Source organism: Chryseobacterium sp. 6424 (assembly GCF_003692615.1).
GTDB lineage: Bacteria > Bacteroidota > Bacteroidia > Flavobacteriales > Weeksellaceae > Kaistella.
Map to the genome: position 1 here is coordinate 2,479,870 of NZ_CP023540.1, position 57,671 is coordinate 2,537,540.

Annotated in this window: 52 protein-coding genes and 2 pseudogenes (2 of these 54 only partly in view); 22 read left to right on the plus strand and 32 right to left on the minus strand. The window is 43.0% G+C overall.

Translation table 11 applies throughout. The annotated features are described in order from the left end of the window. The 5 genes from uvrB to CO230_RS11650 form a co-directional block, all read left to right on the plus strand. Positions 1-1,688, plus strand: the 3' portion of a protein-coding gene (gene uvrB / locus CO230_RS11630) for an excinuclease ABC subunit UvrB (RefSeq protein WP_122028752.1). 301 nt of this gene lie to the left of the window's left edge; only the last 1,688 of its 1,989 coding nucleotides appear in the window; its start codon lies beyond the left edge, outside the window; it ends in the stop codon at positions 1,686-1,688. A gap of 195 nt (positions 1,689-1,883) precedes the next feature. After that, a complete protein-coding gene (locus CO230_RS11635; RefSeq protein ID WP_162990035.1) occupies positions 1,884-2,426 on the plus strand; it encodes a hypothetical protein in 543 nt (180 codons plus the stop codon). A 44-nt stretch (positions 2,427-2,470) separates the two neighbouring features. Then, positions 2,471-3,073: a hypothetical protein gene (locus tag CO230_RS11640; RefSeq protein ID WP_122028754.1), complete on the plus strand. Its 603-nt coding sequence runs from the start codon at positions 2,471-2,473 to the stop codon at positions 3,071-3,073. Between the two features lie 15 nt (positions 3,074-3,088). Then, entirely contained in the window at positions 3,089-5,317 is a 2,229-nt protein-coding gene (locus tag CO230_RS11645; protein WP_122028755.1) for a DUF11 domain-containing protein, read from the plus strand. Between the two features lie 26 nt (positions 5,318-5,343). Beyond that, positions 5,344-5,892 (plus strand): hypothetical protein, encoded by a 549-nt coding sequence (locus CO230_RS11650; RefSeq protein ID WP_122028756.1) that lies wholly within the window; start codon positions 5,344-5,346, stop codon positions 5,890-5,892. A gap of 56 nt (positions 5,893-5,948) precedes the next feature. Here the strand turns inward: CO230_RS11650 and CO230_RS11655 are convergent, their stop codons facing one another. The 4 genes from CO230_RS11655 to CO230_RS11670 form a co-directional block, all read right to left on the minus strand. Next, complete coding sequence (locus CO230_RS11655; RefSeq protein ID WP_122028974.1) at positions 5,949-6,170, minus strand: DUF3820 family protein; 222 nt, start codon at positions 6,168-6,170, stop codon at positions 5,949-5,951. An 11-nt stretch (positions 6,171-6,181) separates the two neighbouring features. After that, positions 6,182-7,264: an AI-2E family transporter gene (locus CO230_RS11660; protein ID WP_122028757.1), complete on the minus strand. Its 1,083-nt coding sequence runs from the start codon at positions 7,262-7,264 to the stop codon at positions 6,182-6,184. A 73-nt stretch (positions 7,265-7,337) separates the two neighbouring features. Further along, positions 7,338-8,063, minus strand: a complete 726-nt coding sequence (locus CO230_RS11665; RefSeq protein WP_122028758.1) for a beta-carotene 15,15'-monooxygenase — start codon at positions 8,061-8,063, stop codon at positions 7,338-7,340. Between the two features lie 63 nt (positions 8,064-8,126). After that, positions 8,127-8,894: a hypothetical protein gene (locus CO230_RS11670; RefSeq protein WP_122028759.1), complete on the minus strand. Its 768-nt coding sequence runs from the start codon at positions 8,892-8,894 to the stop codon at positions 8,127-8,129. A gap of 30 nt (positions 8,895-8,924) precedes the next feature. Here CO230_RS11670 and CO230_RS11675 point away from each other — a divergent pair, with 30 nt between their 5' ends. Further along, positions 8,925-9,902, plus strand: a complete 978-nt coding sequence (locus CO230_RS11675; protein ID WP_122028760.1) for an aminodeoxychorismate synthase component I — start codon at positions 8,925-8,927, stop codon at positions 9,900-9,902. Beyond that, positions 9,886-10,509, plus strand: coding sequence for an aminotransferase class IV (locus CO230_RS11680; RefSeq protein WP_122028761.1), 624 nt, complete (start codon positions 9,886-9,888; stop codon positions 10,507-10,509). The genes CO230_RS11675 and CO230_RS11680 overlap by 17 nt, the downstream gene beginning before the upstream one ends. Here the strand turns inward: CO230_RS11680 and CO230_RS11685 are convergent, their stop codons facing one another. From CO230_RS11685 to CO230_RS11705, 5 genes and pseudogenes are all read right to left on the minus strand, one after another. Further along, positions 10,510-10,848, minus strand: a complete 339-nt coding sequence (locus CO230_RS11685; RefSeq protein WP_122028762.1) for a hypothetical protein — start codon at positions 10,846-10,848, stop codon at positions 10,510-10,512. Then, complete coding sequence (locus CO230_RS11690) at positions 10,848-11,786, minus strand: endonuclease/exonuclease/phosphatase family protein (protein WP_228438148.1); 939 nt, start codon at positions 11,784-11,786, stop codon at positions 10,848-10,850. Before CO230_RS11690 ends, CO230_RS11685 begins: the two co-directional genes overlap by 1 nt. 51 nt (positions 11,787-11,837) lie before the next feature. Further along, on the minus strand, positions 11,838-12,593 hold the full coding sequence (locus CO230_RS11695; protein ID WP_122028764.1) for a rhomboid family intramembrane serine protease: 756 nt from the start codon (positions 12,591-12,593) through the stop codon (positions 11,838-11,840). A gap of 5 nt (positions 12,594-12,598) precedes the next feature. Continuing rightward, entirely contained in the window at positions 12,599-14,359 is a 1,761-nt protein-coding gene (mutL, locus tag CO230_RS11700; protein ID WP_122028765.1) for a DNA mismatch repair endonuclease MutL, read from the minus strand. Positions 14,360-14,538: 179 nt separating this feature from the next. Beyond that, positions 14,539-16,649, minus strand: a pseudogene (locus CO230_RS11705) (prolyl oligopeptidase family serine peptidase). Between the two features lie 136 nt (positions 16,650-16,785). Here CO230_RS11705 and CO230_RS11710 point away from each other — a divergent pair. The 7 genes from CO230_RS11710 to CO230_RS11740 all read left to right on the plus strand — a co-directional run bounded on the left by CO230_RS11710 (position 16,786) and on the right by CO230_RS11740 (position 23,106). Continuing rightward, the gene (locus tag CO230_RS11710; RefSeq protein WP_122028766.1) at positions 16,786-16,980 is read left to right on the plus strand and encodes a hypothetical protein; all 195 of its coding nucleotides are present in this window, start codon (positions 16,786-16,788) and stop codon (positions 16,978-16,980) included. A gap of 106 nt (positions 16,981-17,086) precedes the next feature. Continuing rightward, the gene (locus CO230_RS11715) at positions 17,087-18,130 is read left to right on the plus strand and encodes a PA0069 family radical SAM protein (protein WP_122028767.1); all 1,044 of its coding nucleotides are present in this window, start codon (positions 17,087-17,089) and stop codon (positions 18,128-18,130) included. A gap of 85 nt (positions 18,131-18,215) precedes the next feature. Then, entirely contained in the window at positions 18,216-19,619 is a 1,404-nt protein-coding gene (locus tag CO230_RS11720) for a nucleoside recognition domain-containing protein (protein ID WP_122028768.1), read from the plus strand. A gap of 15 nt (positions 19,620-19,634) precedes the next feature. Then, on the plus strand, positions 19,635-20,024 hold the full coding sequence (locus tag CO230_RS11725) for a hypothetical protein (protein ID WP_122028769.1): 390 nt from the start codon (positions 19,635-19,637) through the stop codon (positions 20,022-20,024). Positions 20,025-20,064: 40 nt separating this feature from the next. Next, the gene (locus tag CO230_RS11730; protein ID WP_122028770.1) at positions 20,065-21,414 is read left to right on the plus strand and encodes a TolC family protein; all 1,350 of its coding nucleotides are present in this window, start codon (positions 20,065-20,067) and stop codon (positions 21,412-21,414) included. 16 nt (positions 21,415-21,430) lie between these two features. Then, a complete protein-coding gene (locus tag CO230_RS11735; RefSeq protein WP_122028771.1) occupies positions 21,431-22,021 on the plus strand; it encodes a SprT-like domain-containing protein in 591 nt (196 codons plus the stop codon). Between the two features lie 32 nt (positions 22,022-22,053). After that, on the plus strand, positions 22,054-23,106 hold the full coding sequence (locus tag CO230_RS11740) for a mannose-1-phosphate guanylyltransferase (RefSeq protein WP_122028975.1): 1,053 nt from the start codon (positions 22,054-22,056) through the stop codon (positions 23,104-23,106). Positions 23,107-23,117: 11 nt separating this feature from the next. Here CO230_RS11740 and CO230_RS11745 read toward each other — a convergent pair whose 3' ends face one another. The 4 genes and pseudogenes from CO230_RS11745 to CO230_RS11760 form a co-directional block, all read right to left on the minus strand. Beyond that, positions 23,118-24,089, minus strand: a complete 972-nt coding sequence (locus tag CO230_RS11745) for a glycosyltransferase family 9 protein (protein ID WP_122028772.1) — start codon at positions 24,087-24,089, stop codon at positions 23,118-23,120. Further along, positions 24,090-24,508 (minus strand): annotated as a pseudogene (locus CO230_RS11750) (SufE family protein). A 39-nt stretch (positions 24,509-24,547) separates the two neighbouring features. After that, positions 24,548-25,645 (minus strand): glycosyltransferase, encoded by a 1,098-nt coding sequence (locus tag CO230_RS11755; RefSeq protein ID WP_122028773.1) that lies wholly within the window; start codon positions 25,643-25,645, stop codon positions 24,548-24,550. A gap of 4 nt (positions 25,646-25,649) precedes the next feature. Then, the gene (locus CO230_RS11760) at positions 25,650-25,868 is read right to left on the minus strand and encodes a uroporphyrinogen decarboxylase (protein WP_122028774.1); all 219 of its coding nucleotides are present in this window, start codon (positions 25,866-25,868) and stop codon (positions 25,650-25,652) included. Between the two features lie 157 nt (positions 25,869-26,025). On the opposite strand from CO230_RS11760, the gene CO230_RS11765 reads away from it, so the two are divergent. After that, a complete protein-coding gene (locus CO230_RS11765) occupies positions 26,026-28,545 on the plus strand; it encodes an ATP-dependent Clp protease ATP-binding subunit (RefSeq protein ID WP_122028775.1) in 2,520 nt (839 codons plus the stop codon). 103 nt (positions 28,546-28,648) lie between these two features. Here the strand turns inward: CO230_RS11765 and CO230_RS11770 are convergent, their stop codons facing one another. From CO230_RS11770 to CO230_RS11790, 5 genes are all read right to left on the minus strand, one after another. Beyond that, positions 28,649-30,019 (minus strand): tetratricopeptide repeat protein, encoded by a 1,371-nt coding sequence (locus CO230_RS11770; protein WP_122028976.1) that lies wholly within the window; start codon positions 30,017-30,019, stop codon positions 28,649-28,651. 80 nt (positions 30,020-30,099) lie between these two features. Beyond that, complete coding sequence (gene glmM / locus CO230_RS11775) at positions 30,100-31,482, minus strand: phosphoglucosamine mutase (RefSeq protein WP_122028776.1); 1,383 nt, start codon at positions 31,480-31,482, stop codon at positions 30,100-30,102. A gap of 234 nt (positions 31,483-31,716) precedes the next feature. Next, entirely contained in the window at positions 31,717-33,753 is a 2,037-nt protein-coding gene (gene feoB, locus CO230_RS11780) for a ferrous iron transport protein B (RefSeq protein WP_122028777.1), read from the minus strand. A 41-nt stretch (positions 33,754-33,794) separates the two neighbouring features. After that, positions 33,795-34,049, minus strand: a complete 255-nt coding sequence (locus tag CO230_RS11785; protein ID WP_122028778.1) for a ferrous iron transport protein A — start codon at positions 34,047-34,049, stop codon at positions 33,795-33,797. Between the two features lie 131 nt (positions 34,050-34,180). Continuing rightward, entirely contained in the window at positions 34,181-35,077 is an 897-nt protein-coding gene (locus tag CO230_RS11790) for a GLPGLI family protein (RefSeq protein ID WP_122028779.1), read from the minus strand. A 124-nt stretch (positions 35,078-35,201) separates the two neighbouring features. Between CO230_RS11790 and CO230_RS11795 the strand changes: the two genes are divergently transcribed. Beyond that, the gene (locus CO230_RS11795; RefSeq protein ID WP_122028780.1) at positions 35,202-35,699 is read left to right on the plus strand and encodes a DinB family protein; all 498 of its coding nucleotides are present in this window, start codon (positions 35,202-35,204) and stop codon (positions 35,697-35,699) included. A gap of 34 nt (positions 35,700-35,733) precedes the next feature. Here CO230_RS11795 and CO230_RS11800 read toward each other — a convergent pair whose 3' ends face one another. After that, positions 35,734-36,606 carry a GLPGLI family protein gene (locus tag CO230_RS11800; protein ID WP_185140492.1) on the minus strand — a complete coding sequence of 291 codons (873 nt, stop codon included), beginning with the start codon at positions 36,604-36,606 and terminating at the stop codon, positions 35,734-35,736. A 30-nt stretch (positions 36,607-36,636) separates the two neighbouring features. Further along, positions 36,637-39,360: a carboxypeptidase regulatory-like domain-containing protein gene (locus tag CO230_RS11805; RefSeq protein ID WP_410492852.1), complete on the minus strand. Its 2,724-nt coding sequence runs from the start codon at positions 39,358-39,360 to the stop codon at positions 36,637-36,639. 141 nt (positions 39,361-39,501) lie between these two features. Between CO230_RS11805 and CO230_RS11810 the strand changes: the two genes are divergently transcribed. Then, positions 39,502-40,383, plus strand: coding sequence for a cupin-like domain-containing protein (locus tag CO230_RS11810; RefSeq protein ID WP_122028783.1), 882 nt, complete (start codon positions 39,502-39,504; stop codon positions 40,381-40,383). A gap of 262 nt (positions 40,384-40,645) precedes the next feature. Here CO230_RS11810 and CO230_RS11815 read toward each other — a convergent pair whose 3' ends face one another. From CO230_RS11815 to CO230_RS11835, 5 genes are all read right to left on the minus strand, one after another. Next, on the minus strand, positions 40,646-42,343 hold the full coding sequence (locus CO230_RS11815) for a M14 family zinc carboxypeptidase (RefSeq protein ID WP_122028784.1): 1,698 nt from the start codon (positions 42,341-42,343) through the stop codon (positions 40,646-40,648). A 172-nt stretch (positions 42,344-42,515) separates the two neighbouring features. Then, the gene (gene lepA, locus CO230_RS11820) at positions 42,516-44,312 is read right to left on the minus strand and encodes a translation elongation factor 4 (protein WP_122028785.1); all 1,797 of its coding nucleotides are present in this window, start codon (positions 44,310-44,312) and stop codon (positions 42,516-42,518) included. 249 nt (positions 44,313-44,561) lie between these two features. Then, positions 44,562-45,071 carry a hypothetical protein gene (locus tag CO230_RS11825; protein WP_122028786.1) on the minus strand — a complete coding sequence of 170 codons (510 nt, stop codon included), beginning with the start codon at positions 45,069-45,071 and terminating at the stop codon, positions 44,562-44,564. A gap of 12 nt (positions 45,072-45,083) precedes the next feature. Next, positions 45,084-45,611: a hypothetical protein gene (locus tag CO230_RS11830; protein ID WP_122028787.1), complete on the minus strand. Its 528-nt coding sequence runs from the start codon at positions 45,609-45,611 to the stop codon at positions 45,084-45,086. 40 nt (positions 45,612-45,651) lie between these two features. Then, on the minus strand, positions 45,652-46,203 hold the full coding sequence (locus CO230_RS11835) for an RNA polymerase sigma factor (RefSeq protein WP_122028788.1): 552 nt from the start codon (positions 46,201-46,203) through the stop codon (positions 45,652-45,654). Between the two features lie 108 nt (positions 46,204-46,311). Here CO230_RS11835 and CO230_RS11840 point away from each other — a divergent pair, with 108 nt between their 5' ends. From CO230_RS11840 to CO230_RS11855, 4 genes are all read left to right on the plus strand, one after another. Beyond that, complete coding sequence (locus CO230_RS11840; protein ID WP_122028789.1) at positions 46,312-47,064, plus strand: Rossmann-like and DUF2520 domain-containing protein; 753 nt, start codon at positions 46,312-46,314, stop codon at positions 47,062-47,064. Continuing rightward, positions 47,054-47,572, plus strand: coding sequence for a KdsC family phosphatase (locus tag CO230_RS11845; RefSeq protein ID WP_122028790.1), 519 nt, complete (start codon positions 47,054-47,056; stop codon positions 47,570-47,572). Before CO230_RS11840 ends, CO230_RS11845 begins: the two co-directional genes overlap by 11 nt. A gap of 10 nt (positions 47,573-47,582) precedes the next feature. After that, a complete protein-coding gene (locus CO230_RS11850) occupies positions 47,583-48,149 on the plus strand; it encodes a Maf family nucleotide pyrophosphatase (protein ID WP_122028791.1) in 567 nt (188 codons plus the stop codon). A gap of 80 nt (positions 48,150-48,229) precedes the next feature. Continuing rightward, positions 48,230-50,692, plus strand: coding sequence for a tetratricopeptide repeat protein (locus tag CO230_RS11855; protein WP_122028792.1), 2,463 nt, complete (start codon positions 48,230-48,232; stop codon positions 50,690-50,692). Between the two features lie 40 nt (positions 50,693-50,732). Here CO230_RS11855 and tsaB read toward each other — a convergent pair whose 3' ends face one another. The 7 genes from tsaB to rpiB are packed head-to-tail and all read right to left on the minus strand — an operon-like array spanning position 50,733 to position 56,848. Next, entirely contained in the window at positions 50,733-51,413 is a 681-nt protein-coding gene (tsaB, locus tag CO230_RS11860) for a tRNA (adenosine(37)-N6)-threonylcarbamoyltransferase complex dimerization subunit type 1 TsaB (protein WP_122028793.1), read from the minus strand. 36 nt (positions 51,414-51,449) lie between these two features. Then, positions 51,450-52,199, minus strand: coding sequence for an SDR family NAD(P)-dependent oxidoreductase (locus CO230_RS11865; RefSeq protein WP_122028794.1), 750 nt, complete (start codon positions 52,197-52,199; stop codon positions 51,450-51,452). A gap of 15 nt (positions 52,200-52,214) precedes the next feature. Further along, a complete protein-coding gene (locus CO230_RS11870) occupies positions 52,215-52,586 on the minus strand; it encodes a YraN family protein (RefSeq protein WP_122028795.1) in 372 nt (123 codons plus the stop codon). Then, complete coding sequence (locus CO230_RS11875; RefSeq protein WP_122028796.1) at positions 52,573-53,523, minus strand: LD-carboxypeptidase; 951 nt, start codon at positions 53,521-53,523, stop codon at positions 52,573-52,575. The genes CO230_RS11870 and CO230_RS11875 overlap by 14 nt, the downstream gene beginning before the upstream one ends. Next, positions 53,520-54,203: a LysE family translocator gene (locus CO230_RS11880; RefSeq protein WP_122028797.1), complete on the minus strand. Its 684-nt coding sequence runs from the start codon at positions 54,201-54,203 to the stop codon at positions 53,520-53,522. The genes CO230_RS11875 and CO230_RS11880 overlap by 4 nt, the downstream gene beginning before the upstream one ends. 32 nt (positions 54,204-54,235) lie before the next feature. Next, positions 54,236-56,392, minus strand: coding sequence for a ribonuclease R (gene rnr, locus CO230_RS11885; protein WP_122028798.1), 2,157 nt, complete (start codon positions 56,390-56,392; stop codon positions 54,236-54,238). 27 nt (positions 56,393-56,419) lie between these two features. Next, positions 56,420-56,848, minus strand: a complete 429-nt coding sequence (rpiB, locus tag CO230_RS11890) for a ribose 5-phosphate isomerase B (protein WP_122028799.1) — start codon at positions 56,846-56,848, stop codon at positions 56,420-56,422. Between the two features lie 629 nt (positions 56,849-57,477). On the opposite strand from rpiB, the gene CO230_RS11895 reads away from it, so the two are divergent. Next, positions 57,478-57,671 carry the beginning of a phosphoglycerate kinase gene (locus tag CO230_RS11895; RefSeq protein WP_122028800.1) on the plus strand. The gene runs 997 nt beyond the window's last position, so the window shows 194 of its 1,191 coding nt (coding positions 1-194); the start codon lies at positions 57,478-57,480; its stop codon lies off the right edge, out of view.

Below are 57,671 nucleotides of genomic sequence, written 5' to 3' on the forward strand. Positions count from 1 at the left end.
CCTCAACCAATACCTATATCGAAAAGGACCTTTCAATTAACGAAGAAGTTGAAAAACTAAGGCTTTCCGCCACCGCAAGTCTGCTTTCCGGCCGCCGCGATGTGCTGATCGTAGCTTCCGTATCGTGCATTTACGGTATCGGTAACCCGACCGAATTTAATAAATCGCTGATTGAAGTTCGGAAGAACGCAAAACTTACCCGAACCAACTTTCTCCATAAACTGGTAAATGCACTCTATGCACGTACGCTGAATGAGTTTACGCGCGGCACCTTCCGCGTGAAGGGCGATGTCATTGATGTCTATCCTGCGTATGCTGATAACGGCATCCGGATCCAGTTCTTTGGTGATGAAATTGAGCGAATCCAGAGTTTCGATCCACAATCGGGCAGTGTCATAGCTGATTTTGAAGAGATCAATATCTACCCAGCCAATCTTTTCGTTACTTCTAAAGAAACACAACACAACGCCATCCGAGAAATACAGGATGATTTGGTGAAGCAGATAGATTTCTTTAACGAAATTGAAAAACCTTTCGAAGCCAAGCGTTTACAGGAACGTACAGAACTGGATCTTGAAATGATGAAAGAACTCGGTTACTGTAGCGGAATCGAGAATTATTCGCGCTATTTTGACCGAAGATTGCCCGGCACGCGACCTTTCTGTCTCTTAGATTATTTTCCGAAAGACTACCTGATGGTGATTGATGAAAGCCACGTCACCGTACCGCAAGTCCACGCCATGTACGGCGGCGACCGAAGTCGTAAGGAAGTTTTGGTGGAACATGGCTTCCGGCTGCCAGCCGCGATGGATAACCGCCCGCTGAAGTTTGAAGAATTCGAGGCGATGCAAAACCAGGTTATCTATGTATCGGCTACACCCGCGGATTATGAACTGGAAAAAACAGGGGGCGAATACATCGAACAGATTATACGGCCAACCGGCTTGTTAGATCCTGTGATTGACATCCGGCCGACTATGAACCAAATCGATGACCTCATCGAAGAAATTCAGAAACGAGCAGAACTGGACGAAAGGGTTTTGGTGACCACTTTAACCAAGAAAATGGCCGAGGAACTTACCAAATATTTTACACGATTCGGAATCCGGACGCGCTATATTCACTCAGATGTAGAGACTTTAGAACGAATCCAGATCATGCAGGATCTTCGCGTTGGACTTTTTGATGTTTTGGTGGGCGTGAATTTATTGCGGGAGGGTCTTGACTTACCCGAAGTTTCGTTGGTGGCCATCTTAGATGCAGATAAAGAGGGAATGTTACGGTCGCGCCGTTCGCTTGTACAGACAATAGGCCGGGCAGCGAGAAATGTAAACGGTAAAGCCATTTTGTACGCCGACAAAATCACGGGCTCGATGCAACGCGCGATTGACGAAACCAACTATCGCCGCCAAAAGCAAATGGAATATAATGAAGCCAACGGCTTGGTACCAACCTCCTTAAATAAAAAGATTTCGGAAGTATTGGTTGGCCGCAGCAAAGATTTCCCGGATCCGAAATATACGCAGAAAGAAATCCTTAAACAGGTAGCCGAAGATAAAAACAACTATGGTAAAGATTACACGCAGTTGATTGCTGAGAAACAAAAAGCCATGGAAGCCGCCGCTAAAAACCTAGATTTTATAAAAGCTGCCAAACTACGTGATGAAATCGCTGCGTTGAAAGGATGATAAATATCATGAAATACGCTAACTCTTTGATTTTTCAAATCTTATCTTGCTTAATCTATAAGCAATAACTACCTTTGCCGCTTATTTATTAGCCTGATTACCTGTTCGAAAAGGCATAACACCCGCATTTGCTTTGTAAGTGCTAAAGTAACTGTAGTATTATTTATGCTATGGTCTTTACAGATTTTTGCACAAATGCATATACAAGGTGATATTACTTTATCGGTCACCCGGGGCGCATATATTCATACAGACAGTTTGAAAATCTCCGGAAAGGCATCTACTCAAAAATTTGATATAGAAAAACACGGTAACGTATATGTTTTAAAACAAACAGACTCCTTAAAGTTCCACAACGCTGAAAAACCAGCACACAAAACTGATATACTCGCCGTTCATCAGCCAAAAGTTGAAAATAAATCAAAAGAAATAAAGAAAGTTACAGCCAGGAAGAAGGTAGCTCATACAAAAACATTTTCGCAGAAACTGCCCAAAATATATCATCACTCTTCTTCTACAACTTTAACTTTTATAGAGAAATCTAAAAACTTGGCTGTTACAGCAGGTGGATTTTTCAGTTTCAAATCAGTAGAAAAAACGTTTGTTCCTTATTTTTCTAACTATTTTTTGTTAAAAAGACACTTAAGTCAAAATATTTTCCATACAAATGATTTGTGTGTTAATATATGGAGTCTAAATGTTTTAAAAGTTCGGCCTCCGCCACAGCTTAAAGTTTAATTACCAAATAAAATTTTAAGCTAACAATATTTTAAATAAATTCAATGAATAATCTTTATAAAATACGAGCGTTTATCAACCTGCGAATACTAATAATCGGCAGTTTTTTACTTCTCAGCGGGCTGATGTACGCGGATGGATCCCGCGATTTGTATCCATCTACTGCTACTGGCTACCGTGCCTATTTGAGGTCCTATGTTGGAACAGGAACTGGGATTACGGAAAATTATCCATTCCCAACTCAAGGTACACATTATGTGTATGCTAACGTAGGTGAAAGGATTGCCATAGCATCAAGCTCAACAGGAGCAATCAGACTTTACGGGCCAAAGAATACCGAAATTAATATCGGTGGTGGCACTACCCGGACTGCGGGTATTATTGCAAACCGGACGCAGGAACTGGCTGGTCCTCAGTTGCCAGGACAAAATATCGCAAATCGTTATACAGCACTTTACTATACCGTACCTGAGAACGGCGCAGGTGTATATCGCGTTGAAATGGACGGTACTGGCGACGCGGCTATTGACACAACTATAAATGCTACAGCAGAATGGACTCAACCTACAAATTCTGCAGCTATCAGAGCATGGGACATTTCAGTTATAAATACCATGAACACAGATTTCATTAAAGGACGTGTTTAAGTAAATGTCTTCAACATGAGTACAGGTACTGGAACCCCACAATCAAATGGTTTTTACGGAATATTCTATGTCTTTACAAAGGATGGCTACAATTACCGTGTTAGCAATAATGGAAATAATGGGATGTATTTCACTTTCTTTGTTAATAATAACGGATTTTTGAATGCAACCACGAAACAGCCGATTTACAAAAGTTTAGATACATCAAGAAATATATCAAACCAAGTACAGGATCCCCGCGCTGTTGATACAGCAATCCAAACAACGCACAAAATTTTCTATACCTTACCAGCTACAGACTTGCCAACCGGTACTGTACCCGCAGCGGTATCGGGTGGATCAACTTGGCTGCGTACTCCTGTTACTGCACTCCCTTCCGTATCTAATATTACCTTGATAGGTGTTGAAGGGATTCCTGGGCAGGTAAGTAATAAAGGAGGTTATGTAAAGTTTAATGCAAGCCAGCAAGGCAGCTACAAGATTACCATTCAAAGTCCTGTGACGCCAGCTACTTTTACGACCAGAATATTAACGGGTGCAGCGACAGCAGGAGCCAATGAGGTCTTATGGGACGGAAGGGATGGGAATAATATTCCATTGCCCGCCGGGACCACCCCAGCTCAGGTAATAGTGCAATTGCAAGGAGCAGAAGTGCATTTTCCTTATATAGATATGGAATATAATAAGAACGGAATCTTTATTGAACTTCTGGATAATAACAACTTAAATAATGTTGTGTCTGATATTGTATATTGGGACGACAGTACAATAACAGGAAGTAACGCTGTAGATAGACCAAGTCCTATTGTAAACTCTCACCTCCCAAATGGAAACGGGTTAAGCAGCCGTTCGAATGGACATAAATATGGCTTTACTGGCGAATCATTTGGTAATAATAAATCTATTGACACCTGGGCTTTTGTAAAAGGTTTGGCTGTTACACAAAACTCACAGGTAGTAGTAAAAATCGCCGACCTCAAAGTAAGTCAACTTACAGTGAATCGTGGCAATGTACTGCCGGGCGAATCCTTCACTGCCACCGTAAAAGTAAAAAATGATGGTCCCGACGCTGTAACCGCGGCCCCATTTTCATTTTCGCTGCCGCCGGGATTTATAGCGGGCGCTGCTACTTTCAGTGGAAACGGTTGTGGCACACAGGCAACAGCAATCTCCTATGATGCTAATACACGGAAATATAATTCTGTTTTAGCGCTTCCGAATGGTTGTGAAGTAACATATACATTCACGATTACTGTAAATTCAGCCTCGTTGCCAACCCAAGGCTTCCAGAATTTCCAGGCAGGCATCCTGCGTCAAAACGATTTCACGGATCCGGATGCAACTAATCAGAACCCTACAGTGCTACCGACCGACCCCGTTTACGAATGTGCAAACAATGGCCTAGGCGGTACATGTAATAACCTTAAAAACGTGTCTGTGTACTATTCTTCTACTACACCCTGTACTGAAGAAAATTTTACCCAAGTATTCAGTGCGACAAACGGAAACAGTTCCACATTCACCATTCCTGCCGTAACCTACGGTGCACAGGTTGACATCTTCACGCTGGATAATTCTTTTGCCATTAGCGTTAACGGTGTAGACATCACTACGCAGGAACTTGAATTTCAATCAAGCGGCACTACAGGAATTAACGTACAGTTTGCTGACGGAACAAACTACGAAATTGGCACCCCACTCATCTACCAGATCGAAGGCAACGGTACATCACCTATGATTCGGGTTTCAATTAACCAAAATGGCGTAATCTCATTCTTTGGCAGTAAGGTATCAAACGGACCTTTGTTTCCGCTGGTTCTTACAAACGGAAACGCTGCGAACTTAATCAACTGGAATACTGGCGGCACCAATACGATTACAGTAAAACAATCTGTCAATGGTCCAACCCGTATCACAGGACGTGTTTCCGGTCACAACATAGGAAACTGTGTATGTTATAATCCGGCAAATACGTCTTCTGCAGGTCCGGAAACGAAAGTGGGCATCACCACCCTTCAAAGAGCTGGCTCCGCGAACGGAAACTGGCCAATGATTCGTCAGTCAGGTCATATTGCACTAGAATCTAATTCCAAAGGTTTCGTGCCGACTAGGGTAACAACAGCACAACTTGCTGGAATCATTGAACCACAGGAAGGTATGATGGTGTATGACACTACGGAGAAATGTCTGAAAATTTATGCTGACAAAGCATGGAGATGTTTCTCAACTCCTGCATGTCCTTAATTATTTAAATATTAAAATTTAAAAAAATGAGAAAGATAATATCACTAATTATAGTTGCGTGTTCCGTATCGGCATATTCGCAGGTAATCATTGGGAATGAAACTGGAACCGCAGCCACGAAAACGTCAGTATTACTCGAATTCGCGGCGGGACAGAACAAAGGACTGATCCTCCCATACGTTAGAACATTGCCTACAGGCAGTACTTTGGCTGAAGGTACTATGCTTTTGGACACCAGGTCCGCCAATACAGCCCGTGTAATGGTCTATAGAAACGGAGCATGGTTCGACCTTAGCAGTGGTAATACAGCGAACCTCAGTACCATTATGACCTCACAGCCAACTAACGTTACCGAAACTTCAGCTGCCAAAACAATTATCGGTGCAACTACTTCTAATGCTGACGGAGTTTTAGTACTGGAGTCTAATTCGCAGGCAATGGTTTTACCTACCGTTCAGAACACGGCGGACATCCCAAGTCCCGCCCCCGGTATGATGGTTTACGTAAACAGGATTGGCGGTAAAAGACTGGCTGTTTATAATGGCTCAGCCTGGACTTACTGGAAACCGCAATAACATTTTATACTAAAAAACAGAGTGCAAATTGCACTCTGTTTTTATTTTAAGACTACCTATCGCGAGATTCTCTTTCGAATCGGAATCAGAAGTTCTGTAAGTCCATTTATCTTGATTTCGTAAATGGTACTAAGTTGCATGCCAAGCTTTCCTTTGGGCATTCCTTCACGCTGAAGCCATTCAAGATAATGTACCGGAATATCAGCAATTATCACATTTTTGTACTTCCCAAAAGGCATTTTATCAATACAAATCTCCTCCAGGATCTGCGGATTCATCATTTCCATCATCAAATAGTAAGGTCAATTTTTTCTTCAATTTCTTTTGGTTCCGGTAAAATCAGCTCATTTTCGTCATCAGAGAACTCATCGCGGTATACTTGGATCAGCATGACGGTAATAGAAACAAGTATCGGCCCGAAAATAAGCCCCATAAACCCAAAAATATTCATACCAGCAATAATACCGAACACAGTATTCAGCGGATGGATGTTTTCCAGACGTTTAAGAAGGGTAAATCTTAACGCATTGTCGGTAAGTCCTACCACGATCAGGCAATAAATCGCAAGGCCAAGTCCGGGGCCTGTGCTTCCTTCAGCAATCATAAATATACAAACCGGTACATACACCAAACCCGCTCCCACAATCGGTATCATGGATGCGACCGCCGTTAGGGCAAACAGCAAGACCGGACTTGGGGCACCAAAAATAAAATAACCTATCAATGCAACAATCCCCTGTCCCAAAGCTACCACTGGAATACCTATCGCATTAGCAATCACCATCTTACGAATTTTGTCGCCGAGTAAATGCACGTTAGATTTTTTCAGAGGTGCTGAGCTTTTAATCAATTTTTCAAAAAGGCGTGGTTTTTCGAGCATAAAATACAGGATGAAATACATCGAAAGGACCACCGTGAGCGTATTGAATGTGCCACTGAGCGCGGAAGTAGTATATTTCCCTACATTGCTTTTAAATGTGTTCAAGTTATCTTTGCTTAGGATATCGACTTTGGTTTTAGCATACACAAAATCATGTATTTTATCGACAAACTCATTGAATTTTTCCATGTACGCGGAGGCATTCCCAAGTTTTTCGAGCAAAAGATCGGCAATGAAATATACCGGCAAAATCAGTACTATTAGCGTACCGATAATGATCACCGTAGAGGCCAGCCAAGGCCTCCATTCCTTTTCTTCCTGCAGGTAAAGATTATATTTCCTGGAGATAATGTACAGCGTAATCGCGCCTAAAAGCGACGGTATAAACAGCGAAAGGTTAAAACAGATGAGACCGGCCAGCACCAGAATTACGGCCAACAGAAATATCTGTTTAATCTTCACCTCACTGATCTGGTATTTTTTATTTGGCATAACTAAAATTTTTAAGAAAAAAACAACAGCGCAGTACTGTTGTTTCTAAGCTCATTTCAAGGAACATTCGGTTTTATTGGTTCAGCTCCCTTGGCTTTCCACAGAAAGCGCAGTAAGCGGAATATATTACCACCATATAGAACGGCAACGTAGCAAAAATACCAATACCGCATAGTAAAATCCCTGCCAAACTGATGATAAGCGCCAGTAAAGATGTTAAAAGCAGTACGCCATAATTATTCTTCGCGATGCGGAAGGATTTACTCATCGCATCCACAAAACTGGCATTCTCAAACAGCAGTATAGGATAGGCGAGGAATAAAAAAGGAAGGACAAAGAAGAAAGGCAACACACACATCGCGAATGAAATACCCATAATTACTGATGAAACAAATGAATAAATTATGATATTCAGAAAATTCTGCCGGTAACCAATAAATAAGTCCGAAACCTGAAGCGGCAGCCGCGAGTCATATTTATTCGCCATATACAATAATCCTACAAAAATCGGTGCCAGTAGCAAACTTACAAGGCCCGAAACGCCGTAATACAACTTCATTCCCGGGTAAGCCCAAATATCAAGATCCCCGAAATCCCCATCGCTGCTTATGATTTCCTCTGAAAATCCCTTGGAGTCAAATCCTGTGAGCGGCTGCACGAGCATCGGTACAACAACGTAGATGACCATGGCCAACAAACCATACAGAAATACACCTTTATACGTTTCAAAAGCGTGAGAAATGATTTCGTTGGTTGATTTTCTTGGCGTACCGGGATTGATGGTTTCGTATGTTTCCATTACTTAGTTTTTTTTAATGTTTTTCAAATTTAAATTTTAAATCAGAAAATCATGCATAATTACCTAATTTTCTTCAACTTCTTTATACAAATACCGGTAAAGCACATAAATCATTGAATTAAAAAACGGAAAGGTCAGTACAAAACCGATACCGCACAATAATATTCCACTTAAAGAAAACAGCAGCGCCACCACCATCGCAATCACAACGGTACTGAAGTTATAGCGGAGTACCTGCCAAGTAAGCCCAATAGCTTTAAAGATTTTTACATTGAGGAAGAACATCAGCGGCACACAGAAAAGCGTAAGGAAAATCCAAGCGACACCCAGAAACAGAAATGCGTTGGCATACGTGAAGATAATCATCCAGAAAAGGTAAAAGCCCACAAAACGAAAGAAATCTGAACCCTGGTAACCCGCAAACAAATCATTAAAAAACACAGGCTCTTTTAGCTCAATCTTACGGTAAATCTTGTAAAGACCAACATTTAAAGGATTTAGCAACGCAATAAGTCCGAAAAAAGCCAGCGTGAAATTCGCGGCCTGCGGCGTTTTCGCAATTTCCTCCATTTTCTTGTTGAAAGTCGGCAGATCTGTCTGCACCAGGTCGCGGTATTTCATAAACTCATCCCACAACCCAAAATACTGCACAAGATAAAAATAGCCTGCCATAAATAAAGTGAAATATAACAAGCTGAAAACCAAATGATAAAGCAACGCCTTATTCCAATAAAAAAAAGCCTGGCGAAGGATAAATGAAAGCCCATTTTCGGGTTGTTGATAATTTTGCATGTTCAAAAATACATCTTTCCCGCGGAATTTGTAGCTCATTTCGCAACGCCGATTTCTTACATTTGCCAAATGAATTCAATAGCAAAAGCCGGTTTCGATAAAATGGATGCGTTATCTACAAATGGTATCCCATTTTTCTTTCTGATTGATTTTCTTTTACACAATGTAAAGGTTTATACCGAAGACAAATTACAGAAATCAGGCTTACTCATTGATTTTCCAATGTTTACAAACTTATCAACAAGGCACGCGGTGGCGAAGGATTTAAATTTTGAAGCGATCCCAATATCACCGGAGCACTATCATCAGGGCTTTGAAACCATCACCCAACACCTACACGCCGGTAACTCTTATCTCGTTAACTATACCTGCAAATCTGAAATTAAAACCAATTATACGTTGCACGAGCTCTTCTGGGCTGGCGACGCAAAATATAAAGTGCTATATCCTGATAAATTTGTTTTCTTTTCGCCTGAAACCTTTGTTGAAATAAAAGATGACATTATATCAACCCATCCCATGAAAGGTACTATTGATGCCTCTATTGAAAACGCGCCGGAAATCCTGAAAAACGACCACAAGGAAAAAGCCGAACATTACACTGTGGTGGACTTGTTACGGAACGATCTGAGCATGGTCGCCAATAACGTTAAGGTAACTGATTTCCAAAGGATTGACTACATCAAGACACATCAGAAGAATCTTTACGCGATGAGTTCTGAAATTTCCGGTACGGTGAAGGAGGAATATTCAGGCAAGATGGGCCAGATTTTAAAAGCCATACTGCCGGCAGGCTCTATTCTGGGCGCTCCGAAAAAGAAAACGCTTGAAATTATTCAGCAGGCCGAAACGTACGACCGTGGTTTTTATACAGGCGTATGTGGCTGGTTTGATGGTAAAAATCTCGATTCTTGTGTGATGATCCGCTTTATTGAGCAGGAAGAAGAAAAATTATATTTCAAAAGCGGCGGTGGCATTACGCATTTGAGTAAATTTACCGATGAATATCAGGAAATGAAAAATAAAATCTATGTCCCGCTTCATTGAAAGTATTAAAGTTGAAGATAAGAAAGTTTACCTGATAGCTGAACATCAGCAGCGCATGAACCAGACTTTTGCATATTTCGGGAAAGAAAATCCTATAGAGCTAAACCAGATCTATAACAGCTTGAACCACAACGAAAAAGGTCTTTTTAAATTTAAAATCATTTACGATTTAAACGGGAATTTCCGTACGCAGATGATGCCTTATGCCATCCGTGAAATCTCGCATTTCCAACTCGTTGAAAACAGTTTTTATAGCTATCCGTTTAAGTTTGAGGATCGAAGCATACTTGAACAGATGGCCACAAAGGCGGGCACCGGAGAAGTGATTATTGTGAAGAATAATCACATTACAGATACCTCTTTCTCAAACATTTTATTTAAAAAAGGACGCGACTGGTTCACGCCAACCACTTATTTGCTGAATGGCGTGCAGCGTCAACATCTGTTGAGGACTAAAAAGATAAAACAAGCGGAGATCACCTTACAAAACCTTAATGATTACTCTCATTTTCAGCTCATTAACGCGATGAATACATTTGATAGCAGTATAATTTATCCGCTCAACAAAATCCGGAATTTACCGGCTACACACGACCTCTCAGACTAATCATTGATGTTCGCCTTCCGTCTTTACAGCAGTAGGCAAACTTTTATTATCTGTATTTTCCTGTTTTAACGGCTTTTTTTCCTGGGTTTTCACCTCTTGCAGACGTTGTTCTTCCTTTCGTTTTTCAGCCATATTTCTTAATGAATCCTGATACCTTTGTGAAGACATCAGTATTTGCCTGGCTACGTCTGTGGAAGTGGCACCCGCAGAAAATGAATCAATAGCTGTGGTATCATAGGTGGCGGGCTCTATAACTTCTTTGTTTTCAACAGTTAATCCCTTAGATTCTTTGTTGCAACCTATTAAAAGCAGATACAGTATAAATAAAAACTTCTTCATTACTTTTCAAACTTAAAGGTAGCTATAACAGGATAATGATCCGACATTTTTTCGTGCCGATCTACCCAGTAACTTATTGGTTTTAAATCTTTTGAAGAAAATATATAATCAATCCTGATGGGGAATTTATAATCATGAAAACTGGTGGAAAGACCGTTTCCGGCAGTCAGGAAAGCATCATGAAGCACATCCGATAACTGATAATATTCGTAAGAACTTGGCACCGCGTTGAAATCACCCGCAAGAACAACCGGATAAGGCGAATCCAGGACAGCTTTCCGGATGGCCGCAACCTCATCCTGATGAATCTTAAATGTGGGGATCAAAGTCCCGGCGATATACCTCACTTTCCGCTTGTTCTTCTCGTAATCCTCGCTGGGCTTCACTTTGTTCTTATCGAATGCAAAAGGATTTAAATACATATTAATGAAACGTACGGTGCGTCCTTTAATTTCAATATCCGCGTAAAAGCTCTCCCCGTTACTGGAAGTCTCAATTCTCTGATGTTCAATAACTTTCGTCTTCGACGCCAATCCAACGATGGAATAAGATTGAACTGTGTTGGGATAATCTGTATTTTTAAGGTTTTTCGCATATTCCTGTACCAAGATAACATCGGCATTGCTGTTTTTAAGATAGCTGTATAGCGTTTCCTTACCATAGGCAGCACCTTTTATATTCATTGTCAGCACTTTAAAATCTGCTACTTCACCTTCCGCTGGAGCCGTGAAATTAATCCACCTTTTGGCTGGATAATAGAATAGCAAGGTAGCAGCCAAAAAGATAAACGCTCTTTTTTTCCATAAGACCAGCCACATCATACATAAAACGGTGTGTATAATCAACAGGAAAGGAAAAGCCAGCGACAGCATATTCATCCACGCAAAAACCTTTGGCGGAACATAGGCATTAAGCGCCGTACCCGCGAGCAAAGCCACCACGGTGAAATGAAAGACCGTAAAAAGAAACCTAAACAGCCGCACAGGATTTTAATTAAAACGGTAAAGATGTTTCCGCCAACTACGGGCCAGTAAAAAGCCAACTATGGCACCACCAATATGGGCAAAATGCGCCACCCCATCCATTGAGCCACTAAATCCTAAATACAGCGAGATGACGATGATACCCGGAAACAGATATTTCGCCTTGATGGGAAACGGAATAAACATGAAGAAAAGTTTCGCATTCGGGAACAATGTTGAAAAAGCAGCTACCACGCCAAAAATAGCGCCGGAAGCCCCCAGCATCGGGGTTCGTAATGCCATAAAAAGCTGTTGTGAAAGCGCAGCGCCTTCGCCCGTTTGTGCCGAAATACTTAAATCGCCCGTATAACCTATCGCTGCCTTAGGGTAAATCTCCGCCGGATTGATGCCTAAATTATACAAAGCCTGTACAATTTGGTTCACTTCATATAAATTCCAAAGATTGAAAAGTACGAACGCACCAAGGCCACTCGCAAAATACAGGATCGTATATCTTCTAGAATCCAGCGTCTGCTCCAACGCCGGCCCAAAACTCCACAATGTCAACATATTAAATAAAATATGGGTAAGACCAACTCCCTCGCCAATCCCGGCATGCATAAACATGTGTGTGACGATTTGCCAAGACCTGAAGTTGGGTGAAAACGGGTAATACGCCGACATCAGGTAATACATCTGTGGGAAGAAAAAGTTGGCCAGCACATAAACTGCCACACACAGAATGATGATATTTTTAGTAATCGGGGTGAGTTTCGGGAACATAATTTCTAAAATTTATTTTTAAGTTCTTCCAGCGGCAGCTCAATATAACACCGTTTGCCGGACGGAAGGTATTCCGGGAAGCCTAAAGCGGTAAAATCTTTGATCACCAACTCGGCATCCGTCTTATACAGAAAATCGAAGCGCGATTTGCTTTGTATCTTATTCCATTTCTGTTGATAGAACTCCATGAATTCTTCTTCTGTGCGGTATTCGAGAATATCAAATAGCTGCTCCATAAATTTCATGACCTGTGTTTCTTTAAGACCTTCGGGAACCGCATCAATACGGAGTACATTATCATTGGCCAAAACCATTTCAAAGCCCAGCTCCGGTAGATATTTTTTGATGGAACGGTACTTCATTTTCTCTGTTTCATTCATATGATACTCTAATGAGAAGAGCAACGTGTGCCTTTCGATGGCGCTGCTTTTCCGTTTGTTACGGTCTGCGATTATCAGCCTGTGCATTCTGCCCAGATCCAGCATCAGCGTTTTGCCGCCTTTGTTGAAAAGCCAGTAACCGTTCGGGAGGCGCATCAGATCCTCATCGAAATCTTCATCTTCAAACAGGTTTATTTTCGATGGTGCCGCTGTAACGGTTTGCTGATATATTTCGGTTAAAGCATTTTTCTCGCCTGCCGAGGTTTTTTCTACCAGAAAAGGGTTGTAATCTCGGTCAACTGTAATTTCAGGTGCACGAAACATGCCACCGGTATTTTTCTGCATTACAAATGCATCCATGCTGGTATCTTTCTCGAAATCCAGACTTGGCGCTACATTATAGATGCCGAGCGATTTCTTGATCGTAGAACGTACCAAAGCGAAGATCAGGTTTTCATCCTCAAATTTCACTTCAGTTTTCTGCGGATGAATATTTACATCTACTTTCTCCGGATCAAGTTCAAGAAAAAGGAAAAAGGTAGGGATGTAGCCCGGCAACAGCAATCCGTCAAACGCTTCCTGTACTGCCTTATTGAAATACGCACTGCGGAAATAGCGGCCATTCACGAAGAAAAACTGTTCTCCGCGTACTTTTTTAGCACCTTCAGGCTTGGCGACAAAACCATTCAGTTTCACCCAACCCAAATCTTCTTTGATAGGGACCAGCAACGCATGCAGCTTCCGCCCAAAAATCTCTACGATGCGCTGCAGCAAACTGGCTTTCCGAAGTCTGAACACAATTTCATCGTTATGGAAAAGTTCAAAATCCAGGTCCTCGTGTGCAAGCGCAACACGCTGGAATTCATCAATTATATGCCGGAATTCTACATTATTGTTCTTGAGGAACTTCCTACGTGCGGGGACGTTGTAGAAAAGGTTCTTCACCAAGAAATTAGATCCTTCTGCTGTTTGTATCGGTTCCTGGAACTGAAAACCGCCCCCTTCGATATAGATATTGGTCCCTGTCTTTGCTTCTTTTGTTTTTGTCTTAAGTTCCACCTGCGCTACGGCAGCTATTGAGGCCAAGGCTTCCCCGCGGAAACCTTTGGTAGAGATCCGGAAGATATCTTCTGTGGACTGTATTTTTGACGTGGCATGCCGTTCGAAAGCAAGGCGCGCATCTGTATCACTCATCCCGATCCCGTTATCTACCACCTGAATAAGGTTTTTACCGGCATCACGGATGATGAGTTCTATTTTAGTAGCCTTTGCATCGATTGCATTCTCCATGAGTTCTTTTACGATCGACGCAGGCCGTTGCACCACCTCTCCGGCAGCAATTTGGTTGGCCACATGATCGGGCAAAAGTTTTATAATATCTGACATGTATCTTTATCCTCGCACAAAAATAATGATTAACAACGGGCTTTCGCAAATTAATTGAAAACTGGCTGTCTAAAGCAACTTACTCACCGAAAAGTTGATAGCGGCCCGTTTTTTTTGTTTTTTAATAATGAAAAAGCTCCCTGACGCCATATCAGAGAGCTTGTTTACTGCTTTGGGATTTATTTTTTTAAATTTTGGATACCCATTTCATACAGCGCGAAACTTAACAAGTCTGCATTTTCGCCAATTACCTGTTCGGTGCTGCGGCCGGCGCCGTGCCCTGCATTTACTTCAATCCTTACCAAAATCGGGTTGCTGCACGATTGCTTTTCCTGAAGTTCGGCCCCAAATTTAAATGAGTGCGCGGGTACCACACGGTCATCATGGTCGCTGGTAATAATCATGGTAGATGGGTAGCAAACACCTTTTCTTACATTGTGAACGGGAGAGTAAGATTTCAGGTATTCAAACATTTCCTTACTGTCTTCAGCGGTACCGTAATCATAACTCCAACCAGCACCGGCTGTAAATTTGTTATAACGCAGCATGTCTAAAACGCCTACACCGGGAAAAGCCACTTTTGCCAGATCCGGACGCATCGTCATAGTAGCACCTACCAGAAGCCCGCCATTCGACCTACCCGAAAGGGCCATGTATTGGCTGGAGGTATAGCCTTTGTCCTGCAGATATTCACCAGCGGCGATAAAATCATCGAATACATTTTTCTTCTGCATCTTCGTGCCTGCATCATGCCATTTTTTACCATATTCGCCACCACCACGGATGTTGGGTACGGCATAGATGCCTCCGTTTTCCATCCAAATAGCATTCACTACGGAGAACGCGGGCTGTAGGCTGATGTTAAAGCCACCATAAGAGTAAAGGATGGTAGGATTTTTACCATTCAGTTTTAGTCCTTTTTTATAATTAATCATCATTGGGACTTTGGTGCCGTCTTTGGAGGTATAGAAAACCTGTTCAGAAACGTAGTCCTCTGGATTGAATTTAATGTTCGGTTTCTGGTACACTTCAGATTTGCCGGTTTCGACATTGTATTTGTAAATAGTTCCGGGGGTGATGTAGTTGGTGTATGAGAAATACACTTCCTTGTCGGTATCTTTCCCACCAAAACCACCGGCAGTACCGGTACCAGGAAGTTGGATATCGCGCACGAGTTTCCCGTCATAATCAAACTGGCGGACAGAGGTAACCGCATCTTTCATGTATCGGGCAAAGATATAGCCTCCACCGGTAGATACACTCAGGACATTTTCAGATTCTGGGATCACGTCTGTCCAAACCTGTGGATTTTTGATACTGAATTTCACCAACCTCATATTTGGGGCATCTTTATCGGTAAAGGCATAAATGATGTCACCTTTCGAGTCGATAAAATCGGTATTATAGCTGTACCCTTGCTGAATAGGGATAAAATCTGTTTTATTCTTTAAATCCTTAATATAAAGTTCATTGCCATTGGTTGCCACGGAAGCATTGAGGATCTCGTACCGTTCGTCATCAGAAACTCCTACAGACATATATCTGCGCTTAAAGTTCTCGCCACCGATAACCAACCGGTCTGCAGATTGTTTGGTCCCCAGTTTATGGAAGTACACTTTGTGCGTATCCGTCTGTGCAGAAAGTTCGCTGCCTTTCGGTTTATCATAGCTGGAGTAATAAAACCCTTCGTCGCCGGACCATGATGCGCCGGAGAATTTCACATCGGTAATGGTCTCGTCAATGATCTCCTTGGTGATGGCATTCATGATGATGATCTTGTTCCAGTCGCTGCCGCCTTCAGAAATAGAATAGGCGACCAGGTTCCCTTTCTTATTGAAGGAGATGCCTGCGAGCGAGGTCGTTCCTTTATCTGAGAATTTATTGGGATCAAGGAAACCTCGGTTTTTCCGTCTTTATCGGTTCGGTAAAGTACAGACTGTGCCTGCAGGCCGTCATTTTTATAGAAATAGGTATAATCTCCTTCTTTGAAAGGTGCGCCTATTTTCTCATAATTCCAGATATCTTTAAGTTGTGTGCGGATTTCTTCCCGGAAAGGGATTTGCTGCAGATAATCTTGTGTGAATGCTACTTCGCGCTGTACCCAGTCTTTGGTATCCGCCGCCCGGTCGTCTTCCAGCCAGCGGTAAGGATCTTCTATCTTTACCCCGAAATACTCATCCGTATGGGTAATTTTCTTGGTTTCTGGGTAAATTCGGTTCTGTGTCATTTTCTGTGGTGAACAGGCTGCTAAAAATAGTGCGCCCGTTAAAACAATTGCATTGGTCTTCATTGATAAAACGGTTTTTTCAAAATTAGAAATTTTAAATGAGATGCCACTACGAATCGTAATATTAACAAATTTTAAAACCAAACCATTTGTAAAAGGTATGTAATTTGCTTAAATTGTATCACGAAATAAAATATATATGAAAAGAGAAACCGGAATTTTACTTGCAGGCAGCCTGGGAGTGATCGTAGGATTAGGAATTTTTGGCTTTAAGAGGTTTTTGACTATCAAGCACCGCGAATATGCTGATTATTATGAAGATTTCCACCGTCATTTTGACAGCAGATATAAGGAAGAGCCACATCATGGCGTAGAATTTCTGGCCATGCAATAAATAATATTAAATGATATGCAACCCTGTTTTCAGCATTGAAGACAGGTTTTTTTGTGGATAAATCTTGCTTTTTCCTAAGCCTAAAAGCCATAATTTTGCATTTGCAATGATAGAACGTCACTTCATAAAAGGCCAGGGAGCACAACAAAACGAAACCAACCGTTTCGACCGCTATACCTTTGAGCCTGAAGAAGAAACGTTTGAAACCACCAAGACCACATTCACCGAAGTTTTCCCCAAAACCATTGTAAACCCAGTAAAAAGTCCGGATCTGAGGATGGAGTATTCGCTGAATCCCTATCAAGGCTGCGAACATGGCTGTTCCTACTGCTTTGCGCGGCCTACCCATGAATATTGGGGCTTTTCCGCAGGATTGGATTTTGAGCGTAAAATAATGGTAAAGAAAAACGCACCGGAACTACTCGAAAAATTCTTTCAGAAGAAAAACTATGTCCCCCAACCCATTATGCTTTCTGGTAATACCGACTGTTACCAACCCGCGGAACGGCATTTTGAAATCACCCGAAAGCTGTTACAGGTTTGTCTGGATTATCGGCATCCCGTATCCATCCTTACCAAAAACACGCTCGTATTGCGCGACCTTGATCTTTTGACCGCGCTTGCAGCACAGCATTTGGTCTCCGTGTCCTTCAGTATTCCCACGATGGATGAAAACATCCGTCGGAAGATGGAACCCCGCACCTCCTCTGCCAGCAATAAAATCAAAGCTATTGAGGTCCTTACCCAAAACCAGATCCCGGTCGGCGTGATGGTAGCCCCCGTAATCCCCGGCCTTACCAGCGATGAGAGCCTGAACATCCTGAAAACAGTTTCGGAAGCCGGTGCTAGAAGTTTCGGGTATGTATTGGTAAGGCTCAATGATATGGTAGCGCCTGTTTTCGTTAAATGGATTGAGGCACACTTCCCCGACCGCGCGCAGAAAGTCCTCAACCTCATCCGTTCGATGCGTGGCGGGAATCTCGGTGAGAAAAGATATTATGAACGTTATAAAGGAGAAGGAAATATCGCCGAACTTATTCATAACACCTTCGCTTTGGGTAAACGGAAATACTTCTCGGACCGCGAGATGCCAGTTCTTTCTACTGAAAATTTCACTGGCTCACGTACACAGCAGCTTCGTTTATTTTAAAACTACACTGGGTTGCACCTCTAAATTTGACGGTTTACCGGCGGATAAATAAACTTTTTATTTACTTTTATCAAAATTTTCATCAATGGTTTTAAGCAGAATCTGGAGTGCGTTCATCATTATAGCCATACTTGTAGCCAGCATAAAATATATGTTTTCAGATGGTTATAAGGCGATTTATAATGATATGGTGGTAGGGAAAAGTGGTGATACTGTACAGATTGCCTCAAAAAAAGCTGACAATCTAGCCCCCGAAATCCAATCCGCGCTGCTAACCCATCCTGAATTTACACAGGATCGCATACATTATAAAACAGATTCAGCTACATCAAATGTTAATATTTATCGGGTACAGGAAGCCGATGGCGTAATCGGGACCTCTGAGACTGCGGTGAAGATTTGCCTAGGCCTTATCGGGATTATGACGCTGTTCATGGGTTTTATGAGTATCGCTGAAAAAGCGGGCGGCATCAATTTACTTTCTCGGTTAATACAACCATTTTTTTCAAGGCTTTTCCCTGAAATCCCTAAAAACCATCCTTCGTTTGGCCATATGTTGCTTAATTTTTCCGCCAATTTATTAGGCTTGGATAATGCGGCAACACCTTTCGGGCTGAAAGCGATGGAAAGCCTTCAAACCTTAAATCCTGATAAAGAACGGGCCAGTAACTCGCAAATTATGTTTCTGTGCTTACATGCCGGCGGTCTTACGTTAATCCCCGTTTCCATTATTGCCATCCGTGCTTCCATGGGTTCTGCTACGCCGACTGATATTTTCATCCCATGCATGATCGCTACTTTTGCGGCTACCATGGCAGCGATGATTATTGTCTCCGTATATCAAAAGATTAATCTGCTGCAACCTGTGGTAATCGCCTATGTAGGCGGCATATCGGCACTCGTGGGGCTTTTGGTCGTGTATCTGGTAAATCTTACTAAAGAAGGCCTTGATGAGTTCAGTATGCTGCTGAGCAATGGGATCATCTTGCTGATTTTCTTTGCTATCGTACTGGGTGGGATTTATAAGAAAATAAATGTATTTGATGCATTTATTGATGGGGCCAAAGAAGGCTTCTGGACTTGCGTGAAGATTATTCCTTATTTGGTGGGGATGCTGATTGCCATATCCATGCTGCGCACCTCCGGGGTATTTGATGTGTTGATTGACGGCATGAAATGGGTAGCTGCCGTTGCCGGTTTCGATACCCGTTTTGTAGATGGGCTTCCTACAGCACTTATCAAGCCCCTGTCTGGTTCCGGCGCGCGCGGCATGATGGTGGATACCATGCAGACTTTCGGTGCAGATAGTTTCCAGGGGAGGCTGGCGGCGGTTTTACAAGGCAGTTCTGATACCACGTTTTATGTAATCGCTGTATATTTCGGTGCAGTAGGCGTCAGAAACACGCGCTACACGGTTACTGCGATGCTGCTTGCTGATCTTGTGGGCATCATCACCTCTGTGGTCCTGGCCTATTTATTTTTCGCATAAGCATATTCAATTACCATGATTCACGATAAAGATTACCTCATCCGTATTGTAAAACAATTTTCAGAATTTCTGGCGAAACTGCTGCTGGAAAAAAATGAAGGCATACTGCCAGACCATCAAAGACTCTTTGAGACTTACATGAACGATACCTTTAAAATGACTTTCGAGGAACTCGCCGCTAAAACGACCGAAGAAATCACCCTGTTGATTGAAGCTAAAGACGAAAGCCACCAAATCCCCTATTACGAACTTTTGGGACATCTTTTTTATTTCAAATTCAAGGAACTGGCTATACAGGAGTTTGCACGGAAATCTAAATCGTTTTATGAATATTATCTTCAGAAAAGCGGCATCTTTTCAATGCCTATTGTGTCTCGCATTGGCGAGTTACAACCTCATCTGTAACAATTTGTGACAATCATCGTCTTATCTGCTAAAATCAATCATGAAGAAATCTGCTGTAATATTGTTGGCTTTTCTTTCCGTCTCTGCTTTCTCACAGAAAAAATGGACGCTTCAGGAATGTGTGAACTACGCCCTTGAAAATAATCTTACGGTCATTCAGAATGATTTAAACACCCAAAACCAAAATTTCGCCCTCGAAATCGCCAAACGAGAGTACCTGCCTTCCGTAGGCGCAACCATTAGCAATAACGCCTCTTTCGGGCAGGGCAGAGACGTTTTCGGTACGACCAACCGCAATGATAATTTCATTAACAATGCCAATGTAGGGGCCGACATCCTGTTATTCAACAACGGTAGGCTAGAGAAAAATATCCGCCGTACCGAATATGAAGTGGCCGCAGGAAGATTTGATCTGGAGCGTGTTAAAAACGACATCTCACTACAAATCGCCCAGCAGTACCTTTCGGTATTATTAAACCGCGAAATAACAAAGATCTCCCAAAGCGCCCTGGAAAACGCCGAACGTCTTTACCAACGCGCAAAAATTACTACAGAAGTCGGTACCACCGCACAAACGGTGCTCGCTGAGGCCGAAGCTGCCTTCGCCCGCGAAAAACAGAATGTAAAAACCGCTGAAATTAATACCAACAGAAGCCTGTTCAGCCTTGCGATGCTGCTCCAACTTCAGGATTATAAGAATTTCGATGTGCAAGACGTACCTTTGGGTGACCAGCTGGATGCACCTTTGTTTACCGCAGAAGATGTTATCGCCAAGGCCTATGAAAACCAACCGCAAATTCGGGCCGCGGAAAACAGGGTAAAATCGGCGGAAGCCCAGACAGAAATTACAAAAACCGCCTTCTGCCCTACCATATCTGCCAGTGCAGGCATCGGCTCTTCTTATTTTAACTCTTTGGTAACCAACACAGCGGGGATTGATATTAACGGGAACCCCATACGCGAAAGCAATTTTTTCAAACAATATAAGGATAATTTTGGCCAACAATTAGGCCTTTCTGCCAACATCCCCATTTTTAATAAAGGAATTACCAAACTGCAGGTAGAACAGTCTAAAATAAATGAAGAAGTGGCCCGAGTAGCGCTGCTGCAACAAAGACAAGAGGTTTTACAGAATGTACAGCAGGCACAGTTTGACGCGGAAAGCAATTATGCAGCTTATCAGGCAGCTACCGAAGCTGAACGCAGCACAAGGCTCGCCCTGGATTTCGCGGAAAAAAGTTTCGAGGCTGGGCGATCCACCATCTATGACCTTAACGTGGCCCGAAATAATTTTGCCAACGCCCAAGGATCTGTAGCACAAGCCAAATACAACTACCTTTTCAGCATGAAACTCCTTAATTTCTATGCCGGAATACCTTTGACGCTGTAAAAGTGCCGGATAAGATATGCCGATACAAAATCTAGAAAAATTTTTACCCGAAAACACACTTCCTTACCTTAAAAGATGGTTTGGCGAACACACCATTCATATTAAAATTACCAAAGGCCGGAATACAAAGTTGGGGGATTACCGCAAAATGCCGGATGGCTCGCACAAGATTACAATTAATCATAATCTAGCGCCCCCGCTCTTCTTTTTCGTGCTTACCCATGAACTGGCGCATCTGCTGGCCTTCGTAAGTTTCGGACATCGCATTGCACCGCACGGCACAGAATGGAAAAATACGTTCCGAGATATGCTTCTAGAAAGTATAAAGGTATATCCTGATGATTTACAGGCAATTGTCAAAGATTTCTTGAGATCGCCAAAAGCCAACTTTATGTCGAGTCCGGAGTTGGTGAGATATTTCCGTATCGAAGATTTTCAGGATGAACTGTCCTACATCGAAGACTTAGTCCCCGGTGACCGTTTTATTTACCGCAACGAGGTGTATCGGCTTGAGGAGAAGATGAAAAAAAACTATCTTTGCACGCATACCGGGAATGCAAAAAAATACGCTTTCAGACCACTGGCCCGAATAGAAAAAATACACTAAACATGTCAAACTCAAATAATTACTGCGTGATAATGGCAGGAGGAATCGGCAGCAGATTCTGGCCTATGAGTACACAAAAATATCCCAAACAGTTTCAGGACATTCTGGGTACTGGCCGTACCATGATTCAGCAGACTTATGACCGCATCAGCCAAATTGTGCCTTCAGAGAATATTTATGTAATTACCAATCAAGAGTATGTAGCGCTTACCGAACAGCAGTTACCGGATTTGTTGACACAAAATATCGTGGGCGAACCGATGATGAAGAATACCGCGGCCTGCAACATCTATATGGCTAAAAAAATCGCGGCTAAGAACCCTAATGCCAACATGATTGTGCTGCCCGCCGACCATTTGATCCTGAAAGAAAGAACTTTTCTTGAGAAAGTAGATTTGGCTTTCAGGCTGGCCGCTGAAAATGATTATTTGATTACGCTTGGCATTACGCCTACCCGACCAGATACTGGGTTCGGTTACATACAGTTTCTGGAAACCGCTGGTTCCGAATACTTTAAAGTAAAAACCTTCACCGAAAAACCTAGCCTTGAAATTGCGCAGAACTTCCTTGAAAGTGGTGATTTTTTATGGAACGCGGGTATATTCATCTGGAACACAAAATCCATTCTTTCAGCGTTTGACACCCATCTTGAAGAGATGGCGCAACAGTTCGTAAGCTGCGAATACAATACGGATGGTGAGGCGACTTGTATTGAAACCATTTATCCGAAAGTAGCTAAAATTTCTATCGACAACGGCATCCTCGAAAAAGCCGCAAACGTGTATGTGATCCCTGCTGACTTGGGTTGGAATGACCTTGGTACCTGGACCTCTGTCTATGAAAACTCTGCAAAAGATGAGGAAAAAAACGCCATCCAATCCAAACATATCTTAACCTATAACGCTACCGGGAACATCATTCATTTCAAAAATAAAAACAAGGCGGCCATTATTGATGGGTTGAAAGATTACATCATTGTAGATTCCGAGAAAGCACTGCTTATTTGCCCACGCGAGAATGATCAGCTGATCAAGGATTATATCAATGATCTGAAAACCCTTAAAAAAGGCGATAAATTCTTATAAATAGAACTTATTTAAATCTGATTTATTTTAGCGACAACCTGCTGAACATCAAGCTCATGCAAGCACGCCCAGTCGCCACGGTAACACTCTTTATCCCCAAAAACCGAGCAAGGCCGACAGGTAAGGTCTTTCACATGTACAACATCTTCTAAAGACTGTCCGTACCCAAGGAAACCCGCATACGGATGGGTTTGTCCCCAAACCGAGATACAGCGTGTACCTACAAGGCTCGCAAGATGCATGTTGGCAGAATCCATCGAAATCATTGCCTTCAAAGTTGCTATCTTTGCAAGTTCCTGCGGTAAAGTAAGCGTGCCTGCAAGGTTTTGAGAATTCGAGATTTTTTCTTCCCAGGATTTCAGGATTTCAACCTCTGCTTTTCCTCCGCCAAAAAAGTAAACTTTGTGACTTCGTGCGAGGACCCTGGCCAGTTCAAAAGACTTTTCAACAGGCATCATTTTACCTTTATGCTGTGCAAATGGTGCAAATCCTACGCCTTCTTTAACCTCAGAAACCGTTCGGTAGCGGTGCGAAAGTGTCGCTTGCAAACCCAGCGCCCTAAACACGTCTGCATAGCGTTCCGTGGTATGTTTTAGGGGCTTTTTATCAATATTCCAGATATCGGTAAGATGTTCTTTCTCTCTTTTTCCTTTATCAATGATCTGTACACGGAAATTCTTCTGTTTAAAGATTCTTGACAGAATTTTGGTACGGATGACATCATGTAAATCAGCCACACAATCTGGCGCAAATTCTTCATCCAGTTCTTGCTGTAAACGTCTCATGCCGAAGAAACCTTTGTACTCGTCGATGTTTACGCCTTTAAAAGTCAGATTGGGGATGTCCGCAAAAAGCGCCCTGAAGTTTTCACGCGAAAGGAAAATGATTTTAAGACCGGGATTTTGTTCCAGGATTTCGGTGATTACGGGGACCGTCATGGCTACATCGCCAAACGCTGAGAAACGGTAAGCTAAAACAGTCATTTATTTTTTTAACTGAAATGCAACTGCATAGAATTTTATTTGCTTCGTCATGGCCATCAGCCCATTGGCACGCGATGGTGACAGAAACTCTTGCAGACCGATTTCGGAGATAAAATCAAAGTCAGAATCAAGAATTTCTTGTGTGGTATGGCCACTGTAAATGGATACCAGTAGGGAAACAATGCCTTTAGGAAGAATACCGTCGGAATCTGCATCGAAATACAGTTTGCCGTCGCGGAAATCTGCATCGATCCACACCTGTGACTGGCAGCCTTTTATCAGATTTTCGGGTGATTTCCGGTCGTTGGGTAATCCTTTCAGTTCTTTGCCAGATCGATGATGTATTCGTACTTTTGCTCCCAATCCTCCAGGAAGGCAAATTCTTCGATGATCTGCTGCTGTTTTTCTTTAATCGTCATGCGTGGGATTTCTGTTAGGCAAAGATACGCATTTCGGCATTAGAAATTTTCTGCCACAACCTGCTGAAACAGTCTTAGGATTTTATCCTCTTCTTTTTCCCAGCAAAGTTCGGCCGCGGCTTTTTCCAGCTCTGCTTGATAATAGGACCGGCCGTTTCTCAGCACTTTTATAATTTTATCAGCAATGTTTTGCGGCTCATGATTTTCTATGATCTCACCAACTTTAAACTGCTTATAAACGCGCAGCATCTCGGGGAAATTGATCATCACCAGCGGAACGCGCGCCTGAATGCAGTCTGCCACTTTGTTTGGTAAAGAATACAGGTAACTTACACCACCGTTTTCTTCTAAGCTAAGGGCGACATCAGCGGTTTTTGTAAGTTTTCGTAGATCATCGGGCAGTAATTTGCCGAGAAACTGTACCTTATCTTGCAGTTTTTTATCTTTAACCAACTGTTGATATTCCTTAAGTTTTGGCCCGTCACCGGCAATTTTAAAGATCACATTTTCTAGATATTGGGTAGCTAAGATGGCTTGTGTAATACCTCGCGACTGATTGATGGCACCTTGATACAGAATGATCTTTGGGTTATTATCAGGAATGGTTACCATATCCTTGATCTGCTTAGGGATATTTCTTACGACGACAGGTTTTACACCATATTTTTGGCTAAACCACTCCGCGTAGCTTTCGCTTTCGGTCATCATATATTGCAGGTTGGGAAGAAGTTTGCGTTCGAGGAAACGCCAGATTTTCTGTGTGAAACGTCCTTGTATGGCGGGCATTTCTGTAAAAATTTCATGGCTGTCAAACACCAGGGGAATACCTATCTGTTTAGCAATCAGCACATTAGGTAATAGCGCATCAAGATCATTTGCGAGTAAAATGGTTTGTTTATCCGCATATTTTTTTAGCTCAAAATATAGTTTCCAGTTAAACTCAGGGTAAGCGGTTTTTAGCGAAGTGCTTTTTTGCCTGATGATTTTTACCGGGTAGGGACGCTGCATGTCAACCGAGCCGCCATAATCGTTCCCGATCAGGGTAACCGCATATCCGTTTCGCGACAAAGTATCGCAAACTTTTTCAATACGCTGGTCCGTATACAGATTGCTGAATGCCGACACCACAATTTTCATGCGGCTACGACTTCTTCACTAAATGATAAGCCTGAATAAAACAGAGAATAGCATTCGGAATGATGATTGGCCAAAGATAATCACTGAAAACACCGTAAATCACAAACAGAATACAGCCCAATAAGTTAACAATCCTGATCTTCTTGATATCTTTCAGTACAAAACTCAGTACCACAAAAAACGAAGCGCCATAACCGATAAAGTTGGTGATCTCAGGATTCATATTAGAAATTTAGGGACACAAACCTAATCAATTTCAACGAGATGTAAAAACTTTTACTGCCATAAAGTCATTATTTGTTTTTGGTAAAGTATTTGTAACTTTAATTCGCACCGGGAAACATACGCTTTCCCGGAATGATTAAAACAGAACAAACAATATGGATCATAAATTTTCAAACGGTTTAGATCAAGTATTCCAGCAGAGCAAAAATGAAGCAAGGCGTTTGCAGAGCGAGTTTCTGAACACCGAACATTTTCTGCTGGGGATGATTAAAACCGAAAATTCTGCAAAAGACATCTTGCAGAACCTGGGCGCAGACCTAACGCAGATACGCAGAAAGATAGAAACAATGTCAGCTGCGGGGATTAACCCTTTTTCACCCGAGAGCAGCAATATTTCCTTTACCAAAATGGCCGATCAGGCAGTGAAACGTTCCGAACTCGAATGTCGGCAATACCAAAGTGCGGAAATCAATACCGTACACTTACTTTTAGGTATGCTTTATAAAGCGGATGACCCTACAACAAGCATCTTAAGTTCGTATGACATTGATTATGAAAGAGTGACCAAAGAATACCGCACCATGCTGAAAAACTCCGGGCAAAGCCCGAAAATGAGTGCTTACGACGACGATGACGAACGCGAGGAACTCGGGCAGATGCGAAAACCCACCGGAAACATCGGTACCGGAAAAAGCAAAACACCTACGCTTGATAATTTCGGCCGCGATCTTACCGCACTCGCAAAAGACGGCAAATTAGATCCGGTAATCGGCCGTGAGAAAGAGATTGAGCGTGTTTCGCAGATTCTTTCGAGACGTAAGAAGAATAATCCGTTACTCATTGGTGAGCCTGGCGTCGGCAAATCCGCTATCGCAGAAGGACTTGCGTTAAGGATTCAGCAGAAAAAAGTTTCGCGGGTACTGTATGGTAAAAGAGTCATCACGTTGGATTTGGCCAGCTTGGTGGCCGGGACAAAGTACCGCGGCCAGTTCGAAGAACGTATGAAAGCCATCATGACAGAACTTGAGAAAAACCGAGATGTCATCCTTTTCATCGACGAGCTTCACACCATTGTCGGCGCAGGCAGTTCTACAGGCAGTCTGGATGCATCAAATATGTTTAAACCCGCATTGGCAAGAGGCGAAATACAATGCATTGGGGCGACAACATTAGATGAATACCGACAGTATATCGAGAAAGATGGCGCGCTTGAAAGACGTTTCCAGAAAGTGATGGTAGAGCCTACTTCTGTGGAAGAAACGGTGCAGATCCTTAATCAGATTAAAGATAAATACGAGGATCACCATAATGTAACTTATACCGATGAGGCTATCGCTGCCTGTGTGAATCTTACCTCACGCTATATCACCGACCGCTTCTTACCAGACAAGGCGATTGATGCGATGGACGAGGCTGGCTCTCGCGTGTACATCAAAAACATGAAGGTGCCTACCGAAATCATTGAGTATGAAAAACAAATCGAAGAGATTAAAGATCAAAAGCAACAAGCCGTAAAACGCCAGGACTATCTGGAAGCCCGTAAATTAAAAGACGAAGAAGAACGCCTGCAGATTGAACTTACCCTTGCACAGGAAACCTGGGATAAAAATGTAAAAGAGAAAAAAGAAACTGTTACCGAAGAAAACGTAGCCGAAGTAGTTTCTATGATGAGTGGCATCCCGGTAACGAAAGTGGGCAAAAACGAGCTCGACAAACTTTCTAACATGGATGAGATGATGAACGGCAAAGTAATTGGGCAGGAAGACGCAGTGAAAAAAGTGGTAAAAGCCATCCAAAGAAACCGTGCAGGCCTGAAAGATCCCAACCGTCCGATTGGTACCTTTATTTTCCTGGGTACTACAGGTGTCGGTAAAACCGAACTTGCAAAAGTGATGGCCCGCGAACTGTTTGATTCTGATGAAGCCCTCATCCGAATAGATATGAGTGAGTACATGGAGAAATTCGCGGTTTCAAGGCTTGTAGGTGCCCCTCCGGGATACGTCGGTTATGAAGAAGGCGGACAACTTACAGAGGCTGTGCGAAGAAAACCTTACGCCGTGGTTCTTCTTGATGAGATTGAAAAAGCCCACCCAGATGTGTTCAACATCCTGCTTCAGATCCTTGATGAAGGTTTTGTAACAGATTCCTTGAGTAGGAAGATTGATTTTAGAAATACCATCATTATCCTTACATCGAATATCGGTACGCGTGACCTTAAAGATTTCGGTGACGGTGTCGGATTTGGTACCTCAGCTAAAAAATCGACCTCAGATGCACGTGCGAGAAGCACGATTGAAAATGCATTGAAGAAAGCTTTTGCACCAGAATTCCTTAACAGAATTGATGACATCGTCATTTTCAACAGTTTAGAAAAAGACCATATTGCAAGGATCATCGATCTTGAACTTCAGAAACTGTACAATCGTCTTGAGAAACTTAACTATAAAGTTGAGCTTACACCAGACGCAAAAGATTTTATCGCTGAAAAAGGTTGGGATAAAGACTTCGGTGCAAGACCGCTGAAACGTGCCATCCAGAAGTATATTGAAGATTTGCTGGCTGAAATGTTGGTAAACAAGCAACTTACTGAAGGTGGTACCGTAGTCCTTGATGTGAATGAAGCGAAAGACGCTTTAATTGGCGAACCTTCTAAAAAGAAGCAAAGCGTAAAGTAATTAATCATAAAAACCTGCTTGCAGGCAGATTTTTAAAGCATAAAGCGGAGTTTGACTCCGCTTTTTTTATGAAAAAAATTTAATTGAATTACAAAGAAAACCTTTAGTTTCGCTTGGTTTTTACGCAATCGACCTCGGCCTGAATAAAAGGATATTTCTGTTTCATATCGTCAAGAAGTTGCGGATCGCGTTTTAAAGCTTCAGAAAGGGCGTTTCTCCCCTGCTTTTGGTTATTTATATGGAAATAACAGTTGCTTAACTGATAATAGATTTCTGCGCGGTTATGGAGCTTGGTAGCTTTATTGAGAATCGTTATGGCTTCCTCGAACTCACCGATCAGCATCATCACTTCAGCATAGGCGTACCAGTTGTAAAAACGTGCCGGTTCGTAATCCACCAGCTTTTTCAAACAACCGAGACTTTCCTCAAAACGCCCCGAATCTATGTACAGATAGGCCAGTCTTTTCTGATAATCCAGGTTGTTATCATTCATAAAAACAGCTTCTTTGGCAAAATGTAGCGCTTCTTTCATTGCACCCATTTCTTCATAGATATAAGACTGCTCCATCATCGAAAGATAGAACTGTGGGTCATCGCGCAAGGACTTCTGGAAGGCATTCAGCGCCAACACGGGCTGTTTGCTCTCTTTATAGCACAAACCAATCTTATAATAGGTAAAAGATTTGGTGTACTCCAGCTCCAGCATTTCACTGTACACATCAATCGCTTTCTGCCATTGTCCCATCGCCTCATAACATGCCGCCTTATTGGCATAAACACCTACGGATTGTGGGTTTATAGCCAAAAGATAATCGAAGCCACGGATGGCCTCTTCATAATTCTTGCGGTTGAAGTAAAACTGCCCGTATTCGTACCAAGCCGTTTCCGAAAAAGCAAACTGATCCAGATAATTATTAAGGAACGCAATCGCCTCATCGCTGCGGTTGAGCTGGTTATAGCACATCATTACATTCTCAAGCGAATATTCGTCCTGCTGATCGAAAGTAAGCGCCTGTTTGTAATGCTTGAGCGCGTTGAACGGATCTTCAAGGTTTACATATTCATCTGCGATGAAATTGTGCAGAAAGTTTTCTTCCTCTTCAAGTTCCAGGGCTTTCTCACAATATTCGATAGAACGGCGCGGATTACCCAGATTCGAGTAATATTTAGCGCAGCATACCAAGAAGTCTGTACTTTCCATGGAGGCTTCCATGAGTTCCTGCATCAGTTCCTTGGCTTTTGCGTAGTCTTCAAGCTCCAGATAGACCTCAAATTTCTTAATTTTAAGTTCCAGAGACTGCGGGTGGAGTTTCAGGGCATAATTGGTTGCCATTTCTGCGTAAGAAATGTCACCCATCTCCAGATAATGTATAATAATGTCTTCGTATTCTTCGGTTTCGAAGTAAAGTTCATCATTATTCTCTATCATGTCTTCGAACTTTTTTACAAGTTCGTTTTCAAAAAAGTCTTCCAATATATTGTCTCGCGTTGTTTCCGGAAGCTGAAGTTGCATTGCAACCTCCGAAAAAACATTTAATTACTGTTTGGATCTGTTCAGATCATTTGTTTGATTTTATCAATCATGCTGTCGGCCAACTCATCAGCTTCATGCTGTGAGAACGCTTCCGTATAGATGCGGATAATAGGCTCAGTATTGGATTTCCGAAGGTGAACCCAGTTTTCTGGAAAATCTATCTTTACGCCATCTACCGTAGAAACTTCCTCTGTTTGATGCGCAATCTCTATTTTGGTTAAAAGCGCGTCCACATCAATTTCGGGGGTAAGTTCCATTTTCTTTTTCCCCATAAAGTAGCTCGGGTATGTTGCCCGCAGCGCGGACACGGTTTTGTTTTCTTTAGCCAGATGAGTAAGGAATAAGGCAATCCCTACAAGCGAATCGCGGCCGTAATGTAGCTCCGGATAAATGATTCCGCCATTGCCTTCTCCCCCGATTACCGCCTCTTTTTCCTTCATTAAAGTGACTACATTCACCTCGCCTACCGCGCTGGCAAAGTAGTGTGATTGATGTCGGTGGGCCACATCGCGCAAAGCACGGCTCGACGAAAGATTGGAGATAGCAACGCCTTTTTTGTGTTTCAAAAGATAATCAGCTACCGCCACGAGCGTGTATTCTTCGCCGAATAGTTCGCCTTTTTCATCTACGAGCGCTAATCTGTCCACATCGGGGTCCACTACGATTCCAAGGTCGGCTTTTTCAGCTTTTACAAGTGCACAGATGTCGCCAAGATGTTCTTTCAAGGGCTCTGGGTTGTGCGGAAACTGTCCGTTTGGTTCGCAATAAAGTTTTACTACCTCGCAACCGAATTTTTCCAAAAGCATCGGAACGGCAATTCCGCCTGTAGAATTCACCGCATCAACTACGATTTTAAATTTTTTCTGCCTGATGGCTTCTGCATCGACCATCGGTAAATCCAGTATTTTTTGGATATGGATGTCGAAGGCATCCGTACGTGTTTGGTAACTACCGAGAAAATCAACCTCAGCATAGTTGAAATCTTCGTTTTCTGCTAATGCCAATACTTCAGCGCCATCTTTACCATTGATGAACTCGCCTTTTTCATTTAAAAGTTTCAGGGCGTTCCACTGTTTTGGGTTATGGGAAGCAGTAAGGATGATGCCGCCATCTGCCTGAAGTTCCGGCACCATCACTTCTACAGTGGGCGTAGTTGACAGACCTAAATCTATCACATCAATCCCAAGTCCCTGAAGCGTGGCTGTCACCAATGAATTCAGCATCGCTCCCGAAATACGGGCATCGCGGCCAATGACTAAAGTGAGGTTCTGTTTATTTTTATTATTCTGAAGCCAGGACCCGAATGCGGAGGTAAATTTTACCACATCAAGCGGTGTAAGGTTCTCGTCAACTTTACCACCGATGGTTCCGCGGATTCCAGAAATGCTTTTAATTAGCGCCATTTGCCTTTAAATGTTATATTTTTTGCAAATTTACGTAAAATGTACGGATGCGAAGTGTTTATGAGCAACAGTCTCTGTCACACCCAGGTTTTGTGTTACGGAATTTCTGGCCCGAAAAATTCCTACGGATGAGATTCACTACCCAGTAAAGCGCGCCGGCCACCAGCAATGCCACTATAATGTATTGTAAAATCAATGATGCCTCCATAACTTCTGTTTTTAGTTTCTTTAAAGCTACCTGAATAGCTGGTAAGTCAGCAATGCCGAAATGTAGGCCAGCCCCGTCATCGCAACCAACTGAATGAGCGTCCACTTCCAGCTTCGGGTTTCGCGGTACACCACGGCAATGGTAGAGATACACTGCATTGCAAACGCATAATACACTAATATCGACATACCTGTGGCAAAAGAAAATACCTTCTCACCGTTAGGTTTTACATCGTTACGCATCTTGTCGATAATTTTCTGTTCTTCCACATCATCATCAAGGCTGTAGAGGGTGGACATGGTGCCTACAAAAACCTCGCGCGCCGCAAAACTTGAAATAATGGAGACACCCATTTTCCAGTCGTAGCCAAGTGGCTCGAAAACCGGCTCTATCGTACGGCCCAGGCCTGCAAGATAACTATGATCCAAATGAACATCGGTAGCGAATAATTCATTATCATTCTGTTTCGGTCCAACATAGCTTAGTGCCCACAGCAAGATACTCACTGCCAGAATCACTTTACCCGCACCGGTGATAAAATCCCATACTTTTTCCAGCATCAGTTTAAAATCATACCCGAACAGCGGCATCTTATACGGCGGAAGATCCATCACCAGGAAACTTTTGTGCTGCTGCCGAATAACTTTCTTTAAAATAAGCGATGAGAGCAGCGCCGCTAAAAACCCGAGGAAATACATGGCCAAGAGTGCGATCGCACGATAATCTATCCCGATGAAGTTTCCTTCGGGGATCACCAGTGCAATAATAATGCTATACACCGGAAGCCTGGCCGCACAGGTCATGAACGGAGTCACGAGTATGGTAATCAGCCTTTCCTTAACATTTTCGATGTTTCTGGTAGACATGATGGCGGGGATGGCGCACGCAACACCGGAAATTAACGGGACAATGCTTTTACCGTTGAGTCCGAATGGCTTTAAAAAACGGTCCATCAGGAAAATCACCCTTGACATGTAACCCGAATCTTCCAAAAGGTAGAGGAAGTAGAGCAGGATACCAATCTGTGGTGCAAAGATGATGATGCCGCCAAGCCCAGGGATGATCCCATCAGAAAGCAAACTGTTCAGCGGACCATCGGGCAAGAGTGTTTTGGTAAATTCAGATAGCCAGACAAATCCCCCGTCAATCCAGTTCATCGGATATTCCGCCATGAAAAATACCAATTGGAATATCAGTAACAAAACAGCCGCGAAAATGATATATCCCCAGAATTTATGTACCAGAAAACGGTCGATTTTCTCGGTAAGAAGTTCTTTAAACTGTGGTGTTTTCGAAACTACTTTCTGTACAATTTTATCAATATCCTGATATCTGCGGATGGTTTCCTGGGTTTGGAAACGTTTCGGGACGATACATTTGGCCTCGTGCTCATTCAGTTTATCATGCACCGACTCCAGTTTTCCGAAGTACGTCTCAGATGACAGCAGCGTCCAAACTTTATACGGGTTGTTTTCATTGGTCTGTGAGGCAATTTTGTGCACAATAGCCCGTTGCTCCAGCGGGACTTCAAACGAAATATGCCCGGCTTTGGTAAACTCGTTATCATGAATGGCTTTCCGGAGTTCTTCGACACCGATTTTCTTCTTGGCATTAGACTGAATGATCTTTACACCCAGTGTTTCACTAAGGATATCAAAATCAATCCGGGTACCGCGCCGCTCTGCCTCATCCAGCTGATTCGCCACAAGGATCAGTGGAATGCCCAGGTCCTGGATCTGCTGAAATAACAGCAAACCACGTTTCAGATTCATCGCATCAAGAACGTAAACGACTCCAGAATAATGCTGCTGCTCCTCGAACAGAAATTTCGAGAATATGGCCTCGTCTTCGGAGGTGGGATAGATGGAATAGGAACCTGGCAGATCAATAATCTCTATTTCCTCTTCAAGATAAATGTAGTTTCCGGAGTGGCTTGCAACCGTAACACCAGCATAATTACCGGTTTTTTGGTTTCTGTTGCACAGCGCGTTAAATAAGGTGGATTTTCCTACGTTGGGGTTTCCTACGAGGAGAATTTGTTTCTGTTTAAAAGTTTTCTGCATTATACTTCAGCTTACGTACTGGCGTCATGTGCCGGAATATTCTATACTGCGGACTCTACGATGATGAACTGGGCTTCTTCCTGCCGGAGGGCAATCCTGCTCTTCTCGGCGCCGTATTCAATATACAGCGGTCCGCTGAATGGCGCCTGATAAAGGATTCGGAATCCTGTTTCGGGCAGAAGTCCCATTTCTATTATTTTGTTAGGCATCTTCAGTTCATCGTTTTCATAACCTACGATTTTCCCTTGTTTGTCTTTCGGGAAGCAGCACAGCTTGTTGGATTTTAATGTTTTCAATACTAAAATTTTACGTGTACAAAGATAAGTTATTTAAATTAAATCTAAATAACAGTTCTTCTAATAAAAAAACCCCAAAACAAATGTATGTCCCAGGGTTTCTACAGAATATAACTTAGTGTAAAAGAATGCTATTTTTTACCTTTCGGCGCGGGTGTGGCCACCTCGATCGGATTATTATTGGCACCATAAAAATCTTTCATCATTTTTTCCTGCTGTTTTACCATTTCACCGATGGTCAGGTCGCTGCCGGGGATTTTCTGTGACATCATTTCGGGCCTTAGCATCGGTCTTGCGGAGGCGAAAGGGTCTTTCTTGTAATCAGCAAATGTCTTTTCAAACTTCTCGCGTGAAACTTCCTGCACTTTTCCGCCGTTCCCGCCCGGAGAGATGCTCTCCAGATAAGTGGTTTCATTAAAGTTCTCTACCTTCTTATTTCCTTTGAGTTCCCAAATATAGTTGCTTCCTTCATCCTCAATCTTCACGATAAGGCCTGGTAACCCATGAAATTTGTAAGGTCCGTCCTGCAAAGGAATTTCAGAGGAGAACCACGCGATCCATTTTCTGCCGCCAAATTCGGTAGTGGCTTTCTGGGCGTTATAACTTCCGATCTTGGCCTTTTCAGCCGATATTTTCCAGTCCATTTTGGCGTCATCATTATAACCGATGTTCACGGGTGTAAAGCCGCTTGATATACGTTCAACGTATTGAACTTTCATTTCAGGATAAAATTTGTACACTTTTTCCGAAAACTTCGGCATGGTCACCATTTTAGAAATATCTTTGAAAACGCCTGATTTCTGCATTGCTTCAACCTGAATTTTAAGGATAGAATCCTGCGCTACCATCGTATAATCGCGGTAGATTGATTTGTCTTTGGTGATGTCGAGAATCATCATCACACGTTCTGTCCTGGCCGAATCTTTCTTGGGTTTAAAGGTAAGGTCGTAGAAGAAACGGTTGGCGGTCTCCTGCGCGCTCACCGCGATGAAAGCTGTCATTAGAAACAGGAAGAAAAACTTTTTCATTTTTAATATTTTAATGATTAGTAAAGGAGGTGAAATAATTGTTACAGTTCCTTAGGAAAAATTTAATGTTAAAATTGAGTTCCGATATTGATGGCTTCTGTAACTTTATATAAAATTAAAACCTATGGAAACTTTACCCATCCTAAAACAAGAGTTTGAAGCAGAGTACCAAATCACCAAAAAGTTCTTCGAAGCGTACGATGACAGCCTAAATGACTTTGCGCCGCACGAAAAAAGCATGAAAATGATGCCGCTCGCCACGCACATCGCCGAAATCTTCGGCTGGCCGGAAATCATCATGAAAACTGAGAAGTTGGATTTTGCTGCGGGTGACTACAAACCTACTTTTTTGAAGTCAAGAAGCGAACTGCTGCAAAAACTTGATGAAGATTACCAGAAAACCAGACAGACTTTCAGCGGTATGCAGGAAAGTGATCTGGAAGGCAGATGGAAAATCACGATGGGCGAACAGGTATTACAAGATTTCAGCAAGTACACCGCGCTTCGCCACGCCCTGAACCAAATTACGCATCACCGCGCGCAATTAGGCGTTTATTACCGCCTGAACGGTATCGCGGTGCCGGCCAGCTACGGACCCAGCGCCGATACAGAAGAGCTTTAATGATAATCCCGCCATTTTCAGGGCGGGATTTCTTTTACGGTTTTAGTTCGATTTTATTGTTGTTACGCGCGATTTCATCACGCGCATTTCGTTCCATGCTTCGCAGAATTTCGGCGGAGTTTGAGATTTCTTTGCCGTTCATGTTGATCTTAACCTTTGAATTGGGTCTCGATAGAAGTTCACGCATGCCCTGAACGGGATCGTTTTCATGCTGTTTCAACTGTTTTGCGTATTGCAGACGGTTTACTTCGATTGGTTTCTTCTTGATCATCGGAATGTCGCGGCCCTGTGTATCAATTTCGGTGGAGGATGTGTGCAAAATTTTCTTCAACCCTTTAAGTTCCATACTGTGGCTGCCACTTTTGTCCGCTACTGAAACGATCAGGCCCGGCAAGCCGGAAAATTTGTACGGCCCGTCCTGAATCGGGACATCGGTTGTAAACCACGCTTCCCAGGTTCTGCCGGCGAAGTCTGTAGTGGCTTTTTGCACCGAGAATTCACCGATTTTCTTCTTTTCAGGCTCAATTTTCCATTCAGGTTTCCGATCTTCTGCCACTCTATACCTGTCGTTACCAATTGACGCCGTGAGATACGTCTGATATCCGGGATAGGATTTCTCCACTTCATAGTTGATCTCGCCACCGTCGCGCTGGCGTGATATCGCAACATTCCGGCTTCCGGAGGCCATTTGTTTCTTAATGCTTTCGGCGACAATCGAGTCGCTCTCAAAAGCTTTCTTACTGTAATATTTTGAGCCGTTTTTCGAGATGTCAAGATACATCCATTCCGTTTTCAGGCTGTCCGTTTTGGTAGAATCGGGCCGAAATCGGTATTCGTAGATCGCGCGGTTGTTTTGGGCTGAAACCATTAAACCAAAAAAGACCAGGAGCAATGACAGTTTTTTCATCAGACTAAATTTAAGTTTAATGACAAGAATTTATTTAAAATTGAATTTCACCGTAAACATTACCTGGCTCGGGCGAATGTTGATGGTGTTCACCGTGGTCAGCAGAAACTGCGGATCGTAAGAAATCCTTTCGAAGACCTCTTTGCCCGCGATATTAAGCCACTTAATTTCGAAATCGATTTTTTTCTTAGCCCAGGTGTATTGGTACGAAAGGTCGAAGAAGGCGTTGTGTAAACTTTCCGTGCCCACTTTGCTGTTGATTTCGTCCCAGAAGAAGCCGATCGTATGATTTTCTAAAGGATAGATGTAGGTAGCGAGGTTGTGCGTCCAGCCTGAAGAGGTGTTGCTGAAGTTCACGGTCGCATTCTTCTGTTTCGCCCAGTTGAAAGCGGCGTTATAATCTACACTGAGCCATGAAAAATATGTATTGTTGAATTTCACACTCAGGTTTTGGCGGTTGGTCCTGGTTTCCTGCAACTCGTTGAAGAATGAAAACCCTTTGGAATCTATATTCCCAAAACTTACCGATGCGTTGGTTTTAAATTTCGGGAAATATTTACCGATCTCTACACTTTCGGTCTGGGAGTTTATGGTATTTTCAAGTGCCAGCAATGTAAGTGACGAACTGAAACCATCGCCGGTAAAACGCTCTATCAGGTTTCTTTTATTGGCAGAATAGTTATAACGGACATTGAAGAAGAGATTGTTCAGCGGGTTACGGTATTCTAAACGGCTGCCGGCGTATTGGTTGCGGTATTCGGGCATCAGGTCCGACTGTCTTTGGGTAAGATTCAGCGGTGAGGTAAGGATGCTGCCGCCATACAAAAAGCCAAAGTTGCCGAAATCATACGACTGTCCCGCAAAGGCCCAAAGTTTAAAGAAAGAGGCAAAATCTACGTTTGCGAAAAGGTTTGGCTCTATCACCGCCTTGTTGGTTTCCAGATAAGATCCTCTTAAATTATCACGGTAAGCAATGTCGTAGAAATTCAAAGGTAAATTAAGGCTAAGGTTTACATTATTTGATTTGTAGTTGACGCCTACCTGGGTGTAAGGCATCACTTCATTCCATTCAGCATCATTCTGGTATCTACTGCCGAGCGAAGTGTAGGTGCCGGCGTTTCTACCGGAAAGCAGCGACTCCAGGTTATTGTAGCTTAAATTTAAACCTACTTCCGGCGTGAAAGTCCATTTTTTATAACTGAAACCTACCGAGGCAGAATGCGTGGCGTTCACACTTTGCGATGAGGCTTGCTGGCGCAGCGATTGGTATAGATTCGCTTCATTAAAGTTTCCGCCGGAATTTACATAACTGGCGGGCGAAATATCCAGTGTTTGCTCATCTTTCTGGTAGCTGATGTAGCTCATCACATTGAAGAGTTTTTCCTTCCACGGAAGAATGGTGCTCAAAGAGTTCTGAAAAATCCCCGAAGGCGAGCTTAGCGCCTGGTTTCCGAGTTTTCTGATGGGTTGCGCGGTACCGGGCGCAGGCGGCAGCATATTGTCGATAGCGGCATTCGCATCGTTCCAGTAGCCATTCCATGTCGTGGTATTTTTAAAAAAGCCTTTCTTCGCGTTTTTAGTGAAAATTACCTCGCCTTTTGCCGCATTGGTATAGAAATGATTTTCAGTTTCAGCCGTATAAATTCCTCCTGATGGCACAATGGAAGAACCCGGCTCGTAAATCCTGGTATTATTGTCAATGCGTTCTATATTGTTATTCGTATAGCTGGCGCTGGCCTTCAGTTCCCATTCCTTGCTTTTGAACGGCGTGGTAAGCACATTGGCCGAGAGGAAATGTACGTTATTCATGAGGTAACGTTTCTCCGGAATATCGGGTACGCCCGCTCTTTCCACATTTAACCAACTTTTTTGGCCGGTCTGCCCGCGGCGGCCTTCCCAGCGGTTCCCGAAACCTAACAGATTGCCCTCTTTCTCCACGCTTTCGCCGTTGTTATTGGCTTTATAATTTACCACCCACTGGTTTTTCTGGCCAAAGAACATGGGGGTAAGTTTCACATTCCAAAGGAGCGGATCCATACCAACACCCAATTCTCCCCTGCCCGTCATGGTGACAGATTTCTTTAAAACCACATTCAGGCCGGCATTCTCGGAAGGTACTTTATCCTGTAGGATTTTCACCGGCTGGTGATTTTCCATCACTTCCACTTTTTGCACGGCATCTTTTGGCAAAGAATTGTTCACCGTGCCGTAGCCGCCTTCCATTAAATCTTTTCCGTTGACATAAAATTTATTGATGGGTTCGCCCTGGTAAAGCACCGAACCATCCGTATTGACCTCAATGCCGGGGATTTTCTTCAAAACATCCGCCAGCGTACGGTCGGCTTTGCTTTCAAAAGCTTTTAAATCGTAGGAGATCGTGTCGCCTTTTTTGGTAATCAGTCGTGTTTTGAGTTTTACTTCCTTGATTTCCGTGGCATCAGATTCAAGGCTGAAATTAAGGGTTTGCGCCTGGTTTCTAATATTTCTGAACAGCGGTTTCTGGTTGAAGGCTTTGATCTTCAGATCCACCGTAGCTTCTGCTGAAGTGAACGTAACTTTATATTCGCCTTTAGCATTCGAGATCGCATACGCCATGATGGCATCTTTCCCAGGTTCTTCTATCGTGACACTCGCGTTCGGAACAGGCTGCCCGTCGGCATCGCTTATCTTGCCCGAAACAGTAGTCTGTGCCTGCGAAGTAAAGGAAAACATGACAGTGAATAAAAAAAAGACGAAATTCTTCATAGTTTGCATAATTTCAGTATTAGTACCACTTCCCGAATAATTGTTACACCACCCGAATAGCCGGTAAAATGTACAATCGAGAAAATCAATGATGTTTTTTACCAACGGACATCTTTTTTGCTAATTTTGCGTCTTTAAATCCGTAAAAACATGGGACTTCATTTAACGCCGATTGATGTGGTGGAAGACATCACACAAGAAGACTTCCGCGAAAAATATTTAAAGGCCAGAAAGCCTGTCGTCATCCGCAACATGGCGAAAAACTGGCCGGCGTACCAGAAATGGACCATGGATTACATGAAGGAAACCGTGGGCGATGTGGAAGTGCCACTATATGACTCCGCGAAAGCCGATCCCTCCGCGCCTATCAATGCTTCCGCGGCTAAAATGAAATTCGGGGATTATATTGATCTCATTCAAAGAGAACCTACTGATTTGCGAATATTCCTTTTCGATCCGATAAAGTTTGCTCCTAAATTACTCGAAGATTATGTATCGCCGAAGGAACTGATGGGAGGATTTCTGGATAAATACCCCAATATGTTCTTCGGTGGGAAGGGCTCAGTCACCTTTCTGCACTATGATATTGACATGGCGCACATTTTCCACACGCATTTCAACGGCCGGAAGCATATTCTGCTTTTCGATTATAAATGGAAAGAGCGTCTTTACAAAATTCCGTTCGCTACGTATGCGTTGGAGGATTACGATATCTCGAACCCTGATTTCGAGAAATTCCCTGCATTAGACGGTATAGAGGGCATTGAATGTTTCCTGGAGCACGGCGACACGCTCTTCATGCCGACCGGCTGGTGGCACTGGATGAAGTATCTAGACGGCAGTTTCTCGATCTCGCTGCGCGCATGGGACGAATCCTGGGGCGTTAAAGCACATTCGCTATGGAATCTTACCGTGCAACGCAATTTCGACAACTTCATGAAGCGCAATTTCAAGCAGAGATACATGAGCTGGAAAGAGAAAAAAGCGATTGAGCGCGCGAATTTTGCTTTGAAAAAAGGATTGCCAAAATAGACCTTGTGTAAGTTAGACTATATTTGATTAAAGATAAAAATTCCGGTTCTGCACCGGAATTTTTAGGTTAAAAACCAAAACGTTAAGGTTAAAGACCGAAACATTAGGGTTCCTAACCTAAAACTTATGGTTCCTACGCCTAATCCTTTGCGTTCCCGACCTAAAATTTCTGGTTTCAGACCAAAAACTTGTAGTCTTTAAACCTAAAAGACACCATAAGATCACCATAAAATGACCAATCATAGCTGAACTTACTACTGAATCACAAAATCCTGAATATCGGATATAGACCCACTGTTCCCTCGTAATACGGCGAGTTACGGTAAATCCATTCGAGCTGTTTGTCGCCATCTTTCGCGAAAGCCGGATCAGCGGTTTTTTGTAACTCAAAAGCGGTTCTCAACGCGCTGTTCGTGCGCAGTAGTTCCGCGGCCGTATCTTCAAAAACATAATCTGAATAATATTCTTTTTGTCCCAGAATCGCATCAAAGAAATTCCAGTTGAAGAACGAATCCGCCGCTTCGGGTTCCAGGGTCTCGAGCAGATATTTCACGCCGGGCTGACTGGTTGAAATAAGGAAATCGCCTTTCGTCAGGGTTACGCTTTTAGTTTCCGGTCTTACGGTTGTTTCGTAGTGCAGATAATGGCCTTCGTAAGGATTTTTTACTGTTTTATAATCGACGATTCTGTACATTTCCACAGTCGCGGCAGAGTCGCGGCTGATTTCCCGCATCTGGATCAGGTTGCGCATCAGGTGTTCAATCACCTTTCTTTCAGATTTAGGAACGATGTAATATTTCGGGATGGTGATGCTTTTAGTGGATTTATAATGATCGAAAAACCTCACTTTCCGGCTGAAAGGTTTTGTTCGGTCATAGTACAGCCGCGGTTTTCCCGAAACTTCGCTGGGTTTTTGGGCGGCTTCGTAACCTTTAAAATCAAGCAGCTGAAACTGTGTACTGTCGAGTTTCCACTGAATCGGATATGCGCTGCCGGGCTTTAATTCATTTAGACTCGAAAACATCAACTGCTGAATTTCGGTGCTGTTTGTTGCCACATAATCCATGGAAGCCAACATATATTCGTAAGTCGCACGAACCCGCTCCGGATAAGGCTTCAGCATGTGCGTTTCGGCCACCGTGCCAAGGGTATTGAACAAAGTCGTGTAGCCGGTGGCATAGCGCGGCGTATCCATGAAGGCGGGGAAACCGTCATCGGGCGAATCCCCGTGAATGTTCACGTAAGGCGTAGAAAGCACGCCTTTCTTTTCAATGTTTTGCAGGATTTCGGGCTGCATCTTCCGGTTGAAATAATCGCCGAGTTTCTTTCCTAAGCGTTCTTTGTTGGTCGAAATATAAGTGAAAAGATACTGGTAATCAGCGCCGTTGCTCACATGATTGTCGATGAAGTAAATGGGTTTGAAATGATGGAAGATCTGCTGGAATGCCTTCGCGTTTTCAGTATCATTCTTGATGAAGTCGCGGTTCAGGTCGAAATTTCGCGCATTGCCACGAAAACCGTATTCTTCCGGACCATTTTGGTTGGCTCGACTAAATTTTCCGCGTCGCAGCATGCCGGAAATATTGTAGGCCTGCACAGCCGCGATCTGCAAGCCACCGGATGAAATCTTGCCCGTTGCAAGATCGCGCATCAGCATCATGGTAGCGTCGATTCCGTCGGGTTCACCGGGATGGATACCATTGTTGATGAGGATTGTAGGTGTGTTTTTGATTTTATTTGGGTTAAAGATGACCACTTTTATTGGTTCGCCGTTATCGTCCTGACCGAAGTTCTGAACGCTGATGTTTTTAAATTTTTTGTCGAGACCGTCATAATATTTCAACATTTCCTGATAGGTGACGGTTTGGTTGCCGTTGCCTTTTTCGTAGGGTGTTTGAAACTGCTGCTGGGCGGGAAACTGAACTGAAAACAGAATTAAAAACAGGATTCTATAAACCATCGTGGGAAATTTTGACTAAAATAAAGAATTCCCGGACGAAACCGGGAATTTGTATTGAAAATAGTGTTGTTTTGTGACGGAACCCGCGCCCCAGCCTGAACGGAGCTCTTTTTCGCCGAGGAACGAGGTGAAAAAAGCGGGAGTGGAGGATGGAAAAGGCGCCCAAATTCTCTTAATCATTCAGCTTCAGCACCGCCATAAAGGCTGATTGCGGAACCTCTACCCGACCGATCTGCTTCATTTTCTTCTTTCCTTCTTTCTGTTTTTCAAGGAGTTTCCGCTTACGCGAGATATCACCACCGTAACACTTGGCCGTAACGTCTTTTCTTAATGCTTTAATGGTTTCACGTGCAATGACTTTGGTTCCCAAAGCCGCCTGCACCGCGATGTCAAACTGCTGGCGCGGGATAAGTTCGCGAAGTTTTTCGCACATTCTTTTACCGATGTAGTACGCATTGCTCTCGTGGATAAGCGATGAAAGCGCATCTACCATATCACCGTTGATCAGGATGTCCATCTTCACGAGTTTTGAAGCGCGGAAACCGATCGGGTGATAATCAAATGAGGCATAACCTTTCGAAATGGATTTCAGACGGTCATAAAAATCGAAAACTACTTCCGCCAAAGGCATATTAAAGATCAGTTCCACCCGGTCTGAGGTAAGGTAGCTTTGGTTGACTATTTCGCCGCGTTTTTCGATGCAAAGCGTCATTACAGCACCTACGAAATCGGATTTTGTGATGATGGAAGCTTTGATGAAAGGCTCTTCTACCCGATCCATCGTGGTGGGATCCATCATTTCAGATGGATTGTTGATGAGGATTGGGGTTTCGGGATCACGTTTTGAATAACCGTGGTACGAAACGTTCGGAACGGTGGTGATGACGTTCATATCAAACTCACGGTCGAGTCTTTCCTGCACGATCTCCATGTGCAGCATGCCAAGGAATCCGCAACGGAAACCGAAACCTAGTGCGGCGGAAGATTCAGGTTCGAAAACGAGTGAAGCATCATTCAGACGAAGCTTTTCCAGGGAAACGCGCAGTTCCTCGAAATCTTCGGATTCGATGGGGTAAATTCCCGCAAAAACCATCGGTTTCACTTCCTCGAAACCTTCGATTGGATTGGGCGCGCCATTTTCGAAACTTGTGATGGTATCTCCTACTTTCACTTCGCGTGCATCTTTAATTCCAGAGATGATGTAGCCAACGTCGCCGGTTTTAATCTCAGTTTTTGGCTGTTGTTTAAGTTTTAAGGTACCGACCTCATCGGCTTCGTACATTTTTTCGGTGGCCATGAATTTGATTCGCTGACCTTTCTTGATACTGCCGTTCACGACTTTAAAATAAGCTTCAATGCCGCGGAACGGATTGTAAACCGAGTCGAAAACCAAAGCTTGCAGCGGAGCCTCGGGATCACCAACGGGAGCGGGGATTCTTTTGACGATCTGTTCGAGGAGATCGTGCACGCCTTCGCCGGTCTTGCCGGAAACGCGTAAAACATCTTCGTAGTCGCAGCCAATGAGGTTCATGATCTCATCGGTTACTTCCTCCGGATTGGCGGAAGGAAGGTCGATTTTATTCAGAATCGGGATGATGGTCAGATCATTTTCGAGCGCAAGGTAAAGGTTGCTTATCGTCTGTGCCTGAATACTTTGCGCGGCATCTACGATGAGAAGCGCACCTTCGCAGGCAGCGATGGAACGTGATACTTCGTAAGAGAAGTCTACGTGGCCGGGTGTATCGATCAGGTTAAGGATATATTTTTCGCCATCGAGTTCGTAATCCATCTGGATCGCGTGGGATTTGATGGTGATTCCACGTTCTTTCTCGAGGTCCATATCATCGAGGGTCTGTGACTGGAGTTCGCGCTGGGTAACGGTGCCGGTATATTCGAGCAATCGGTCTGCGAGCGTGGACTTACCGTGGTCTATATGTGCGATGATGCAGAAGTTTCGTATGTTTTTCATTTAAAATGGGAGAATAAGGGGCAAATTTAGTGTTTTTTTGTTGGAATCTGGTGATTATTTGGTGCGTTAGCGCGATAGGGATAGAAACGGAAACCCCGCAGGGGCGGACGCCAGTCCGCGCCGAGGAGTTGTAGTGGATAGCCCGGCCGCTTGTGCGGCCGAGAGGCCGCACAAGCGGATCGCCAAAAAAAAGAACGACCTCTGCAAAATGAATTGTAGAGGTCGCTCAAACATTAAAAAAATAAACTATTATGGTCGCCTGCTCTGCGGGGCCTGGGTAGGTTGCCCGTCTTTTTTATCTAATATCTTGTTGCGCATCTTGCCTTCGGTCTGGAACATCTGTAGAACCTGCTGTGGCTTGATGACTTTCATGAACTTTTCTGCATAGACTTTACGATTATCGAGCAGTTGCTGTCCTATCTCGAAGCTTTCATTGATTTGTCTGCGGGCTTCTTCATCGGTCATTTTATCGTAATCCTGCGCGGGTTTAAACTTGCTTTTAATGGCATTCTGCTTTTCATGGTATTCATCATAAAGTGCTTTGAACTCTGGCTGATTGCTCTGTGGCACCTCTAACTCTGTCACCATCATATTTTCGCGGAACTGTTTTAGCAGGAGCATGCGTTGCTGCGGATTCATTTTCTGTATTGTTTCCTTGCGCTGCTCGGGGCTCATGGCTTTCCAGTCGTATTTCTGTTCCTGTGCGAAGCTGTGATTACCCGCTAAAACGGTGGCCAGCAAAAATAAAATCTTTTTCATTCTTTCTTCTCTTTAATAATACAAATCCAGGTACACGTCTTGCTCTACATTTCTGCCTAAATCTGCCAATTCAGCGGAAGTAATGGTCCCTAGGATTTGATCTACCTGAATCTCTGCGCTGGGTTTGGGTGCTGTTTTGGCTTTTGCTTTTGCAGTTACTTCTGTGGGCGCGGCTTTTGTTTCTTTTTGATGATCATCTGAAACTAAAGTTAAATCGTTTGCCAGGGTTTGATAGGCAAGTCTTGCCTCTTGTTTTGGTTCGGTATTGATTGCTACGTCTTCCAAAGCGTTGATGGTTCTTATTTCCTGGATTTGTGCTACGGGTTCTGGAGCGGCTTCCCCCTGGGTTATAAAAAACGTGAGCCCGAACAGGGTAGCCACGGCTGCTGCAGCGGCATAGGGCCAATTTACAGGGATAATGCGGGTTTTTTTCTGTGGGGAAACCTGTTGCATTACATTGTGCTGCATTTCCTCAAAAAAATTCTCCGGCGTACGGTAGATTTGGGTGCGTTCGAGTTTTTCTATGTCAAAATCTTTCATCTTAATGCTGTATTTCAATGAGCGGTCATTTTCATACTTTTTATTCTTTGTAGTTCTGTTTTATATAATCTTCTACCTTTTGCTTTGCATAATGGTAATTTGTTTTGAGGGTGCCTACCGACATATCTAAAATCTTAGAAATATCTTCGTAAGGCAAATCCTCATAATATCTCATTGTGAAAACCAGTTTTTGCTTCTCCGGGAGGGTGTGTATCGCCTTCTGCAACAGAATTTGGATTTCCTCTGCGTCAGAAGAGGCGTTATCTGCCACCAGGTTTTGCAGGTGATACTCGACATCTTCATCGGTTTTCTGCATTCTTTTGAGTTTATTAAGCTGCTGTAGCGACTCATTGGTTGCAATGCGGTAAAGCCAAGTATAGAGTTGACTGTCGCGCTTGAACTGATGAAAATTCTGGTAGGCTTTTATGAAGGTTTCCTGTAAAACATCCTGCGCGAGGTTGTGGTCTACAATAATCCTTCTGATATGCCAATATAACCTGCTCTGGTAAGCATCCATCATCAGGCGAACACCCTTGTCGCGGGTTTTTTCGCTGGACATCAACCCGATAATTTCTTCTTCCTTACTCTTCATTGAGATGCATTCAGTGTTTTGATGGTAAATTGTACCGAAGGTTAAAGATAGTCTTTTCAATTTTTAGTCCAAACCAAAAATATTATATTTGTTGATAATAAAATTGTAATGAAGACTGTCATCCTGGGTTCAGGAAATGTAGCGTACCATCTTGCGAAAGCTTTTACGGAAAAAAACATTCCTATTGTACAGGTTTTTGGCAGAAATGAGGCTGCGCTGAAGGAAATTTCTTCCCTTTTTAATATCCCTCATTCCACTTCTGTACTAGCGGACGCTGACCTTTACCTAATTGCGGTGAAAGATGACGCGGTGGCTATAGTATCTGAAGAAATCACAAAAAAAGACTGTCTGGTAGCGCATACTTCGGGGTCGTTGCCAAAAGAAATCCTAAAAGGTAATTACCGTAAAGCCAGTTTCTATCCTTTACAGACGTTTTCAAAAACTAAAAATTTAGTTTACGAAGAAATCCCTATTTTTATTGAAAGTGATGATGCGGGTGATTTAGAGATTCTGAAGAATTTGGCTGCAAACATCACCGAAAAGATTGTTTTATCTACTTACGAAAAACGCAAATACCTTCATCTGACGGCCGTCTTCGCCTGCAATTTCGTGAACCATCTTTATGCACGTGCGCAACAGTTGGCTGACGAACAACAAATCCCGTTTGAATACTTCTGGCCATTAATTGAAGAAACTACTTTAAAAATCAAGGAATTACCACCGAAAGAGGCTCAAACCGGGCCGGCAGTGCGAAATGACCTGCGCATTTTACAATTGCATGAAGAACTTATTTCTGATGAAAATTCATTGGAAATCTACCGTACCATGAACCAATCCATAAAGAAAATGTATGAGTTATAAACAGAAACTAAAGAACATAAAGGCATTTGTATTTGATGTAGATGGCGTATTTACCGATGGTAGCGTGTACCTGATGCCAGATAAAAGTATGTGCCGGGTGATGAATGTGCTGGATGGATATGCTGTGGTGAAAGCCGTGAAAAGTGATTACAAAATCTGTGTGATTACCGGTGGGGATGATGCTTCGGTGAGAAACCGTATAAATTATTTGGGTATTGCCGATTATTACGCAAAGATCTCGCATAAACTTGAGAAATTTGAGGAGTTTAAACTCAAATACGGATTAAAAAATGAAGAAATACTTACCATGGGCGATGATCTTCCAGACATGGGCATTTTACGCGCCTCCGGTATATCCACCTGTCCTGCAAACGCAGTCCCGGAGGTAAAGGATGTAGCTGAATATATTTCACCCATCCATGGCGGCAAAGGCGCCGTTCGTGATGTTATTGAACAGGTGATGAAAATACAGGGCAAGTGGCACGAAGACCATACAAAAAGCACCTAAACAATTGTAAATGAAAATATTACTAGCTTCTAATTCGCCCAGAAGAAAAGAACTGCTGCAAAACCTAGGCTACCGTTTTGAAGTAGTTTCCGTTAATTGTGAGGAAGTTTATCCACCGTCGCTGGCCCCGGCCGAAATCGCCGGTTATCTGTCTATACTTAAAGCTGATTCGTTCAGGGAGCTTCTGCCAGATGAAATTTTAATCACCGCTGATACTATAGTAGCACTGGAAAACGAAGTATTAGGTAAGCCCGAAAATACGCACCACGCACAAGAAATGCTACAAAAACTCTCTGGTAAAATACACCAGGTGTACACCGGAATAACCATAAAAACATTAAACAAAACCATTACAGAAACCGATTGTACAGAAGTGGAAATGGCACCGATCTCTGAAGAAGAAGCGACATATTACATCCAAAATCACCAGCCGTTTGATAAAGCAGGAAGTTACGGCGTGCAGGAGTGGCTGGGCATGGCAAAAATCAATCGTATTAATGGAAGTTACTATACCGTCATGGGCTTACCTACCCATCTGGTTTACAAAATCCTAAAAGATTTTGAAGCAAGTCACTGAAATTAAAATTTTGGTACATTTATCCACAAAAAATATACGGCTTCCCCATAATATTTAGCCGTTTTGCAAGTTATAAACACATGAAAAAAACCATACTTTTTCTGCTGTCTGTGGCGGTATTCAATTCGTGTTCATCACGTAAGAAAACCAACGATTCAGCTTTTATGAAAGGATTCTTTACTTATTACAATACACTTTTCAACAGCAAAGATGCACTGCAGACCGAGTTCCGTAACCGAGACAAGGCACATGTAGATAATTTCTATGCGCCTTATATTCAGTTACTTACTTTTGAAGATTTACCCTTAGATTCGTCATTGGAAGATAACTTTACCGCCACAGATATTTCTGGGCAAAATATGGGGCCGGGGATACCGGGTGACCCTGGCAGGCAACGTAACAATCAAATTAGAACGGGGACTACAGTCCTGGAAATCGCCGAAGCTAAAGCTTTAAAAGCCATCGCCAAATATTCCGTATTAAAAGGAGGCGAAGAGAGAAACAAGAGAATATTCGACGCACATATATTACTCGCGCAGTCGCGTATCTACCAAAACAAACCCCTCGAGGCACTTGATGGGCTGAATTATGTGTTTGCAAGTATGCGGAATGATAAAAGGCTTCCGCTGGCAAAGATTTACCAAGGAGTGGCATATTCGAAGATGGGCGATTATTACCGATCCGGGGAAGTTTTTTCACAATTGAAGAACGACAGCAAGCTTAATAAAAGCAACCAGAAACTCCTGAGTGTATATTATGCTGAAATGCTGTTGCACGCTGGCAAAAAAGAAGCGGCAGTAGAGGAGTTGGAAGATGCCTTCACACTAAATAACAACCGAAAACTACGCAGCAGAATCGCCTTTCTTCGGGGGCAGATCTTAGCCAGCCTCGGCCGAAATGATGAGGCAAGAGAAAGCTTCACGGCCGCCTACAAAAATGCCAACGATTTCGAGTTTGAAGTGAAATCGCAAGTCGAAATTGCCAAAACATTCAATGGCCAGGATGATGATTACCAAGGCGCAAAAAGCTATCTTGAAAACATCAGCAAGAAAGGAACGTATGCCTCGCGCAAAAACGAATTTTACTATGCGCTGGGCCTTATGGCTAATAAAGCCGGCAAGAAGGAAGAGGCAAAAACCTTTTTTCAGCAGTCCTTACACGAAAAAATGTCGGATCCACAGATCCGTGGCCTGAGTTATTATGAAATTGGGAAGGCCTATTTTGATAACAGCGATTATCTCTCGGCAGGTGCGTTTTATGATTCTGCACTTGCGGTAATGACGTATCAACCCACGAAGACACTGCTACAGGAAAAATCTGAAAACATCAAGCAATTATCCCAAAACTATTACCTCATCCGCAAGAACGACAGTATCCTTGCGCTTACCCGGATGCCTGAAGCCGAAAGGTTCGCCTATTTCAATACATACATCGAAGGGATCAAAATTCGTGAAGCTGCTGAAGAACAAATGCGCCAGCGAAAAGAAAGAGGGAAGGGCTTTGATATCGGTGACTATTCAGCCAACTCTATATTTGCAGGAAATACAGGTGGTTTTGAGGATTTCGGAGCTACAAAAGGCGGATTTTATTTTTCAAACCAAAGCACTGTAGCACGCGGCGAAAGCACTTTCCGGCAGATTTGGGGGACACGGGCTTTGGGTGACAACTGGCGTACCTCTGCCCGCAGCACCTCCATCGAAGACCTTAAAAATGAAGCTATGGGCATGGCCACCGCGCCGAATCCGCGTCGCCTGGAACCCCAGTTTTACATAGAGCAGATCCCTACCGACAATAATGAAATATTTTCATTAAAAAAAGCCCGCGATACCGCCAGTCTTGCCTTGGGAAGAATGTATGAATCTTATTTTTCCGATACATCGCTGGCTACAAAAACACTTTATGATCTTGTTGACGCGCAACCCGATGAAGAAACCAAACTTCAGGCGCTATACAGCATTTTTGCATTTAATTACGAGAAAAATCCAAGTGCGGCAGAACGTGCTAAAGAGATGATTATAAGTGAATTTCCGTACACCTCGTATGCGGAATTTGTGAAAAATCCAAGAAATAAAGAATTCAGTAAATCTTCGGAGGAAGTTGAAAAAATGTACACCGAAGCTTTCAGCCTTTATGCTGATGAGAAATATGAAGACAGCAAAACCTTAATCGAGCAGGCTTTGGAGAAACATCCGAAAGATGCACTGGTACCTAAATTTGTGCTTTTAAACGCTTTTAATACAGGGAAAACCGCGGGTAAGGAAATCATGATCCTCCAACTGGAGCAGATTGCCTTAAACTATGCTAAAACCGCTGAAGGTCTTAAGGCCGCGGAAATGCTCCAGCATTTGAAAAGTGATATCAACTTTGAACTGACGAATGAATATGGCCAGCCTACCAACGTCGCACCTACATCTTCCGCACCAGTAGAAGAAGTGGGACCTCCAGCACCAGGTATGCCTGTGTTGGGAGCGCCGGCACCGGGCAGCCCAGAACTACGGATGAAGCCACCCAAACGTAATACGCTACAAAAAAGGAATAGATAATCTTATAAACTATACGTTACATCACAAAGGAAAACCGAAGTCAGTCTTCGGTTTTTTTCTTCTTTACGCCGTGGAATTCTTTTAAATAAAGAGGTTCAAAATAAGCCGTATTTTCAAAATCCTTTTTGGTAAATTTCTCTACAGATTTTTTCACCAAATATTTAGCAGAAGGATAAACGGCAGGATTAAATTCTGCGTTTGGTAACTGAAGAATTTCCTTGGCTTTCGCTGCTCCGTCACCTATGAAAAGGACTTTTTGATCTTTAAATTCGCTGAAACTAAATTCATCTAAAATTTTCGCTTTGGTTTCACCCACCATTTTCCCTGTCTCGCCATCGAAAACTGCCGTATAAACCTCCATTCGTCTTGCATCAAGCAAAGGGATGATGTATGTGTAATTTTGCCCTAAAAACGGTGTTATCATCGTTTCCAGAGAATTTACAGCAATCAGTGGAATCTTTAACCCGTAACAGAATCCTTTGGCGGCTGATGAACCAATCCTGAGACCGGTATAAGAGCCCGGGCCCATGCCTAAGGAAACCGCTTCCATCTCCTGCAAAGTAAATCCGGCTCCTTCCAATGCCCATTGTACGAAAGTGTGCAGACTTTCAGACTGTTTATAGTTTTCTGAGACTTCTTCGCATACACAAAGTAGTTGCTCGCCGTCGGAAATGGCTACAGAACAGTTTTTAGAGGAAGTTTCGATGTGTAAGATTTTCATGGGACAAAATTAACATTTAAACAGGAAAACCGTTGGTTAAGGATTTTTATATACCGTTCTCGGTTCACTTTGGGCACTGGGATAGATCGTAAGATCCGAAATAGCGACATGTGTCGGGGTATTAATGCAATAGGAGATTGCATCGGCAATATCTTGGGGATCAAGCGCTTTGTAACCTTCATACACAGTTTTCGCACGCTGGTCATCATTCTTGAAACGGACGTTGGAGAAGTTGGTTTCTACCAAACCAGGCTGTATATTGGTGACTTTAATGCCAAATTCAGTAAGTTCAAGGCGCATACCTTCAGAGATTACATCCACAGCTTTTTTAGAGGCACAATACACGACACCATTTGCATAGGTCTGCCGTGCGGCTACTGAAGAAATATTCACGATGTGTCCGGATCCTTGGGCTTTCATGGTAGGTATAATATTTTTAGACACATACAGGAGACCTTTTACATTCCCGTCCAGCATGGCATCCCAATCCTCTGTATTTCCCTCAGAAAGAGGGTCCAGACCATGTGCGTTCCCGGCATTATTTATCAAGACATCAATTTTCTGCCATGATTTGGGTAAAGATTCAAAAGCATCTTCCACTTCCTTCAGATGACGCTGATCGAACTTTAAAGTTATGATGTCGGTTTGTGCAGAAAGTTCTGTTCTAAGTTGGGCAAGCGCTTCTTCATTCCGTCCGCAGGCAATGATCCTGAAGTTTTTAGCGAGAAGTTGTGCAGTGGCTTTACCAATTCCGGAAGTGGCGCCTGTGATGAGTACGGTTTTCATAAGAATAGATTACATTTAGTTGGCATCAAAACTCTGGAAAGCGTCTTCCAGATGGGTAAGTTGCAGTACGCCCTGCTGATCAGGCATTACAGTGATGATATCAAACCGTACTTCCTTGGGCGTAGGGTTTTCATTTAGATAGGCATCCGCGGCTTTTACCAGCAGTTTTATTTTTGATTTGGTTACCGCTTCCTGTGGTTCCATAATCGTGTTATAACTTCGGGCTTTTACCTCGACAATGACGATGGTTTCTTCATTTTCGGCAATAATATCGATTTCTGCTTTCTGAAAACGATAGTTCTTCACCAAAATCCTGTACTTTTTCTTGATGAGAAATTCGGTTGCGAGATCTTCCGCAAGTTTACCAAAATCGTTATGATCTGCCATAAGCTGATTTGAAACTTAAAACACTTTGATCATCTACTTCCAAGCAGACTTCGGCACCGATGATCAACGGACGGTTATCGTAAATATGCCCGTTTGGTAAGCCAAACAGGGTAGGGAAATGGTATTTTGAAACCCTTTCGTGAATGAGTTGATACGCAAATCCATCGAAACTGTCATTATAAGCGGGATTTTCGTTTTCATCTTCCATTAAAGTCATACCTCCGATGATGAGCCCTTTGATTTTATGGAAAACCCCAGCCAGCTCCAGCGACGTGAGCATTCGGTCGAGCGCATAATATTTCTCACCAATATCTTCAATGAAAAGTATTTTATCCTTAAAATCAAATGTATATGGCGTCCCCAACAAGGCGTAGATGAGCGCAAGATTACCCCCAATCAGTTGACCTTCCGCAATGCCTTTCCGGTTGAACTGTTGGTTTTCAATGGTATAGTTAGGAAATTTTCCTTTAAAAAGGTCAAATATCAGGTCATAGCTTTCATCTGTCACGCCAAAAGCCGAGGTCTTAATGGTTTGTGCGTGTAAGGACGCGAAACCGTGTTGCAGCAGATAACTTTGGATCACGGTGTTATCGGAATATCCTATGAACCATTTGGGATTCTTAATGAAATTCCCAAGATTAATATGTGGCAGCAAATGTTGGCAACCATAACCGCCGCGTGAGGTCCAAATGGCTGAAATTTCAGGATCGTTTAGCGCCCAATTCAGGTCAGAGACCCGTTGCCGCACATCACCCGCGTAAGAATAGCCGTGCTGAAATCGGGTAAACACATGTTCGCCAAAAACCGCCTCGTATCCTTTAGACTGAATAAGTTGTAAACCATGTTTCAGTTGGTCTTTCTCCACACTGCCGGCCGGGGAAATGACCGCTATTTTATCTCCTTTGGAAAGGTGGGGTGGGAAGATAACTGCACTCATGGCTGATGTTTTTTCTGTTCGGTACGTTCGGCTTCTTCAAGTTTACGGTCGAACTGATTGAATTTCTTGAAGCTTTGCAGAAAAATGAATATACTGAAAATCACCAGGATATAACCAACTCCTTTCCGGATTCTATTGGCGACTTTTTCCGTGAGTTTTTCGTGAAACTGCTTGGCAAGATATATTTTAAGGAAATCTATTGCCAGATAAGTACTTACCACCAGCAACATATAAAGCATAAACTGGTCTAGATCTGGGTAAGCATTGCGTACAGAAATGACGGTTACGAGCCAGAATAGCACGACCCCGATATTCAGAATGTTAAAGAAAAAGCCATTCAAGAATGTTTTAAAATAATTCTGGCCAATAAGTCTTTCTTCACCTACCAGATGCATTTTGGTTTTCGAGACAATCATATACACAGCATAAATAAGTATAATCAAGGCCGTAACACGGTAGAACCCGGGGTGTTTATCGATAAGCTGTACCAAGTCGGCACTGGCAAAAAAAGCAGCCACAATACACAGAATATCTGCTACGATTACCCCAAAATCCAGCGCGATGGCGTGCTTGGGACCGCGACAAAAACTGGTTTCAATCAGCAGAAAGAAAATAGGCCCTATAAAAACGAGACTCAGCATGATGCCCAGACCGACAGCCGATAAAATGAGTTCAAACATGCTTTATAACGTATCCTTTTTCATTAAAATTATTATTCGGTTATGATCTTGAAATCCAGCTGTTTCTGGATCAGGTTGGCTTTCATCACTTTTATTTTCACCTCATCCCCCAGTTGATACTGGTTGCCTGTGCGGGCGCCCTGCACCAGATGGTTTTTGGCATCGTAAGAATAAGAATCATCCATCAGGTCGCGGAGCTTTATCAGTCCCTCAGCACCGTTTTCAGGAATTTGCACCCAGAAACCAAAATCAGCTACGCCTGAAATAACACCAGTGAATTCTTCACCTAAATGTTTCTCCATAAACTTCACCTGCATAAATTTGATAGAATCTCTCTCGGCATCTGCCGCAAGACGCTCCATCGCGCTGCAGTGTTTGCTTTTTTCCTCGTAATCCTCTTTGTTCGGGGACTTACCACCATCCAAATAATGCTGCAGTAAACGGTGTGCGATAAGGTCGGGATAACGGCGGATAGGGGAGGTGAAATGTGTATAGAACTCGAAGCCAAGGCCATAATGCCCAATCGGATTTGTGGAATAAACGGCTTTACTCATAGAGCGCATTGCGAGTGTTTCAATCATATTTTCTTCGCCTTTGCCTTTCACGTCGGTTAGCAGACGGTTGAGTGATTCCGCTACTTTTTTAGTATTGGCCAGATCCATTTTATAACCGAAAGTTGAGACAAAATCGCGCAACGCTTCCAGTTTTGTAGGATCCGGGTCATCGTGTATTCTGTAGATAAAGGTATTCCCGGTAGGCTGCCCTTTTCGGTTAAGCGAGATAAATTCTGAAACTTTTCGGTTGGTCAGCAGCATGAATTCTTCGATTAGATGGTTAGAATCTTTGCTGATTTTAAAATAAACACCTATCGGTTCATTATTTTCATCGAGGTTGAAGCGTACTTCACTCCGGTCGAAGGTAATTGCCCCATTGTTGATGCGGTTTTTCCTTAAAATTTTGGCAAGACGGTCCATCACTAGGATTTCTTCGGCCAGGTCTCCGGTACCGGTTTCAATCCTTTCCTGCGCTTCCTCATAGGTAAAACGCCGGTCGGAATGGATGACAGTTCGCCCGAACCATTCTTTTACTACATCTGCATTCTCATCAAGCTCGAATACAGCAGAGAACGTATATTTATCTTCATGCGGGCGCAGCGAGCAGACTTCGTTACTAAGGACTTCCGGCAACATAGGAACCACGCGGTCTACCAGATAAACGGATGTGGCGCGGTCGTAAGCTTCTTCATCCAACAAAGTGCCCGGTACTACATAGTGCGAAACATCGGCAATGTGTACACCTATTTCCCAGTTTCCGTTGTCGAGTTTTTGTATTGACAGAGCATCATCGAAATCCTTGGCATCCTTCGGATCGATGGTGAAAGTACAGACATCGCGCATATCACGGCGTTTGGCCACTTCTTGCTCGCGGATTTCACGGTCAATCGCTTCAGCTTCTCTTTCAACTTCTTCCGGGAAAGAGTAGGGAAGGCCATATTCTGCAAGGATGGAATGTATTTCAGTTTCGTGTTCGCCGGGCGCCCCTAGAACACGCACGATTTCGCCTTCAGGATTTTTTTCACCCTGTCGCCATTCTACCATTTTTACCACCACTTTATCCCCATCTTTCGCACCGCCTATTTTACCTTTAGGCACGAAAATATCTGTATTAATGGTTTTTTTATCGCAGACTACGAAACCAAAATCCTTATGGTTTATCAGTTGGAAGGTTCCTACAAATTCTTCTCGGTTGCGTTTGATAACTTCTAATACCGAGCCTTCGAGCTTTTTCCCTTTGAAATGATAGGTTACAATAAGTACCTGATCACCTTGCAGCGCGTCTTTTACATTTTTAGAATGGATGAAAATATCCTCTTTCATCCCCTCCACGCTTACATAGGCATTACCCGCCTGATTGAAGTCGATGATGCCGGTTACGGTATCGTTAATTTTTAGGTTGATGATGTATTTGCCTTTCTGCACCTCTTCAATACGCTGTGCGGCGAGTAATTTGTGCAAGGCCTGGATAACGAGTTCGCGCTGTCGGGGATTGCGGTAATCTATACCGTCGGCAATCTGCTTATAGTTGTGTATTTTGGTAGATCTCTCATTCATGAACCTAAGGATGAGACGTCCTATTTCCTGCAATCTCTGGTCATTTTTATGAGAAATAAATTTTTTGCGTTTAGCCATAGTTGTTTATTTAGTAATTATCACCGCTTAACAGGAGATTTTATCTACCCTCAGTTGGTGTCTGCCGCCTTCGAAATCGGTGGAAAGAAATTTCTCCACAATGTCGATGGCGAGTTCTGCCGCAATAAATCGTGCAGGCAGCGAAATCATATTCGCGTTGTTATGTTTACGGGCAAGTTCGGCAAGTTCGGGCATCCAACACAGTGCGCAACGGATGCGCTGGTGCTTGTTTGCCGTCATCTGTACGCCGTTTCCACTACCACAAATCAGTATGCCCAGCTCATTGCTGCCTTTTTCGATTGAAGCGGCACTGGGGTGTACAAAATCCGGATAATCAACAGAATCTTCAGAAAATGTTCCAAAATCTTCGATAATATAGCGGTCCGCGAGATGTTTTTTAATAATTTCCTTATACACATAGCCTGCATGATCGCTGGCGATACAGATTTTTTTCATATCACATAAGATTTTAAGCCCTTCAGCCTTCACAAATTTAAGATTATTAAAATAAAAAATTACTTTCCTGCGAAAATCCTTATCTAATAAACGTTTAGCCCGAATTTCAAGGAACAGCTTTTGATCCTTCGTTAGAAAATGAATGCCTACGCAAAACGTTGGGGATAATTGTGCAAAGCCATGTGAATTGATGTGGAAAACTTCCTTAAAGTTTTGCTTTCGTAATCGAAGAGAAATGCTTTTTGCAGAAAATTTTCGGATGTTGGGAATAAAACTTCAGAAAAGTTTAACCTCTGAAATCAATTTGTTTTCCATAAAGATTTTATGAACCTTATATAAAGCCAACTTTTACTAACAATTGTTGATAAATAACATAAATATTTGATTTACAGCTAATCTAATTGTGGATTAAATATCAAGTATAAAACAATTTCCTGTGTTGAAAATCATCATGCTTTTTTCTCCCCAAAACTGCTTACACCAACAACATCATTCAATTCTTTTTTTAAATAAAAAAAAATAATGTCGATAAAATGAGTCTTTGCGGATTGTTGAATTTTAAAGTCTTTTAAATTTTTATTGCGCCAAATAATTGGTAAATTTGTAACACAAAATAATAGCGGAATTTTATGAAAACAATAAACGATTTCGATTTCAAAGGGAAAAAAGCACTTGTGAGAGTTGATTTTAACGTACCCCAAAGTGCCGACCTGAAAGTGACAGATACCACGCGTATTGAAGCGGTAAAGCCAACGGTGGAGAAAATACTGAATGATGGCGGTTCCGTCATCCTGATGACGCATCTTGGCAGGCCAAAGGGCAA

Excerpts from the sequence above, each read along its gene's own strand:
- CO230_RS11795 (WP_122028780.1), top strand. The coding sequence starts at position 35,202 with ATGGAAACTTTACCCATCCTAAAACAAGAGTTTGAAGCAGAGTACCAA.
- mutL (WP_122028765.1), bottom strand. The coding sequence starts at position 14,359 with ATGTCAGATATTATAAAACTTTTGCCCGATCATGTGGCCAACCAAATT.
- CO230_RS11710 (WP_122028766.1), top strand. The coding sequence starts at position 16,786 with ATGAAAAGAGAAACCGGAATTTTACTTGCAGGCAGCCTGGGAGTGATC.
- CO230_RS11880 (WP_122028797.1), bottom strand. The coding sequence starts at position 54,203 with ATGTTTGAACTCATTTTATCGGCTGTCGGTCTGGGCATCATGCTGAGT.
- CO230_RS11830 (WP_122028787.1), bottom strand. The coding sequence starts at position 45,611 with ATGAAAGATTTTGACATAGAAAAACTCGAACGCACCCAAATCTACCGT.
- CO230_RS11755 (WP_122028773.1), bottom strand. The coding sequence starts at position 25,645 with ATGAAAATTGTGGTGTCGGCATTCAGCAATCTGTATACGGACCAGCGT.
- CO230_RS11760 (WP_122028774.1), bottom strand. The coding sequence starts at position 25,868 with ATGAATCCTGAGATCACCAACTTTATCGGTTATGGCGCTTCGTTTTTT.
- CO230_RS11720 (WP_122028768.1), top strand. The coding sequence starts at position 18,216 with ATGGTTTTAAGCAGAATCTGGAGTGCGTTCATCATTATAGCCATACTT.
- CO230_RS11800 (WP_185140492.1), bottom strand. The coding sequence starts at position 36,606 with ATGAAAAAACTGTCATTGCTCCTGGTCTTTTTTGGTTTAATGGTTTCA.
- CO230_RS11650 (WP_122028756.1), top strand. The coding sequence starts at position 5,344 with ATGAGAAAGATAATATCACTAATTATAGTTGCGTGTTCCGTATCGGCA.
- CO230_RS11815 (WP_122028784.1), bottom strand. The coding sequence starts at position 42,343 with ATGGTTTATAGAATCCTGTTTTTAATTCTGTTTTCAGTTCAGTTTCCC.
- CO230_RS11715 (WP_122028767.1), top strand. The coding sequence starts at position 17,087 with ATGATAGAACGTCACTTCATAAAAGGCCAGGGAGCACAACAAAACGAA.
- CO230_RS11635 (WP_162990035.1), top strand. The coding sequence starts at position 1,884 with ATGCATATACAAGGTGATATTACTTTATCGGTCACCCGGGGCGCATAT.
- CO230_RS11660 (WP_122028757.1), bottom strand. The coding sequence starts at position 7,264 with ATGCCAAATAAAAAATACCAGATCAGTGAGGTGAAGATTAAACAGATA.
- CO230_RS11740 (WP_122028975.1), top strand. The coding sequence starts at position 22,054 with ATGGCAGGAGGAATCGGCAGCAGATTCTGGCCTATGAGTACACAAAAA.
- glmM (WP_122028776.1), bottom strand. The coding sequence starts at position 31,482 with ATGGCGCTAATTAAAAGCATTTCTGGAATCCGCGGAACCATCGGTGGT.
- CO230_RS11840 (WP_122028789.1), top strand. The coding sequence starts at position 46,312 with ATGAAGACTGTCATCCTGGGTTCAGGAAATGTAGCGTACCATCTTGCG.
- tsaB (WP_122028793.1), bottom strand. The coding sequence starts at position 51,413 with ATGAAAATCTTACACATCGAAACTTCCTCTAAAAACTGTTCTGTAGCC.
- CO230_RS11790 (WP_122028779.1), bottom strand. The coding sequence starts at position 35,077 with ATGAAAAAGTTTTTCTTCCTGTTTCTAATGACAGCTTTCATCGCGGTG.
- CO230_RS11765 (WP_122028775.1), top strand. The coding sequence starts at position 26,026 with ATGGATCATAAATTTTCAAACGGTTTAGATCAAGTATTCCAGCAGAGC.
- rnr (WP_122028798.1), bottom strand. The coding sequence starts at position 56,392 with ATGGCTAAACGCAAAAAATTTATTTCTCATAAAAATGACCAGAGATTG.
- CO230_RS11845 (WP_122028790.1), top strand. The coding sequence starts at position 47,054 with ATGAGTTATAAACAGAAACTAAAGAACATAAAGGCATTTGTATTTGAT.
- CO230_RS11685 (WP_122028762.1), bottom strand. The coding sequence starts at position 10,848 with ATGAAGAAGTTTTTATTTATACTGTATCTGCTTTTAATAGGTTGCAAC.
- CO230_RS11695 (WP_122028764.1), bottom strand. The coding sequence starts at position 12,593 with ATGTTCCCGAAACTCACCCCGATTACTAAAAATATCATCATTCTGTGT.
- CO230_RS11730 (WP_122028770.1), top strand. The coding sequence starts at position 20,065 with ATGAAGAAATCTGCTGTAATATTGTTGGCTTTTCTTTCCGTCTCTGCT.
- CO230_RS11810 (WP_122028783.1), top strand. The coding sequence starts at position 39,502 with ATGGGACTTCATTTAACGCCGATTGATGTGGTGGAAGACATCACACAA.
- CO230_RS11665 (WP_122028758.1), bottom strand. The coding sequence starts at position 8,063 with ATGGAAACATACGAAACCATCAATCCCGGTACGCCAAGAAAATCAACC.
- lepA (WP_122028785.1), bottom strand. The coding sequence starts at position 44,312 with ATGAAAAACATACGAAACTTCTGCATCATCGCACATATAGACCACGGT.
- CO230_RS11850 (WP_122028791.1), top strand. The coding sequence starts at position 47,583 with ATGAAAATATTACTAGCTTCTAATTCGCCCAGAAGAAAAGAACTGCTG.
- CO230_RS11875 (WP_122028796.1), bottom strand. The coding sequence starts at position 53,523 with ATGAGTGCAGTTATCTTCCCACCCCACCTTTCCAAAGGAGATAAAATA.
- CO230_RS11680 (WP_122028761.1), top strand. The coding sequence starts at position 9,886 with ATGTCCCGCTTCATTGAAAGTATTAAAGTTGAAGATAAGAAAGTTTAC.
- CO230_RS11835 (WP_122028788.1), bottom strand. The coding sequence starts at position 46,203 with ATGAAGAGTAAGGAAGAAGAAATTATCGGGTTGATGTCCAGCGAAAAA.
- CO230_RS11735 (WP_122028771.1), top strand. The coding sequence starts at position 21,431 with ATGCCGATACAAAATCTAGAAAAATTTTTACCCGAAAACACACTTCCT.
- CO230_RS11725 (WP_122028769.1), top strand. The coding sequence starts at position 19,635 with ATGATTCACGATAAAGATTACCTCATCCGTATTGTAAAACAATTTTCA.
- CO230_RS11855 (WP_122028792.1), top strand. The coding sequence starts at position 48,230 with ATGAAAAAAACCATACTTTTTCTGCTGTCTGTGGCGGTATTCAATTCG.
- CO230_RS11640 (WP_122028754.1), top strand. The coding sequence starts at position 2,471 with ATGAATAATCTTTATAAAATACGAGCGTTTATCAACCTGCGAATACTA.
- feoB (WP_122028777.1), bottom strand. The coding sequence starts at position 33,753 with ATGCAGAAAACTTTTAAACAGAAACAAATTCTCCTCGTAGGAAACCCC.
- CO230_RS11670 (WP_122028759.1), bottom strand. The coding sequence starts at position 8,894 with ATGAGCTACAAATTCCGCGGGAAAGATGTATTTTTGAACATGCAAAAT.
- CO230_RS11745 (WP_122028772.1), bottom strand. The coding sequence starts at position 24,089 with ATGACTGTTTTAGCTTACCGTTTCTCAGCGTTTGGCGATGTAGCCATG.
- CO230_RS11870 (WP_122028795.1), bottom strand. The coding sequence starts at position 52,586 with ATGGCAGATCATAACGATTTTGGTAAACTTGCGGAAGATCTCGCAACC.
- CO230_RS11645 (WP_122028755.1), top strand. The coding sequence starts at position 3,089 with ATGAGTACAGGTACTGGAACCCCACAATCAAATGGTTTTTACGGAATA.
- CO230_RS11825 (WP_122028786.1), bottom strand. The coding sequence starts at position 45,071 with ATGAAAAAGATTTTATTTTTGCTGGCCACCGTTTTAGCGGGTAATCAC.
- CO230_RS11655 (WP_122028974.1), bottom strand. The coding sequence starts at position 6,170 with ATGAATCCGCAGATCCTGGAGGAGATTTGTATTGATAAAATGCCTTTT.
- CO230_RS11675 (WP_122028760.1), top strand. The coding sequence starts at position 8,925 with ATGAATTCAATAGCAAAAGCCGGTTTCGATAAAATGGATGCGTTATCT.
- CO230_RS11805 (WP_410492852.1), bottom strand. The coding sequence starts at position 39,360 with ATGCAAACTATGAAGAATTTCGTCTTTTTTTTATTCACTGTCATGTTT.
- rpiB (WP_122028799.1), bottom strand. The coding sequence starts at position 56,848 with ATGAAAAAAATCTGTATCGCCAGCGATCATGCAGGCTATGTGTATAAG.
- CO230_RS11865 (WP_122028794.1), bottom strand. The coding sequence starts at position 52,199 with ATGAAAACCGTACTCATCACAGGCGCCACTTCCGGAATTGGTAAAGCC.